Origin of the sequence: Vibrio sp. zbq_1, from assembly GCF_043102935.1 — a bacterium.
In the GTDB taxonomy this organism is placed as follows: Bacteria; Pseudomonadota; Gammaproteobacteria; order Enterobacterales; family Vibrionaceae; genus Vibrio; species Vibrio parahaemolyticus.
In genome coordinates this window covers 1-57,671 of sequence record NZ_JBICJH010000003.1, presented here as the reverse complement: position 1 = coordinate 57,671, position 57,671 = coordinate 1, and the positions used below count along the sequence as shown (strand labels likewise).

42 protein-coding genes, 1 pseudogene and 1 riboswitch (1 of these 44 running past the window's edge) are annotated in these 57,671 nt (G+C 45.9%); of the genes and pseudogenes, 10 read left to right on the top strand and 33 right to left on the bottom strand.

Annotated elements, in window-relative coordinates:
• Positions 1–68, bottom strand: the 5' end (the start) of a protein-coding gene (pmbA, locus tag ACF8CV_RS00275) for a metalloprotease PmbA (RefSeq protein ID WP_005459755.1). Its footprint begins 1,276 nt before the window's first position; the window shows 68 of its 1,344 coding nt (coding positions 1–68); the start codon lies at positions 66–68; its stop codon lies off the left edge, out of view.
• Positions 69–178: 110 nt separating this feature from the next.
• Between pmbA and yjgA the strand changes: the two genes are divergently transcribed.
• Positions 179–706 carry a ribosome biogenesis factor YjgA gene (gene yjgA, locus ACF8CV_RS00270; protein WP_005457057.1) on the top strand — a complete coding sequence of 176 codons (528 nt, stop codon included), beginning with the start codon at positions 179–181 and terminating at the stop codon, positions 704–706.
• Positions 707–778: 72 nt separating this feature from the next.
• On the opposite strand, the gene ACF8CV_RS00265 is transcribed toward yjgA, so the two are convergent.
• On the bottom strand, positions 779–1,741 hold the full coding sequence (locus ACF8CV_RS00265; protein WP_097371597.1) for a D-2-hydroxyacid dehydrogenase: 963 nt from the start codon (positions 1,739–1,741) through the stop codon (positions 779–781).
• 34 nt (positions 1,742–1,775) lie between these two features.
• Positions 1,776–2,528 carry a bifunctional tRNA pseudouridine(32) synthase/23S rRNA pseudouridine(746) synthase RluA gene (gene rluA / locus ACF8CV_RS00260; RefSeq protein ID WP_029815573.1) on the bottom strand — a complete coding sequence of 251 codons (753 nt, stop codon included), beginning with the start codon at positions 2,526–2,528 and terminating at the stop codon, positions 1,776–1,778.
• 328 nt (positions 2,529–2,856) lie between these two features.
• Here rluA and ACF8CV_RS00255 point away from each other — a divergent pair, with 328 nt between their 5' ends.
• The gene (locus tag ACF8CV_RS00255) at positions 2,857–4,122 is read left to right on the top strand and encodes an NRAMP family divalent metal transporter (RefSeq protein WP_005484911.1); all 1,266 of its coding nucleotides are present in this window, start codon (positions 2,857–2,859) and stop codon (positions 4,120–4,122) included.
• A 69-nt stretch (positions 4,123–4,191) separates the two neighbouring features.
• Here ACF8CV_RS00255 and rapA read toward each other — a convergent pair whose 3' ends face one another.
• Positions 4,192–7,101 carry an RNA polymerase-associated protein RapA gene (gene rapA / locus ACF8CV_RS00250; RefSeq protein WP_097371596.1) on the bottom strand — a complete coding sequence of 970 codons (2,910 nt, stop codon included), beginning with the start codon at positions 7,099–7,101 and terminating at the stop codon, positions 4,192–4,194.
• Positions 7,102–7,658: 557 nt separating this feature from the next.
• Here rapA and ACF8CV_RS00245 point away from each other — a divergent pair.
• A complete protein-coding gene (locus ACF8CV_RS00245; RefSeq protein WP_097371595.1) occupies positions 7,659–9,035 on the top strand; it encodes a PhoH family protein in 1,377 nt (458 codons plus the stop codon).
• Between the two features lie 70 nt (positions 9,036–9,105).
• On the opposite strand, the gene tldD is transcribed toward ACF8CV_RS00245, so the two are convergent.
• The 26 genes from tldD to ACF8CV_RS00115 form a co-directional block, all read right to left on the bottom strand.
• A complete protein-coding gene (gene tldD / locus ACF8CV_RS00240; RefSeq protein ID WP_015297324.1) occupies positions 9,106–10,551 on the bottom strand; it encodes a metalloprotease TldD in 1,446 nt (481 codons plus the stop codon).
• Positions 10,552–10,562: 11 nt separating this feature from the next.
• On the bottom strand, positions 10,563–11,384 hold the full coding sequence (locus tag ACF8CV_RS00235; protein WP_138938536.1) for a carbon-nitrogen hydrolase family protein: 822 nt from the start codon (positions 11,382–11,384) through the stop codon (positions 10,563–10,565).
• A gap of 34 nt (positions 11,385–11,418) precedes the next feature.
• On the bottom strand, positions 11,419–15,297 hold the full coding sequence (locus tag ACF8CV_RS00230) for a YhdP family protein (RefSeq protein ID WP_097371594.1): 3,879 nt from the start codon (positions 15,295–15,297) through the stop codon (positions 11,419–11,421).
• Between the two features lie 11 nt (positions 15,298–15,308).
• On the bottom strand, positions 15,309–16,778 hold the full coding sequence (gene rng, locus ACF8CV_RS00225) for a ribonuclease G (RefSeq protein ID WP_005461826.1): 1,470 nt from the start codon (positions 16,776–16,778) through the stop codon (positions 15,309–15,311).
• Positions 16,779–16,796: 18 nt separating this feature from the next.
• Entirely contained in the window at positions 16,797–17,366 is a 570-nt protein-coding gene (locus ACF8CV_RS00220; protein ID WP_005461824.1) for a nucleoside triphosphate pyrophosphatase, read from the bottom strand.
• A 4-nt stretch (positions 17,367–17,370) separates the two neighbouring features.
• Positions 17,371–17,859 (bottom strand): rod shape-determining protein MreD, encoded by a 489-nt coding sequence (gene mreD / locus ACF8CV_RS00215; RefSeq protein ID WP_021484755.1) that lies wholly within the window; start codon positions 17,857–17,859, stop codon positions 17,371–17,373.
• Complete coding sequence (gene mreC / locus ACF8CV_RS00210) at positions 17,849–18,745, bottom strand: rod shape-determining protein MreC (protein ID WP_005461822.1); 897 nt, start codon at positions 18,743–18,745, stop codon at positions 17,849–17,851. Before mreC ends, mreD begins: the two co-directional genes overlap by 11 nt.
• 137 nt (positions 18,746–18,882) lie before the next feature.
• Positions 18,883–19,926, bottom strand: a complete 1,044-nt coding sequence (locus ACF8CV_RS00205; RefSeq protein WP_005381144.1) for a rod shape-determining protein — start codon at positions 19,924–19,926, stop codon at positions 18,883–18,885.
• A gap of 151 nt (positions 19,927–20,077) precedes the next feature.
• Positions 20,078–24,301: a DUF6701 domain-containing protein gene (locus ACF8CV_RS00200; RefSeq protein ID WP_097371593.1), complete on the bottom strand. Its 4,224-nt coding sequence runs from the start codon at positions 24,299–24,301 to the stop codon at positions 20,078–20,080.
• 4 nt (positions 24,302–24,305) lie between these two features.
• On the bottom strand, positions 24,306–24,734 hold the full coding sequence (locus tag ACF8CV_RS00195; protein WP_097371592.1) for an MSHA biogenesis protein MshP: 429 nt from the start codon (positions 24,732–24,734) through the stop codon (positions 24,306–24,308).
• A complete protein-coding gene (locus tag ACF8CV_RS00190; protein WP_097371591.1) occupies positions 24,724–25,485 on the bottom strand; it encodes a PilW family protein in 762 nt (253 codons plus the stop codon). Before ACF8CV_RS00190 ends, ACF8CV_RS00195 begins: the two co-directional genes overlap by 11 nt.
• Complete coding sequence (locus tag ACF8CV_RS00185; protein ID WP_097371590.1) at positions 25,485–26,048, bottom strand: prepilin-type N-terminal cleavage/methylation domain-containing protein; 564 nt, start codon at positions 26,046–26,048, stop codon at positions 25,485–25,487. Before ACF8CV_RS00185 ends, ACF8CV_RS00190 begins: the two co-directional genes overlap by 1 nt.
• The gene (locus tag ACF8CV_RS00180; protein ID WP_097371589.1) at positions 26,045–26,506 is read right to left on the bottom strand and encodes a type II secretion system protein; all 462 of its coding nucleotides are present in this window, start codon (positions 26,504–26,506) and stop codon (positions 26,045–26,047) included. The genes ACF8CV_RS00185 and ACF8CV_RS00180 overlap by 4 nt, the downstream gene beginning before the upstream one ends.
• Before the next feature lie 109 nt (positions 26,507–26,615).
• Positions 26,616–26,840 (bottom strand): type II secretion system protein, encoded by a 225-nt coding sequence (locus tag ACF8CV_RS00175; RefSeq protein WP_169600941.1) that lies wholly within the window; start codon positions 26,838–26,840, stop codon positions 26,616–26,618.
• A 68-nt stretch (positions 26,841–26,908) separates the two neighbouring features.
• Positions 26,909–27,403 carry a type II secretion system protein gene (locus ACF8CV_RS00170; RefSeq protein WP_097371587.1) on the bottom strand — a complete coding sequence of 165 codons (495 nt, stop codon included), beginning with the start codon at positions 27,401–27,403 and terminating at the stop codon, positions 26,909–26,911.
• 294 nt (positions 27,404–27,697) lie between these two features.
• On the bottom strand, positions 27,698–28,159 hold the full coding sequence (locus ACF8CV_RS00165) for an MSHA biogenesis protein MshF (protein WP_097371586.1): 462 nt from the start codon (positions 28,157–28,159) through the stop codon (positions 27,698–27,700).
• Positions 28,160–28,162: 3 nt separating this feature from the next.
• Positions 28,163–29,386, bottom strand: a complete 1,224-nt coding sequence (locus ACF8CV_RS00160; protein WP_015297334.1) for a type II secretion system F family protein — start codon at positions 29,384–29,386, stop codon at positions 28,163–28,165.
• 8 nt (positions 29,387–29,394) lie between these two features.
• On the bottom strand, positions 29,395–31,119 hold the full coding sequence (locus ACF8CV_RS00155; protein WP_005456306.1) for a GspE/PulE family protein: 1,725 nt from the start codon (positions 31,117–31,119) through the stop codon (positions 29,395–29,397).
• Complete coding sequence (locus tag ACF8CV_RS00150; RefSeq protein WP_029851997.1) at positions 31,116–32,192, bottom strand: lipopolysaccharide assembly protein LapB; 1,077 nt, start codon at positions 32,190–32,192, stop codon at positions 31,116–31,118. The genes ACF8CV_RS00155 and ACF8CV_RS00150 overlap by 4 nt, the downstream gene beginning before the upstream one ends.
• Positions 32,189–33,034: an ExeA family protein gene (locus ACF8CV_RS00145; protein ID WP_005456312.1), complete on the bottom strand. Its 846-nt coding sequence runs from the start codon at positions 33,032–33,034 to the stop codon at positions 32,189–32,191. The genes ACF8CV_RS00150 and ACF8CV_RS00145 overlap by 4 nt, the downstream gene beginning before the upstream one ends.
• Positions 33,035–33,077: 43 nt before the next feature.
• Positions 33,078–34,721, bottom strand: a complete 1,644-nt coding sequence (mshL, locus tag ACF8CV_RS00140; protein WP_024701141.1) for a pilus (MSHA type) biogenesis protein MshL — start codon at positions 34,719–34,721, stop codon at positions 33,078–33,080.
• A gap of 20 nt (positions 34,722–34,741) precedes the next feature.
• Positions 34,742–35,071: an MSHA biogenesis protein MshK gene (locus ACF8CV_RS00135; RefSeq protein WP_005481006.1), complete on the bottom strand. Its 330-nt coding sequence runs from the start codon at positions 35,069–35,071 to the stop codon at positions 34,742–34,744.
• On the bottom strand, positions 35,064–35,714 hold the full coding sequence (gene gspM, locus ACF8CV_RS00130; RefSeq protein WP_031855949.1) for a type II secretion system protein GspM: 651 nt from the start codon (positions 35,712–35,714) through the stop codon (positions 35,064–35,066). Before gspM ends, ACF8CV_RS00135 begins: the two co-directional genes overlap by 8 nt.
• The gene (locus ACF8CV_RS00125; RefSeq protein ID WP_015297339.1) at positions 35,711–37,156 is read right to left on the bottom strand and encodes a hypothetical protein; all 1,446 of its coding nucleotides are present in this window, start codon (positions 37,154–37,156) and stop codon (positions 35,711–35,713) included. Before ACF8CV_RS00125 ends, gspM begins: the two co-directional genes overlap by 4 nt.
• Positions 37,157–37,167: 11 nt before the next feature.
• The gene (gene csrD, locus ACF8CV_RS00120) at positions 37,168–39,177 is read right to left on the bottom strand and encodes an RNase E specificity factor CsrD (RefSeq protein WP_025503697.1); all 2,010 of its coding nucleotides are present in this window, start codon (positions 39,175–39,177) and stop codon (positions 37,168–37,170) included.
• Between the two features lie 240 nt (positions 39,178–39,417).
• The gene (locus ACF8CV_RS00115) at positions 39,418–39,948 is read right to left on the bottom strand and encodes a single-stranded DNA-binding protein (protein WP_005466625.1); all 531 of its coding nucleotides are present in this window, start codon (positions 39,946–39,948) and stop codon (positions 39,418–39,420) included.
• Between the two features lie 278 nt (positions 39,949–40,226).
• Between ACF8CV_RS00115 and ACF8CV_RS00110 the strand changes: the two genes are divergently transcribed.
• From ACF8CV_RS00110 to ACF8CV_RS00095, 4 genes are all read left to right on the top strand, one after another.
• Entirely contained in the window at positions 40,227–40,871 is a 645-nt protein-coding gene (locus ACF8CV_RS00110; RefSeq protein WP_005480993.1) for a LuxR C-terminal-related transcriptional regulator, read from the top strand.
• 257 nt (positions 40,872–41,128) lie between these two features.
• A complete protein-coding gene (galU, locus tag ACF8CV_RS00105) occupies positions 41,129–42,001 on the top strand; it encodes a UTP--glucose-1-phosphate uridylyltransferase GalU (RefSeq protein WP_005466627.1) in 873 nt (290 codons plus the stop codon).
• Positions 42,002–42,138: 137 nt separating this feature from the next.
• On the top strand, positions 42,139–44,961 hold the full coding sequence (uvrA, locus tag ACF8CV_RS00100) for an excinuclease ABC subunit UvrA (RefSeq protein WP_138938546.1): 2,823 nt from the start codon (positions 42,139–42,141) through the stop codon (positions 44,959–44,961).
• A 67-nt stretch (positions 44,962–45,028) separates the two neighbouring features.
• A complete protein-coding gene (locus tag ACF8CV_RS00095; protein WP_025541508.1) occupies positions 45,029–46,807 on the top strand; it encodes a PglL family O-oligosaccharyltransferase in 1,779 nt (592 codons plus the stop codon).
• Between the two features lie 129 nt (positions 46,808–46,936).
• Here the strand turns inward: ACF8CV_RS00095 and ACF8CV_RS00090 are convergent, their stop codons facing one another.
• Positions 46,937–48,058: an alanine--glyoxylate aminotransferase family protein gene (locus tag ACF8CV_RS00090; protein WP_138938538.1), complete on the bottom strand. Its 1,122-nt coding sequence runs from the start codon at positions 48,056–48,058 to the stop codon at positions 46,937–46,939.
• A gap of 326 nt (positions 48,059–48,384) precedes the next feature.
• Positions 48,385–48,563: riboswitch (Lysine riboswitch) on the top strand.
• A 102-nt stretch (positions 48,564–48,665) separates the two neighbouring features.
• Between ACF8CV_RS00090 and lysC the strand changes: the two genes are divergently transcribed.
• Entirely contained in the window at positions 48,666–50,018 is a 1,353-nt protein-coding gene (gene lysC, locus ACF8CV_RS00085; RefSeq protein ID WP_138938539.1) for a lysine-sensitive aspartokinase 3, read from the top strand.
• A gap of 123 nt (positions 50,019–50,141) precedes the next feature.
• Here the strand turns inward: lysC and metH are convergent, their stop codons facing one another.
• Positions 50,142–53,822: a methionine synthase gene (metH, locus tag ACF8CV_RS00080; RefSeq protein ID WP_138938540.1), complete on the bottom strand. Its 3,681-nt coding sequence runs from the start codon at positions 53,820–53,822 to the stop codon at positions 50,142–50,144.
• Positions 53,823–54,013: 191 nt separating this feature from the next.
• On the opposite strand from metH, the gene ACF8CV_RS00075 reads away from it, so the two are divergent.
• Positions 54,014–55,348, top strand: a complete 1,335-nt coding sequence (locus ACF8CV_RS00075; RefSeq protein ID WP_020841345.1) for a sodium:proton antiporter — start codon at positions 54,014–54,016, stop codon at positions 55,346–55,348.
• A gap of 266 nt (positions 55,349–55,614) precedes the next feature.
• Here ACF8CV_RS00075 and ACF8CV_RS00070 read toward each other — a convergent pair.
• Positions 55,615–56,765: pseudogene (locus ACF8CV_RS00070) on the bottom strand (IS3 family transposase).
• A 333-nt stretch (positions 56,766–57,098) separates the two neighbouring features.
• On the opposite strand from ACF8CV_RS00070, the gene ACF8CV_RS00065 reads away from it, so the two are divergent.
• Entirely contained in the window at positions 57,099–57,212 is a 114-nt protein-coding gene (locus ACF8CV_RS00065; protein ID WP_023583877.1) for a DNA-binding protein, read from the top strand.
• Positions 57,213–57,671: the final 459 nt, after the last annotated feature.

The following is a 57,671-nucleotide window of genomic DNA, read 5'->3' as shown; positions in this document are numbered from 1 at the left end:
TCCAATGCTCGTGCCACGGCTTGCTCTAGCTCGGTACGTTGCTCAGCAACCTGCTGTTTAATATCCATTGTCTTTCACATCTTGTATTCAATACGCAATAGAATAACAAGAATTTCGCTTTCTCCCCACGATTCTTGTTAAAATAGTCATAATATTAATCAAAACACAGGCAACTGAAATGGCACGTAAGAATCAAAAAGCGCCATGGGAACCAGAAGAAGAGATCATCTGGGTAAGTAAATCCGAGATGAAGCGAGACATGGAAGAGCTGCAAAAGCTTGGCGAAGAGCTTGTCGGCCTAAAGCCAGCAGTTCTCGAAAAGTTTCCATTGAGCGAAGACCTGCGAGAAGCAATTGCCGATGCACAGCGCTTTAAGAACGAAGCGCGTCGTCGTCAGCTACAACGTATCGGTAAATTGATGCGTTATGAAGACCCAGAACCAATCCAAGCGGCATTGGACAAAGTACGCAACAAACACTCACAAGCAACAGCAGCGCTGCATAAACTTGAAATGCTGCGTGATCGCGTTGTGGAAGAAGGCGACAAAGCCATTGATGACGTAATGGAGTTGTACCCAGAAGCGGATCGTCAGCGTCTACGCCAACTTGCACGCCAAGCAGCGAAAGAGAAAAAAGCCGGTAAACCAGCAAAATCTTACCGTGAAATTTTCCAAATCCTGAAAGCGTTAAACGAAGAAGAAATCTAATCTTCCTTCGTAAACCATAAAGACAAAGCAGACCACTAGGTCTGCTTTTTTAATGCGGATAATCAACGCCCATTAAGCGAGGCGATTGAGGAGGTCTCCGCGCTGAAACGCGTTAATGTTCTCAATCAGAATGTCGGCCAAGCGTTGAATCGACGAATCACTTCCCCACGCAACATGAGGCGTTAACAGCAAATTCGGTAAGTGAATATTAGCGATCAGAGGGTTGCTCTCATCGGCAGGCTCCTGAGTAAATACATCAAAACCCGCAGCTGCGATCTCACTCTGTTTTAGCGCATCCACCAATGCTTGCTCATCAACCAAACCGCCTCGACCGGTGTTGATTAGAATCGCGTTTGGTTTCATTTGCTGTAACTCGGCTTTGCCAATCAAATTCTGCGTATGCTCGTTAAGCGGACAGTGCAACGTCAACGCGTCAGAGTGTTTCAACACTTCCTCAAATGGCATATAACCTGGTCGACATTCAGCCGCTCCTTTACGCTCCGCAAATAAAACCGTCATTCCTAGCGCTTGAGCCAGATTCGCCGTGGCTTGCCCCAATGCACCACTACCGACGACACCTAGTGTACTGCCGCCAACATCCCCGATGGAATGAGTAAAAAAGCAGAACTGCTTATTACGCTGCCATTCGCCAGCCGCAATATCTTGATGGTACCCAAACAAGTTTCGACGCAAAGCAAACAACATCGCGATCACATGCTCAGGCACAGATCGAGTGGCATAACCACGTACGTTCGCGACTGCAATGCCATGTTCAGCACAATAGCTCACGTCGACATTGTTAAACCCTGTCGCCGCAACGGCAATCATCTTGAGCTGAGGCAGCTGCGAAAGTACCGATTGATCCAACACCACTTTATTGCTGATGACGATATCGGCATCAGCTAAGCGCTCAACCACAAACTCAGGCGGTGTCAGTGCATACTCCATCCAATGATGAGGAAACTCAGGGCGCGGAACTTGAATGTGATTGGGAATGGTGGCGCGGTCGAGAAAGACCACTTTAGGCAGTGACATAACGGCTCCTTGTTCACTGCCTAATGAAATCTATTTATGGGCGTGGCAGTGTTTTGTAATCAGGTAATTTACGCTCTGGATCGAAATAGTCAAAGATCATCTCTTCGGCTTCCTGGTAAAAGTCACACGGAACAAAAATACTGCGGAGCCAGTGACTTTTCGGATGGTAGAAGCTCAGTTCAGAAGCGTGCAGTTCCAAACGCTCAGAGAAGGCTTTGGCTTCTTCGGTAGCATAGAACTCATCACCAACAATAGGGTGACCCAACGCTTGCATGTGCACACGCAATTGATGTGAGCGGCCAGTAATAGGCAGTAAACGTACGATGGTCGTCTTTGTGCCGTCTTCATGTTCTTCTCGCTTCGCGACTTGGAAGAGAGTTTTTGATGGCTTACCATCTTCAAAACACACTTTTTGCAGCGGACGGTTTGGCCAGTCACAGATCAATGGCAGATCGATTTCGCCCTCTTCCTGCTCGACATGACCCCAAACGCGTGCGTAGTAAATTTTATGCGTTAAGCGGAACTGGAACTGCTTTTTCAACGCACTTTCTGCTCGCTTGTTTTTAGCCAGTATCATCAATCCCGACGTCGACATATCTAAGCGATGCACGACTTGGATATCTGGGTACTCTTCCTGTAAACGACTCCACATGCTGTCATGGTGCTCTGCAAGACGTCCCGGAACTGACAACAAACCAGATGGCTTATTCACAGCCAAGATATGGTCGTCCTCAAAAACGATGTCGATCCAAGGATCAGTTGGTGGGTTGTACTCAAGCATTGCCATGGGTGGGATCTCTAGAAAATAAAAACGCCGCGATTATAACGAGGGCTCAGTCAAAACGCATTTTAATTTCGTGACCAATGAAAACACCAAAATCAACAGGGTTAATCAAGTCAATAAATTCGAAAAATAAAATAAAAACTGATTTGTAAATATAGTTTGACAAGTACTGCGGGAGTGATATTTATAGAGTGGTTACCCAAATAACTTTATTCCGTTCGGAAAAGCACCCCATAACATTAAATAAGGTTTCACGCCGTTTGGATTCCCGCGAACCGTTCTCGCGGGGGAAGGTTATGCCGCTATACACAACATCAAAGGACAATAAGAAATGGAATCCGCCGTACCAGATCAACCCCAATCCAGAATATCGCTATTTTTCCGCTCACTTGGCCCAGGCATCCTAATGGCTTCTGCGGCGGTGGGTGGCTCTCACCTTGTAGCCTCAACCAAAGCGGGTGCCATCTATGGCTGGCAACTTGCCGCACTCATCCTGCTCGTAAACCTGTTTAAATACCCATTTTTCCGAGCTGGCGTGCAATACACGATGGGCACAGGGCTTACGTTAGTCGAAGGCTACGCGAGACTGGGGCGCCCTTACCTTTGGTTGTTTCTGTTCTTAAGTGTGGTGTCGGCGGTGATCAACACCGCAGCATTGTTGATGTTTAGTGCGAGCCTGCTGGGTTACTTCATACCGTTTTCACTGTCGATGGCATCGTTGAGCATCATCGTTTTGGTCACGTGTTTGATCATTTTATTCGCCGGCCATTACAAAGCACTCGACACACTTTCGAAAGTGATCATGTCCGTGCTCACCATTGCAACTCTGCTTGCTGTTGTAATTGCGTTTGGTAACCCAGTGGAACCCGTCGCGAACTTTGAATCACCTTCCCCTTGGTCAATTGCGGCAATTGGTTTCATCGTGGTTACGATGGGGTGGATGCCAGCACCAATTGAGATTTCGTGTTTAACCTCAGCGTGGCTAAAGCGCCAGTCGAGTCAGCAAGAAGTAACACCTCGCTCTGCTCTGTTTGACTTCAACGTTGGCTACATCGGTACAGCCGTTTTGGCGCTAGTGTTTGTTTCGCTCGGTGCGTTAATGCTGCACGGTTCTGGAATTGAACTGAAGAGCTCCGGGGTAGGCTTCTCGCATCAGTTGGTTGGCTTGTACGCTTCGACCATCGGTGAATGGTCACGTTACTTAATCGCAGTGATCGCTTTCTTCTGTATTTTCGGCAGCACAATTACCGTTATTGACGGTTACTCGCGCGTAATTGCCGACTCACAACGCCTGTTGCGTTCTCAAGTGGAAACCGATCCAAAAGCAACGTCGGCGATTATGTTGGCGGTATCATTGCTGGCGCTGGGTATCGTCGTATTCTGGGCATCGGCACTGCTGCCTATGCTCGACTTCGCGATGGTTCTGGCGTTTATGACGACACCATTCTTCGCGCTACTGAACTACATCTTAGTGAGCAAAACGGACTTGCCGGAACCGCTGGCGGTGGGACGCAAACTGAAATGGCTATCGATTGCTGGGCTCATTTACTTGTTTGGCTTCTTAGCTTTGTTTATTTGGTGGAAGTGGTTGATGTAATCCGCAGGCAAACCGTAGATAAAGAAAAAGGTCTTCGATTGAAGACCTTTTTTAATGCGTTTAATGCGATTAGTTGTGGCTCACCACGATCAGACGGAGCGAATCGAGCTGCACTTGAGCTTGATTGATGTAACCCGTCAGCGCTTTGATTTGCGCTTCAATCGCTTCAATCTCTTCATCACGAATGTTTGGGTTCACCGCTTTCAAAGCTTGTAAACGCTCTAGCTCCGCATTCAAGCTTTGCTGCATATCTTGCTGCGCTTGCTTACGAACGGCTTCCACTTTCTCTTCAACCAGCACATCACCCGCTTCAATCAAACGGTGCACATCTTTTTGCACAGACGTCACCAGCTTGCTGCCAAGATGACGGTTTACTGGGCTAAGTTGACGGTTGAAACCTTCAAACTCCACTTGAGCCGATAGATCGTTACCACGCGAGTCCATCATCAGACGAATTGGCGTTTTCGGTAAGAAACGCGTGATACCGCTGCGTTTTGGTGCTTGCGCATCTACCGCGTAAATCAGTTCAAGCAGAATCGTACCAACTGGCAACGCCTTGTTTTTCAACAAAGATACCGCAGAAGTACCCACACCTTCACTCATCAGAAGATCGATACCACCTTGGATCATTGGATGTTCCCAACTGATGAAGTGCATGTCTTCACGAGAAAGCGCGGTATCGCGATCAAAAGTGATCGTCGCCCCTTCGTATGGCAAACCAGGGTAGCTTGGCACCATCATGTGCTCTGATGGCGTCACCACCAGTGCATTTTCGCCTTTGTCGTCTTGGTTCAAACCAATCGTATCAAACAGAGAAAGCGCAAACGTGACTAGGTTTGTATCACCATCAGTTGATTCAATTTTCTCAACGATTTGCTGAGCTTTTTCGCCGCCGTTAGAGTGCATTTCTAGCAAGCGGTCACGACCTTGCTCTAGTTGCGATTTCAATTCTTTGTTCAGCTTCGCTGATTCTTCGATGATCTCATCCAGAGTGCTGGTATCTCCTGACGCCAGAATCTCAATCAGAGCGTCTGAGTACTTGTCATAAACCGCGCGACCTGTCGGGCAGGTTTCTGCAAAGGCGTTCAGACCTTCATCGAACCAACGCGCAAGGATCGCTTGCGATGTACCTTTCAGGTAAGGAACATGAATGTCGATATCGCGGTTTTGACCGATACGGTCCAAACGACCAATACGTTGTTCAAGCAAGTCTGGGTTGAATGGCAAGTCGAACATCACCAATTGGTTGGCAAATTGGAAGTTACGACCTTCAGAACCGATTTCGCTACAGATCAGAACCTGTGCACCGCCTTCTTCTTGCGCAAAGTAAGCCGCAGCTTTGTCGCGCTCAAGAATTGACATGCCTTCGTGGAAGACCGTCGCACGGATGCCTTCGCGTTCACGCAGCGCTTGCTCCAATTGCAATGCCGTGCTCGCACGAGAAGCAATCACGAGAATCTTCTCGCCGCGTTTCTCTTTTACTTTTTCAAGTAGCCAGTTCACACGTGAGTCAAACTGCCACCAGCTTGCGTCATCGCCTTCAAATTCTTGGAAAATTTCTTCCGGGTACAAGTTCTTCATCGCACGCGCTTCAGAACTCATCTTACCGCCAATCATCCCTGCCACACGCATTGACGTGGTGTACTGCTGTGGGATATCCATCGGCATAAGATGCACATTACGCGTTGGGAAACCTTTGATTGCCGCACGCGTGTTACGGAACAAAACACGCCCCGTACCGTGACGGTCCATTAGGTTATCGATAAGCTCTTGGCGCGCTGATGCTTTCGCCTCTTCATCGCTGTTGCTTTCGATAATTCGGAAAAGTGGTTCTACGTCTTGTTCAGACAACAGCTCAGTGATCTGGTTTTTCGCTTCATCAGGCAGCTTTGCGCCTGAGAATAGTGAAGTAATCGCATCCGCTACAGGCGCGTATTGCTCTTCTTCCTCGACGAACGCTTCGTAATCATAGAAACGATCGGGATCCAGCAGGCGTAGACGAGCAAAGTGGCTTTCACGACCAAGCTGTTCTGGCGTTGCTGTCAGTAGCAACACGCCAGGAGTACGTTCAGCCAAGCCTTCTACCACTTGGTATTCACGGCTTGGTTTGTCTTGGCTCCACTCAAGGTGATGCGCTTCATCGACAACAAGCAGATCCCATTCGCCTTCTAGCGCTTGTTCAAAACGCTTGCGGCTCTTACGTAGGAAATCGAGTGAACACAGCACGTATTGCTGAGTATCAAATGGGTTTTCAGCGTCCGCGAATGCTTCAATACAACGCTCTTCATCGAAGATAGAGAAATGCAGGTTGAAACGACGCATCATCTCAACTAGCCATTGGTGTTGCAGTGTTTCAGGCACCACAATCAAAATGCGTTCAGCACGACCAGACAACACTTGCTGGTGAATGATCATGCCCGCTTCGATGGTCTTACCCAAACCTACTTCATCCGCCAACAAAACGCGTGGCGCGTGACGGCGACCGACTTCGTGCGCGATGTAAAGCTGATGAGGGATCAAACCTGCTCGCATACCACACAAGCCACGCATTGGGCTCTTGTGCTGTTCAAACTGGTTGGTTAGCGCACGGTAACGAAGAACGAAGTTGTCCATGCGGTCGATTTGACCGGCGTACAACTTATCTTGAGGTTTGTTGAAACGAATTTGGTTACTAAGGAAAATCTCACGCAGAACAACTGCGGTTTCTTGCGTGTCTTCACGAGTACCGAAATAGGTGTACAGACCTTCATCTTCCAGTACTTCTTCAACTTTCAGAGACCAACCTTCTTGGCAATCGATGACATCACCGACGTTAAACGTTACTCGGGTAACAGGTGCATCGTTACGTGCGTAAACTCGGTTTTCCTCTGACGCTGCAAACATCAATGTCACAGTACGAGCATCCATTGCTACTACGGTACCTAAACCTAAATCGCTTTCCGTATCGCTAATCCAGCGCTGCCCCAAAGCAAATGTCATGAATTGACTACCTCGTTATTAGTTCTTGATTCGTATTTCTTGTTGGTCTACTCACACCCGAGGGCATGGATAATAGTTTAGATCTGATTCTGGCTTCTGCTATGCACATTGAGCTCGTCATGCGAGTGTGGACTGAACATTTTTAAGTCAGCTCAACATGATAAATCGGACGTAGCCTATGCGCAGAAAAAGGTCGCTAATCTTACTTGAAGCTGTGATTTAGGTCACGCCGAAACCGCACCAAGCGGAAACTTTTTTTCCCAAATTACAAATGCAATCAAATTGTAAAAAACTCATGCCAATTATTAAGTTGTTGGAAGTAAATATTACGTATACTTCTAATGAGGGGCGCTTAAAGACATTGCATATGATTTGAGCGCATTAGTACACGATTAGGATCAACACGGGTTTGCAGTAAGTTGTCTTGCTACTCGGTTGCTAACTAACCGACGATAGCCCGATAACCTCTATTGCAAGCAATCAGAGTTAGGTCATTTCTTATGTTGAATTTGGCTTAACCACTCGCAAGCAAAGCCGCGCTGCGGCAAGGAGACGCTATGGGCGATACCGATCGGAAACTGTTTGTACTTGATACCAACATCCTTCTTCATGAACCCTTCGCCATCTTCTCTTTCCAAGAACACGATGTCGTCATCCCTATGACCGTGTTGGAAGAACTCGACCGAATTAAAGACAGCAAACGCGATGTTGCAAGAGACGCACGCGTAGCTATTCGCGCTTTGGAAGATCTCTTTAAAGACGCAACGCCAGATGAAATTTCAGAAGGCATTCCCGTATCGAAAGAAAAACCAGACCAAGGCTCTATTTCCATTTTGGCGGATTTTGAATTGCAGGAAACCGTCAAAGCTTTCGCCGACAAAGCCGGTGACAACCGTATTCTCAACGCGGTGCTTTATCTGCAAAACAAACGAGCACCACGAGAAGTCGTGCTTATCACCAAAGACATCAACATGCGTCTACGCGCGAAAGGAGCCGGAGTTCGCTTTGTTGAAGACTACCGAACCGACCAACTCATCGACGACATTCAATACCTCACTAAAGGCTTCCAGCAACGAGAAGGCGATTTCTGGAGCGGCATTGATGAAGTTGAAAGCTACGCGTTGGGGGGAAAAACCTACCACAAACTCAGTCGTGAGCCTTTTGACCCAACGTTCATCAACCAATACGTCATTGATGAAGACAGCGATTTTGCAGGCCGCGTTGAAACCATCAATGAAGACAAGCTAACCCTACTCGACCTAAGCCGAGAACGCATGATGCACCGCCGAGCTTGGGACATCACACCAAAAAACATTTATCAGGCCATGGCACTCGATGCCCTGCTCGACCCTGACATTGATTTGGTGATCCTCACTGGTGCGGCCGGTAGCGGTAAAACGCTATTGGCCATGGCAGCTGCGCTCGAACAAACTATTGAAAAAGGCATGTTTGATAAAATCATCGTCACGCGTAACACGCCAGACATTGGTGAGTCGATTGGCTTCTTACCAGGCTCAGAAGAGGAAAAAATGATGCCTTGGTTGGCGGCGGTAACCGATACTTTGGAGGCGCTACATAAGCACGATCACTGCACCGAAGGCTCGTTGAAATACATCTGCGATAAAGCCAATATTCAGTTCAAGTCGATCAACTTTATGCGTGGCCGTTCGATTCAAAATGCGTTTGTGTTGCTTGATGAGTGTCAAAACCTCACAGCATCACAAATCAAAACCATCATCACCCGCTGCGGTGAAGGAACCAAAATCGTCTGCTCCGGTAACTTGGCGCAGATTGACTCACATTACCTCACCCCAGTGACGTCAGGTTTGACCTACATGGTTGAACGCTTCAAGAACTTTGAAAGCAGTGCGAACATTCACCTCAACGGAGTGGTTCGTAGCCGCTTGGCAGAGTTTGCAGAAGAAAACCTCTAACCCACATCGATTCACGCACAAAGTAAAAGAGCGCTCCAATGAGCGCTCTTTTTATCAAGATTCGAGTGATTTATTCGGTGCCACCAACAGTCAGTGAATCAAGCTTCAACGTTGGCTGACCAACGCCTACTGGCACGCTTTGCCCTGCTTTACCACAAACGCCAACACCTTTATCGATGCTTAAGTCGTTACCGACCATCGAAACTTGCTGCATCGCTTCAATGCCTGAACCGATTAGAGTTGCCCCTTTGACGGGACGAGTCACTTTACCATCCTCAATCAAATACGCTTCTGATGCAGAGAACACGAACTTACCTGAGGTGATATCCACCTGACCACCACCGAAGTTAGGCGCGTAGATGCCTTTCTTCACGGTCGAGATGATTTCTTCTGGTGTGTGTTCACCTGGCAGCATGTAGGTATTGGTCATGCGTGGCATCGGTAAGTGCGCGTAAGATTCGCGGCGACCGTTACCCGTTGGGCTTACTCCCATTAGGCGCGCGTTCAGCTTGTCTTGCATGTAGCCTTTCAATACGCCATTTTCGATCAGCGTGTTGTACTGACCATTCACACCTTCGTCGTCCACATTGAGTGAACCACGTAGATCTTTCAGCGTACCATCATCCACGATCGTACATAGCGATGACGTCACTTGCTGACCCATTTTGCCAGAGAATACCGACGACTCTTTGCGGTTGAAATCCCCTTCTAAACCGTGACCTACCGCCTCATGCAGCAGTACGCCCGGCCAACCAGAACCAAGAACCACAGGCATCATACCTGCAGGTGCAGCTTCTGCTTCTAGGTTAACTAACGCCATACGGATGGCTTCGTCCGCGAAATGGAAGGCTTGCTTCACACCATCTGTTTCAGACAAGAAGAAATCGTAGCCAAAACGACCACCACCACCAGCACTGCCACGCTCGCGACGGTCACCTTTCTGTGCAAGTACACTGATGGATAGTCGAACAAGCGGACGAGTATCACCAGCGAAAGTGCCATCTGTAGCGGCAACTAGCATTTGCTCGTGCACGCCACTGATGCTGATAGAAACTTCTTTGATCAGCGGCTCTTTAGTGCGAATGTACGCATCCAAAGACATCAGCAACTCGGTTTTTTGTTGTTTTTCCCAGCTTGCTAGCGGGTTAACCGCATCATAGTAAGCTTGATTTTCCGAACGTTTGAATGCTTGAACTTTGCCATTTTGACCCTGCTGCGCAATGCCTCGCGCTGCAATAGCACTTTGCTTCAAACCTTCCGGATTGATTTGATCTGAGTAAGCGAAACCGGTTTTTTCGCCCGTCACCGCACGCACACCAACACCACAATCAATGTTAAAAGAGCCATCTTTGATGATGCTGTCTTCTAGAACCAGAGACTCGTGCCAGCTGGACTGAAAGTAGATGTCCGCATAATCGATCTGGCGCGTAGCAATGCTGGCAAGCGTGTCAGCAATGTCCTGCTCTGTCAGACCATTTGGGGCAAGGAGTGCCTGTTCTATTTGGTTTGTGCTCATAGTTAGCTCTTTTATTTCCGTCTCAATTCATTTTGAAAGCGACTGTGTTGAGTCAGCGGCATATTCTGCCTTACTTGCTGGGTTTGTGACAAATCTATCTCTGCCACCAGCAAACCCACTTGGTCTTGAAGTTGTGTGTGAATGCGTCCCCAGGGGTCAATCACCATGGAATGCCCCCACGTTTTACGGCCGCAAGGGTGTGTTCCCGTTTGTCCACTGGCTAAAATCCAACATTGCGTTTCAATTGCTCGAGCTCGCAACAACACTTCCCAGTGAGCTTGCCCAGTAACCGCAGTAAACGCGGCGGGAACAACAATGACATCCGCCCCCGCTAAACGCAGTGCTTTGTACAATTCGGGGAAACGAACGTCGTAACAAATGCTCAAGCCGACGCTGCCGATATCCGTTTCTGCCACCACAATTTGGTTGCCCGCGGTGAAAGTATCTGACTCTCGGTAGCTGCCATGGCCATCTTCTACATCGACATCAAACATATGCAGCTTGTCATAATGGGCAATGCATTTTCCGTGAGGTGGTAAAACGAGCGTCGTCGTTGTCACACCACGCGCGGTTTGAATCGGCATACTACCAACGACAAGCGTCAGTTGATGACTCTTCGCGATATTGGCTAAACGCTCTTGAATAGCACCGCTACCTAACGGCTCTGCATGTTGATGGTACTCTTCTCGACTGGCAAACAACACCGCATTTTCCGGCGTGAGCACCAGCTTCACTCCTTGATTGGCCGCCAAAGTACATTGCTGGTCAATAAAGTCCAAATTCGCCTGAATATCAGGCCCCGAAGTCATTTGAATGATGCCAACACGTTCCATGTGTTCTCTTCCTTCTACCACTTAGTCGGGCGATCTATTTAGCCTGCTCACGCAGTTTTTCTGGCAGCTTGTATTCGCCTTTACTACGTGAAATCTCTTTTACGGTTGGTGAATCTAACGGGCCTTTGACCTCGTAATTCACTTGGGTGAACACCTCTACAACAGGAGAAATCACCGTGGAAATCGCCAGCACGTACAGAGCGGTTTGAGGGGCTACCGCAAACGCCGTCAACATTGGTAACCCTGACGTAATATCCGGCGTAAACTTCACTTCCGCATCCACCATTCTGCTGGTCATGTTTGCAATACCACGAATTTGCATTTCACCAGCTAGCGCATCCATCACAATATCATTGGTGATGAACACACCATCTTGGATTTTGCCTGTACCCGTGATGGAGTTGAACGCCATGCCTTTGTCGAATACGTCGGTAAAATCGAGCTGCATCTTACGAATGATGGAGTCCAAGCTAAATAAGCCAAGCAAACGCGCCGCGCCGCTGACTTCACTCACGATTCCTTTGCCAAACTCCGTCGAGACATTCCCCTGCAAGGTTGGTGTCTTCATCGACCAAGGCGCACCATCCCAATTCATATTGGCGTTGATCTCAAATGGCGCTTGCTGGATCCCAGACGTGATACCAAAACGCTCCATCAGATCCGTGTTGTTATCGCCTTTCATTTTTAACGTCAGATTGGAATGGCTACGATCTTTGGTCAGCTCCCACCAACCATTCATATCGATGCGGTTTTTGCCGCTACTGAAGGTAATGTTTTTCCACTCCAAACGATCATCTTGACGCTGTAAGTCGACATTCACTTTGCCAACCTTGTAACCTTGCAACCAAAAATCGTCGATGTTCAACGTTAAGTTTGGCATCTCTGCGTGAAACTTGCGGTCAAAGTTGGTAATAAGTGGCGCATTCTGATCTTCACTAGCGAAAATCGAACTGCGCTCTTTGGTCATTTCCTCAAAGTCTGGCAAGTACAAATGCAGATGGTCTAGAGACACCGATAAATCGTACGGTTTGAGGTACGTTGCTTTGCCTTTCACCTCTTGGCTACTCACGTCCAACTGCCAACTTAGGTTCTTTTTACTGGCGTTCAATGCCACATCGTGAAACTCAATGCCGCCCAGCAACAAGTTCGGCGTTTCGACTTCAATACGCGTTGGTAAAGGAATCGTAGGCGTCTTCATGTTTGCCAGCACCGATTGCGCTTTACTCTCTGGCGTATCCAGTAACGTCGCCCACTTATCTAGGTTTACCTCATCTAGACGAATCGAAGCATCGTGCCCAACGACAGGGCTAATTTTAAAACCGCCTTTGCCTAACACCAAGTTGGTCGCGGTTAACACTGGCACATCGCCCGAGATATCAATTTCGGTCTGATATTTCGCATTTGGGATTTGCAAACGAGCCGAAATGCTCTCCTGATTCCCCGATGCTTGTAGTTTCGCCTGACCAGCTTCTCCGACCTTTTTCGTCAATGGGTATGGGTATTCACTGGCTAATCGACCGAGCTGCGCCAACACATCCACTTGGTAAGTAAAACCCACATCGTTGAGCTGCAAGTCAATGTCCATTTGCCAAGGCGCATGACCGGAAACCAAGCTCAACCAACGTTCACCCAAATAAGGCTTGAGAGGCTCTACATCCCAATCACCTAAAGTATTGATGGTCACGTTGTAGCCTTGGTCCGCACTTTCGCCGTGGAAATCGAGTGAAATAGGCTGCGAGAGTAACTCTGCTGACAAGCCAGATGTCGTCACCACATCGTTGTCGAACTGAATGCGGCCTGTGGCTTTTTCTAGCGTCATTGGCGGCGCATCAATGTCAACACGGTTGTCTTTCAAATCCGCATAACCCCAAGCTCGCGCGTCTTTTTCCATATCAAAAGGAATGTTGAGCTGGAACTCGGAATACACCGGGCCACTGACTTGCAAGGCCGTCAAAGCGGCACCAACCGAGTCAACCAGCGGCGTAGCCATCATGTAGTCGCGAACTTCATTACCCGGAGCTGTGGCTTTAGCTTCAATTTCGATATGGCCATCTTCAGCCAACTCCGGAATGCGCCCCGTGATGCGTTTAGCGTGAACGCCATTTAACGTCGCCGATTTGGAATCCAGATACATGGCGTCGTTTTCAAACAATAGATCAAGCTGCAAGTCGGTAATGGTTGGCCACGCAGTATCAAAACTGAATTTCGCGTCTTTTAAGCCAACCCATGCCTGAAACATGCCGTTGTGCTCTTTGTAAGGAAAATCTCCTAACTCGCCATACCACAGCAATTTGGCCGTATTTACTTTACCGCCTTGAATGGCGGTCGATAGGTAGTCCGTCAGATCTTGACCTAATGCCAAAGTTGGCAAGTAACGCCAAGTTTCACCAGCGTTGTAGAGAGCCGCCTCAGCATAAAACGATAGGAATGGGCTTTGCTCTTTAGGGAAATCAAGTCGAAATGCGCCCAACACTTGAAGGTCCGGAGTCGCAGCCGTGACTTTATCCGACCACAAACGCCAACCTGTCTCATCTTGCTGCCAGATGATGTCGACTTCGCCTTGCTTGATGTTCAATGGGGCTTGGAATACATCCCCGTACGGGAAAACATCATCAATGACCGTGACTTTCGCTTTCGCTTGCTTCAAGTCACCCGCAACGCTGCCTTGCACATGTTGAAAGCCCGGCAACAGTTCCCATTGAGTCATAGCTAACTCATCGAGATCTGCCGAATAACGCAACGTATCTAAGCCACCATTCATGGCTAAACGAATGTCTTCAACACGACCTTTCGGCGCTAATTTATTGAGTAAGTCACTGGTTGATTCCGATTCCGGCGCGAGCTTAACGAGTGGAATCAACGCCTCAATGTCGAGCTGAGAAAGGTTGAGCTTCCAGCCATCTGGTTGCCAATCAAAAGCCGCATCAAGTTCAGGCCAGGATTTGTCATCGGTGCGAATTTGAAGTGAGTGACCATTTACTTTCCAACCTTGCTTATCAGGCAAGAGCTTAAACACTCCCGATTCGATAAACAGTTCATGGCGGCCATTTTCATTCCATACGAGCTCAGACGGTTGCAGCTCTACGTACGCATAATTAGGTTGGCTGTGTTTGAGAGTCAGCCAGGTATTCAAACTGACCTTGCCAGACTCCGCACCCGATTCTTCTTGCATGTAAGTGGTAAGCCAAGGCGTTACCGAGACATCTTGCGCACTCACGTAAAACTCACCAGACACATCACGCAGCGAACCATGGTCTTTAAAGTTAGCATTTACTAACAGTGAGTTCAGGCTAGCGTCTGCAATACTGACTGTGCCTTCCGCTAAGTGACGTTTACCTTGGTTACTCCAGCGAAGCTGTTCAATATCGAGTCGACGAGTTTCGCCCGATACCGATTTGTACCAGACGCGTGAATTCGTAATGGTGAAGTCTTCAAACTGACGCAGCAATAGTGAGTCCAGCTGATCAATCAGCTTAATTTCATTTTGATCAACATCAGTGGTCGGCTCTTGATTACTCGACGTAGGTAGAAGATCGACCGTGCGAATATCTAATGCCAAGTTATGAATGGTTAAGTCTGCCACGACGGGCTTAAACTGAAGTAACGATTGAATCAAATCGAATTCAATTTGAATTTCATCAACGGCGAATCGAGCTTCTTGGTTATTCGGTAAGTTAGCTTCTAAGCCGAGTAACGCGATAGAGGGATGGCTATTACGCCAAGAACCAGCAACGCTGGAGATAGAAAAGTCAAAACCTGTGCCTTGTTTGACCCAGGTTTTGATCTCATCTTGGAAGTGGTTAAGTTGTGGCAATGTGACGCGTAGAGTGGTCACTAGAATGGCTAAAAAAACCAAGACAGTGACTAACGTCCACGCGCAAAAACGCCCAAAACGGTTAAAACCAGAATTCACAAATGTTCCAATTACATCATCACGACGTCAAACTGTTCCTGAATGTACAGGGGTTCAGCCTGAATACGGACTTGCTTACCAATAAATACTTCAAGTTCTGCCAGCGCATGAGACTCATCACCCAAAAGCGCTTCTGCAACAAATGGCGATGCGTATACGACAAAGTTGTCGGCATCGTACGCTCGGTTTACACGAGTGATCTCGCGCAGAATCTCGTAACACACCGTTTCAACCGTTTTCACGGTGCCACGGCCTTCACAAGTAGGACAACCAGAACAAAGAATATGTTCAATACTTTCGCGCGTACGCTTACGCGTCATTTCAACCAGACCTAACTGCGTAAAGCCATTGATGTTGGTTTTCACGCGGTCTTTCGACAACGCAGCTTCTAACGAAGTTAGTACTCGCTGACGATGCTCTTCTGACGCCATATCGATAAAGTCGATAATGATGATGCCACCTAGGTTACGCAGACGTAACTGGCGAGCAATGGCTTGAGTCGCTTCAATATTGGTATTAAAGATGGTCTCTTCTAAGTTACGACGACCAACAAACGCACCAGTGTTGATGTCGATGGTAGTCATCGCTTCTGTCTGATCGATGATTAAGTAACCACCCGACTTGAGCTCAACTTTGCGCTCCAAAGAGCGTTGAATTTCGTTCTCAGTGTCGTACATATCAAAGATAGGCTTGTCACCTTCGTAAAGCTCAAGCTTATCGGTCAGCTCCGGTACGTACTCAGAAGTAAACTCTTTGAGGTTCTCATATTCTAAACGTGAATCGACCAAAATCTTGTCGAGTTCCGTTCCAACGAAGTCACGCAAAATACGTTGTGCAAGACCAAGCTCGCCATACAGCGTTGAACGTGTCTTGTACTTAGAACGACGCTCCATGACTTTCAGCCATAAGCGTTTTAGGAACGCAGCATCTTGAGAGAGTTCTTTCTCGTCCGCCCCTTCTGCGGCCGTGCGGATAATGAAACCACCGTGCTCATCGCAGTAGTGATTCACCACTTTTTTAAGGCGCTCACGTTCACTTTCGCTTTCAATACGTTGCGATACACCAACGTGGCTAGCGCCAGGCATAAAGACGAGATAACGGGAAGGAAGTGTGATGTCAGTAGTTAAACGCGCACCTTTAGTGCCAAGAGGATCTTTAACTACCTGTACGACGATATCCTGACCTTGGCGAACCAATTCAGAAATGTCACGAACTTGAAACTGCTGTTTCTCGTTCTCTGCCACACATTCAGTATGCGGAACGATATCAGACGCATGTAAAAACGCCGCTTTATCTAAACCGATATCGACAAAAGCCGCTTGCATGCCAGGCAGCACTCGGCTTACTTTGCCTTTGTAAATGTTGCCCACAATACCGCGACGAGATTCGCGCTCGATATGAATTTCTTGTAGTACTCCACCTTCAATCATGGCCACACGAGTTTCACTCGGGGTCACGTTAAGCAGCAATTCTGCACTCATGTGCACACCTCAAAACAATTATAAAAATTCTTGAATTAGCTGATCGGTTTCGAACAAAGGTAAGCCTACTACAGCGTGATAACTGCCTTCGATTCGGGTGACAAATCGCCCTCCGAGTCCCTGAATACCATAACTTCCAGCTTTATCGCATGGCTCTCCTGACTGCCAATATTGTTCGATTTCTTCGTGAGTCAGTGGCTTGAACCATACGTCAGTGGTGACGACCACCGAGTGTTGTTGTTCCGATGATACGACGCTCACCGCTGTCATCACTTGATGACGACGACCGGATAAGTCAGTAAGCATACGCTTTGAATCTTCAAAACTTTTTGGTTTCTCTAACACACGGTCATCGCATACTACGACCGTGTCTGAGCCCAATACAACGGAATCAGGCTTAGCCAACGCTAAGCCTGCCTGAGCTTTTTCCAAAGAAAGACGCAGCACGTAATCTTGTGCTTGCTCATCAGCCTGTTTGGCTTCTTCGATGTCCGGTAATACGATATCAAAGTCATAGCCTAGTTGAGCAAGCAGCTCTTTTCTTCTCGGAGAACCCGAAGCGAGAACGAGAGATAGGCTCTTTTTCACCGCATTACCTTACGTGCCAAGCGCGACGAACTCGTCGCATTAATAAAAACATCCATGGCCAAAGTATACAGTTTATTGCTGCCGTCCACAGAGATAATGGATTAAATACTACGTCCTGGTTCAAATATTCCCCACAGAATATCAAAACTTCCAATAACACAGTAAAAAAGGCAATTAAAATCGACTGTTGCCACAATGCCATGTTACGAATTAGCAAGAAATTCAGTGCCACCAAGTAGATGACAATGGACATCATCATGCCCCGAATTCCTAGCGTTGAACCAATGAGAATGTCCCACAACAAGCCCAACACTAACGCCGTGCCGACGTTCACTCGATGCGGCAATGCCAGCACCCAATAACACGTCACCAAAAATAGCCATGAAGGACGAAGTAGGTCCAATACACCTGGCCAAGGAATGGTTTGCAGTACTAGCGCAACGAAGAAACTAACACCAATCACCATTCTGCTACGCAATACATTACTGGCCATTAGTTACCTCTTGTTCTTGCTCTAACCCGTCATTCGCGTTGGATTGCAATACTTTGTGCTGACGATCTTCGTTTGGCCAGATCAACAGCAAGTATCGTAGACGATCAAACTCCACCACAGGTTCGGCTTTGATCGATGCAAACTCTTGACGAGTATCGTGATCCACATTCGTGACCGTCGCCACAGGGTAGCCTTCAGGGTAAATGCCTCCCAGACCGGATGTCACAAGTAAATCACCGACTTGAATATCTGTACTGGTTGGAATGTGTTCCAGTTGGATTTCATCCATTTCACCATTACCTGATGCAATCACTCGAATGTCATTACGAATGACCTGAACTGGAATGGCATTTTTTGCATCTGTCAGTAGCAATACGCGCGCATTGTGCGCCGCAACAAACGTAACCTGACCGACAATACCTTTTTCGTTAATAACGGGCTGACCAACGTACACACCGTCAATTTGGCCTTTATCAATCACCACTTGATGACGATAAGGTGAAGTATCCACCGCCATTACTTCGGTCACGACCTTCTTCTCATCACGAACAAAAGACGAGCCAAGCAACTTACGCAAGCGTTGGTTCTCTTCTTTATATTGGTCGAGCAAGATCAATTCGCTTTTTAGACGAAGCACTTCGCGCTTTAAGTTGCGATTGCCTTCTACTAATGCCTGACGAGTATTAAAACGTTCGAATACACCATCAAACATACTGCGAGGCATATTCGCTGCGTACTGAATTGGCGCAACCATACTGTTAAGTAGGTAGCGAACGTTGGAAAACGTATCTAGACGACTATCAGCCAGCATCAAGCTCGCCGACACGATGACAGCAAAAAACAGACGTAATTGCAGAGACGGGCCTCTGCCAAAAATCGGTTTCATCTTGTTTTTAACCTGATTGCTTCCATGATTATTGAGCCTTACTTGGCAACCTGAAACGCGTTCAGATATGGAGCATGTTTGAATTACAGAGAGAGCAGAAAAGAAGGTGAAGCCCGTAATGAGCTTCACCTACATTTTTATTCTTCAGAGAACAGATCGCCACCGTGCATGTCGATCATTTCTAGTGCTTTACCACCACCACGTGCCACACACGTTAGTGGATCTTCAGCGATAACTACCGGAATACCCGTTTCTTCCATAAGTAGGCGATCAAGATCTTTCAGTAGTGCGCCACCACCGGTTAGCACCATGCCGTTTTCAGAGATATCTGAAGCTAGCTCTGGTGGACACTGCTCTAGCGCAACCATGACTGCAGAAACGATGCCTGATAGCGGCTCTTGAAGCGCTTCTAGAATCTCGTTTGAGTTCAAGCTAAAGCTGCGTGGCACACCTTCTGCAAGGTTACGGCCGCGAACTTCAATCTCTTGAACTTCATCACCAGGGTAAGCTGAACCGATTTCGTGCTTGATTTTTTCTGCCGTAGCTTCACCAATCAAACTGCCGTAATTACGACGCACGTAGTTGATAACGGCTTCATCAAAGCGGTCACCACCGATACGTACAGAAGACGAGTAAACCACACCATTTAGAGAGATAACGGCAACTTCAGTAGTACCACCACCGATATCGACCACCATCGAACCTGTTGGCTCAGAAACACGCAGACCAGCACCAATCGCCGCCGCCATTGGTTCGTCAATTAGGTAAACTTCACGTGCGCCCGCACCCAATGCTGATTCACGAATCGCACGGCGCTCAACTTGAGTAGAACCACAAGGAACACAAACTAGTACGCGAGGACTTGGCTTAAGGATGCTGTTGTCGTGCACTTGCTTGATAAAGTGCTGAAGCATTTTTTCGGTTACGTAGAAGTCAGCGATTACACCGTCTTTCATTGGACGGATAGCTGAAATGTTACCAGGTGTACGACCCAGCATTTGTTTTGCTGCATGACCGACTGCAGCAACGCTTTTTGCAGAACCTACACGATCTTGACGAATAGCAACTACAGAAGGTTCATCAAGGACAATACCTTGTCCCTTTACGTAAATTAGAGTGTTGGCAGTACCCAAATCGATAGATAGATCGTTAGAAAACATGCCACGAAGTTTCTTAAACATACTCTTCGCTCATCCTGCAAAAATTTAGAAGACAAAAATTGTCCTAAATGTACCAATGCCTCGCTGTCACAGCAAGGCATTGGTACACAAACATGAGCAGAAAGCCTCAATTTCTTGCAGTTTCCTTACTTAACGCAAGAAACCGAAGTTGTTACTGTCCGGTTAATCCCGGCTCGCCACGATAAATCACGCGATCATTGCCACGGTGAATACCGAAGGTAATAACCGAGGAAGGGTTTTCTTCCTCACCATCATTGTCCCAGTCATATTTGAGCCAAGGAAGATTGTTAGAACCTCCCTTGAGCTGTAACCAAAGTCGAGATTGTTGACGTCCCACAGGGTTACATGTATTCGGATCTTGCCTAGCCGATAGATCCCACGTCACACCATCTGTAACCGTGTCATTTCCTTCTAGCAAAATCGAACAGCCGCTTTTGTCGTCAGGCCAAATTGTCTTTGGTTTTCCATCAAGCTCTGAATAAATAACCGTTCTGTCATCATCTACATTTCGTACAAAACGCTTAAGATTATCATTCCAATACTCAACACGTAGTGGTATGTGTAAAGTTTCACTCTGGCGTCCACCGACATCATCAAGATCAACACGACCGAAACGAATGTCTGGTTGTTTCCGTAGCTGCTTCACACCAATACTCACACCAGCTTTGTCTACTGAGGATGAGGATTGAGCAATAGAAATTGAGGTATCCGATGATTTCTCTAAGTAGTTTAACGGGCCGTCAGGCTGAGTAACTACTTTGCTCCACACAAGCCCACTCGCGCTATATTTCCCAACACTTTGCCCTGAAACATAGGGACCTTTACTACCGTTCAACCAGTTACCAGTGTACTCGACCGGCGCACTAAACCTTCTATCATTGGCAGAGTTATTTTCGTACAAGTTGAATTTCGCGTGGTAATCTTCACCAAAATACGCATAGTTACGTAAAGCGCCGCCTCCTTTCGACAATGCTTCTACATAAAACCGTTTTAACCCAAAAGGCTGTCCCATATAAGCAAATGTTTGGCCATTTGGATAATCCCATATGTTGTTGTACAAAGTTGTTTGATCGCTACTGTAAACATTGAATTTACCAGGGTAAAAACGCCCAACATTGAGCGTTGCATCTGTAATTTTGAATGCAGCACTGCCTAGATACGACGAATACGAATCACCATTACCCGCCAAAGGAGCAGATACGACAAACTTAAACACTCCGACATCACTCACTGATTGCTTGAATGACACACTCCCTCCGCTCCATACGGTATCATCAGGCAGCGTATCAACTAGTAGAGTTGCGTCAACGACACTTCCTTTATCTAGTTTATCTGGATCAGGATAAACTAGCGTATTGGTAATTTTGACGTCAGGTTCTTGATAATTCTTAGCCTCATCACCGCCATCCTGATAAGCCTTAACGGACATGGTGAACTCTTCCCCTGCGGGGATATAACCATCACAACCATCAGAACAATCACCTCCACCACTGACACTCAAGCCCAACTTCGCAGGAAAACTAACAAATGTTCGATAACTCTCAGCTTGCGTTTTGTTCGTTTCAGTTAGGACTCGAGCAGAAACTTTTAGCCGCCCTACTTCAGGGTATTCAACATTAAATACAGCTTTGCCATCTTTGCTAAAAAACACGTTAGGAATTGTTACCCATTCATTAGGTTTAGTCATAGAGAAAGCCTGTTCAAACTGACTATTTTTCCCTTTAAAGCTCACCTTAAGAGCCGGCGTGTAACTCGGTTTACTTGGCTCATCATAATCGAACTTCATTTGAATATTTCTAAACAAACCTTGGGATGGAATCTGCGATGAACTTGACTCACAAAGCATTAAATTGGGATGATAATTTGCACTTGGACTCTTTAATTTGTACTGAGTTTGTAAATCACCCGACTGACTAAAAAAAGGTAGTCCAGATATTTTATCTGGGATCGACAACGTGATTGAGCTTGCAAAACTGATCAAGCAGCTAGGGTCAAAATCGTCTTCACCAAATAATTTACATTTAACTGGTTCGATATTAGGGGAGATAATTGATGTACGAGCAATGCCAAGCTTGGCTTGTTCCGCTCCCTCTGAGCGCACTTGTAAATTAGCACTATGTGTAAATATCAACGTATTGTTTGCAAGTGGCTCACCTTGTGAGTTTAACCACTGGGCGTCACGCATATCAGATAAGGTAACCTCTAACTCCTTAGCGTTTGTCATCCCCTTAGGAGGATACGTTTCATCACATGCAGGGTTCATACAAGCTGTAAGCGTTACACTTTTAGCATCGCAAACATTTCCGCTTCCATCGTAAGTGAAGCGAAAGTGATCGATCTGAGGCTCTTTATTGAATCGATCTGCACATATTTTAACATTGTCAACTTCATGAATATTGGTGCTAGCCCCAGTTCCCGAAGTAATTGAAACCAAGAAGTCTTTCGGTAGTTGTGGCTGACCAAACCCATCCGCTATATTTAACGGCTTTATCAAGCTTTCCCAAGCGAAGCCATTAATACTGCGCTCGATGGAAACCCACACGCCACTGCTTCTCCCAATAATATCTTTCCGAGTATCTACAGTTACTCTAAATCTATGCTTATCAGAGGGAGATCTTCCACCTTTTTCATCCAGCGGACCGAGGTCTGTATTGTTCTTAATGAACTTATAGCCACCAAACCACTCGTTGGTATCTGAGCCGTTTATTACTTTTTGATAACCAGCCCCACGAATGGTGACAGAATGCGGCTTTCTGCCTGGGCGCGTTTCATAGTCATCAAAGCTACCTTCATTAGAAAAGTTACCGTACTCATCAATACCAAACGCAACCCACCCGCCAGCAAAGCCCTCCATTCCTGGCTTGACACCATAGCCCAAAGGCCCACCTAAAGCACCTGGAGATGGAGGAACATTTGCATCAGAGAGAACAATAGCGATACCATCACCACCAGTTCGCGTGCTGCTACGTCGTGCATAGTGGTCGAATGTCACTTGAACAACATTATCTTCAGACGGGATTGTTATTTTAAATGCTGAGGCTGTAGATTGATCATTTTGGTTTGTGGATACGACAAAGCGACCAGAATCGACATAGGGAACCGTGCTCTTTCCCCGCCCCATAACAGTCCAATTGCTCAGTGGTTTTTCAGCATCAAAGTTCTCAGCCAAACACTCGACTGGTTCTGGAATAATAATTTCTGGAACCATATCAGGACACACATCTTCTAGGACGTCTAGCGGGCAACTACCTATGGCTTGCGAGTTATCACAGTTGGGTTCATCTGCACCACAGTAGATTTTTTCATTATCAAAGTCATATGAATGACCAACAACAGAACCACACACACTTGAGTTCTTTACTGTTGCCTTATGACTTGCTTGTATAGCATTTGTGTAGGCGTAAATACCTAACTTTTGATTTTCCTTGGAATTGTCGAGTTTAACTTCTGAACCTCTGGAAGTAACTTGACCACATACTAAAGAATTTTTAATAACAACTTGATGCCACGCAACAAGGTTCCCGTAAACGGAGTTGCCGCCTCCCGCTTCTTCAAGTTTTATTTCTTCGCCGAGGCTTTGGATGTCTCCAACAACTTTCGTTCCTTTTAACACCACTTCGTGTGATGCTTCGATGTCACCGTAAACTTGATTATTCAAGTTTTCTGTTTTTACAGCTCCGCCTTTACTTGTTACATCACCACGAACTACAGTATGCTTCAATACAACGTCCCCATGAGCAACTACATCGCCTTCGATAATATTACTGTTTACCTCTGTCTTTATCTGCCCAGCGCTACTGGTAACTCCACCTTTTACAGTAACTTTTGAGAGAACAATATCCTTCGCTCCCCAAATGTTACCTTCAATAAGGTTCGTATTACCTTTAATCTCAACAGTATCAGACTCACTCGTTACACTACCTTTAATATGGGCATCTTCTAGGTAGACCTTTCCATGAGACACAGATATTAACCCATGAATTTCAATATCGTTCTTAAGATCTACGGCACCAAAAGACTCTACATGTCCAAAAATCTCAATGTCATTTTGTCCTTTGACATCACTATTTTTTGAGAAAATATTGATTGAATTTACGGGGTCACCAATCTCATTATTCCCTTTTAGCTCTACACCACCATAAACGTGAATATTGACATCATGAGTAGCTACCACAGACTGCCCATTGTTCAAACTCAAGCCATTCGGACAAATATAGTTGCCTGTTAGGTCGTACCAACCACCACACAGGTTCCCTCTCGATTTCATCACTCCCTGACCAAATGACCAATATGGTGTCATATCATAAGTTTCAGCAGAAACGCTCTTGAGAGAAAACAAACAAAAAAATAAAGCAGCAATTATTTTTCTTTTCATTATTCTAATCCTTAATCCAAATCTCTTGTCTGCGTTCAACCAAACTCAATCCAGAACCACACTGGACTGCAGCTTCGATACGATAAAATGTTTGGTTATCTAACTTTTTATCGCCCCCGTCACACACAATTGAAACTAATCGGCAGCTTCCGTAATCAATGCTATCTAAGCTTGGAGCTTTACCATTGACTTTATTACTACAATTGCCTCCCACATCTGGATTTTCATCGTTGAGTGGGTATATTTCAGTGAGCGCCCACTCAGTTGAAGATTGAGCGTAAAACCATGCTTGTGTCCCTAAAAATTCGCGAGTCATTGAGTTTTGATTAGACCAGTTAGTCTTTGTAAGCGTCGCTCCCAAATACCCCATCACAATAATCACAAATAGGCATACAATGACCACATTTCCGCTGTTTTTCTGTTTATGGGACATTTAACACCTGCACATCTTGTTGGTAGGTACTAACTTCACCATTTTGTTCAAAAGCAAATTTGAGATAGACAATCCCACCAGTCTGTAAACTCACATTCGTGTAATCAAATTGACTGTCACCTGCCACGATATTTTCAACAACAGTGCCATTGCGAGTTAAGCGATTAGTATGAGCACCCGTTTTGACAATGCAGTATTCAACTTTGGTTGCTAACTGATATAGATAAATACGATGAGCGATCGAGTCGCTAGGTAAAGGCGTCGTTAAGCTGTAGCGATAAAAATCGGCATTACCATTGCCATCATCACTATTTAAAGGAAGGTCACTACTAATTAGGTGATTACTTACAGCGCCAGAAACCAAATCGTCATAGCGTGTTGGATTTATTACAAAGCGTATCTCGTCGGAGGCTTTTAACGTATCTTCTGGAACGTTTTCCCCAGTGATAAAAAGCAGCTCGTTGCTGGTTGGTCCTTGAAAGTAATAACCGGAATTTAAAGTTGGAACAAACGACAGGCAGGATTCGTCAGCCGTGTTTGTCATTGCAAAACTATTGGGAACAGCGTGCCTAATTTCACGCGCCATTTTTTCTAGCACAAATTGAGCTTGAGTCTGAATTCTTTGTCTTGAACTTGCATCAACATACCCTTTCATCCCAACTTGAACATAACCTGCAATCCCCAGCATGATGATGCTTCCAATAACAATGGCAAGTACGAGCTCTATGAGAGTAAAACCTCTTTGACTCATTAATAATTACCTCTGTAACCAACCAATGAAATCGCTAACGAGGAACCAGCAAATATATCCAGTTTCACTTGCTTCATTTTAGGGACACTTCCTTCGAACTCTGTCGTTTCTACCGCAACCTCTACGCGAAAATTGATATAACTACTGTCTGCACTATTACCTACAACATCTGAGAGTTGGTATTTTTCGCTACCTGATGGGCAACTGTTCTGAGTATTTTCGGTGTACCAACAACCAATATAATCATCAACATCATTAAAAGCAGAGGGCGAAGTCTCTCCATCCCTTCCAAGAGCTGAGCAAGCATCTGCGCCGTTTTCACCACAGCGGAGCATGCCACCGTTGTCATCATAATAATGGTCGAAATTACGGGCTAAAATTTGCGACATCATACTATGCCCTAAAGCGATGGCTCGAATTTGGTAATGTGAGGTGGAAGCATCTTTAATTTGTGGTATCAAGGTAGTCGAAAACATCACCATTGCGATGCCCATCAAGACGATCGCAATAATCATCTCAATAAGCGTCATTCCTCGAAGCGTTTTTTTGCCTTTCATCGTCATGAACAGCCACCTTTACTTACGTAGCCTTGCTCATTAATTGTGACCGTACAGGTTTGAGAGCTATTGTTTTCGCTAATAGAGATAGTGACCGAAGAAGGGGTCGGATTTCCTAGAAGATCAAATTGAACCTCTTGAACAGGAGAAAAAGTAACACTGCTGTCTTCAACCCTGTCACTGCGACCGCTCGCCTTAGACAAACAAGAAGCTTTCGAGCCGATACAGTTGGAAGTGATGGATAAAATAAAATCGTTGTTTCCTACCGCACTACTTACGTTAGATTGCATTCGATTCACCTGAACTTGGCGAACAACTGAAATGACTTGATCTTGAATTGCGACGGCAGAAATTCCAGTGCGTATAAATCGACTGGACGCGTAAAGCGATAATATAGAAAGGATGACGATTACCATGATCAGCTCAATGAGAGTAAAACCTGATATCGTTGAGCGCGACTTCATACTGAGGAACCTTCGGCTTACAACAAGCGATTAAATTATAAGCAAAAAATCGTGGTAATTTTGGACTAAAATCACACTTCCTTTACATACCAAACAAGATTGCTCTAGGTTAGTTTTTAGATCTATCGATTTCTTCTTCAATCCGATCGTAAGTTTCTTTATTGCTTAGCGTCTCAGAAACATGTTCCGCGGTTTGCTTGGTTTGCTCCCACTTGGCTTGGTAAATTTCTGGCTCGAAGCTGATAAATCTTGGCAATACCACATAACCAATCACACCTAAGATAATTAGTACAACCACAAACTCAATCGCACTAAGACCTGATGATTTACGCATATGTACCATTCCAAGATTAATCACAATAAAGAGATAAAGGCCAGACTAGCTGGCCTTGAATAAAAAGCTTAACACTTAGTATCAACAACCTTTGTTTTCGCCGCAGTAGCTGCGGTCTTACCTGTTGCTTCAGTATATTTTACAAAGCAGCCCTCTGTATCTGTCCAACCAGTGCTATCCTTGCCCTTAAATTTGAAATATTTTGTTCCAGCAGTAGGTGTTGAACCAATATCAAATGCCGTCCAATCCTCAGTTAATCCAGCCACTGCCGTGTTTAATCCATCAACTGTAGGGTAGCCGAAGTTAATCTTGATCCCTTCAACCTCTGGCTCAGATCCTGCAGTAGCTTTACTAGCATCGATAGCTTCCTTGCCTTCTACAGCCGCTTTGCCATAAGTGATGCCTGCTGCACCATCAATTGCTCCTTTAAGGCCTTGCAGCGAAGCTTTACGAGCATCATCTTGCAGGTTAAGGAAACGTGGTGCTGCAGTGACCGCTAGAATACCTAGGATTACAATAACCACTACTAGTTCGATAAGGGTGAAACCACCTTGTCTTTTCATTGTTTACTCTCTCTATGTAAGCATGCAGTGTGACTGCAAGGTTTCGTTTAGGTCACGCGACCATTTTGGATATTGTCAAAACGGTTTGGAGCAGCAACGTTCACTAAAACTGACCGTGAAGTGGATACTGTATCTACCGCTTGAGCAGAATGACGAATCGCCATTATTCCGAAAAGGTTTGATAACAAAGGTAATCATTTTATGGTTTACCTTTTATTACAACCTTAGGCTTATGGTAATGTTTGCATTATACCGACTTTCATTCCCATTTATAGTACTTAAGTGTCAAAAAATTCACTCCGCCGAAATTTCGACGTCTATTATCAGTCGATTAGCGGTAGACATAATTACAATTGTTTGGCCACTTTCGTAAGTATAGTTGCAGATATAACGATTACTTTTGATTGTTCCGCTAATATCTAATAACTCACTAGCCATAATCTTACGTTGCGGGTAATGAACAGCTAACCAATATCCGCAATCGAGTACACCTTGTTGTGTGAATGGCGACACTAAGCCCCCTTCCGTCATGGTGAGTTGAAAACCATCCATTTCCATATGATTGGGCTCACCTTGCACTAACCACGCTTGGTGATAACGCTGAACACTGTCTAGCATCCAAACCTTTGCGAGTTTTGCACCTGTCGCTTGTGCTTCTTCAGTGACTGGCTGCAATTTAATCGCCATTCCAACCACGATGATGACCGCAACTAAGCCAAACACAATGAGCGTTGCTCGGCTTTGATTCTCAACCACGCATTAGCCGCCTTTGATGATGTCCAGCATCCCCCACATTGGTAAGAAAATACCCAATGCAAGTACCATCACCATCCCAGCGACAATGACCAAAAGTAATGGTTCTATTCTTGCCGTCAGTGTTTTAAGGTCATAATCCACTTCTCGATCATAAAAATCTGAGACTTCGAGCAAAAGTTCATCAATACGACCCGTTTCCTCACCAACTGCAATCATTTGAATAACTAATGGCGTAAAAATATTGCTGTTGATGGCAGTAACAGAAATGGTGCTACCCGCTTCGATGGCTGCTTTCATCTCTAAAATTCGATTTTCTAAAAAGCGGTTACCCAACGCTTCACCAGCAAGCGCCAATGATTGGTTGAGCGGCACACCTGATTTCAACATCAACGAGAATGTTCGAGCAAAACGCGACAATTGAGCGCGATTTACGATATCGCCAACGATTGGTAAGCGGAGGCGAAATTTATCAAACTTCTCCCGTCCATCCGCTGTCGCAACCCAAGCTTTGAACACAAAGAATGCACCGACCATAGCGGCAATGAGCAATCCCCAGTAGTGAACAAAGAAGTTAGACGTCGCAATCAAGATTCGAGTTGGAAGCGGCAACTCAACCCCAAAACGAGTAAACATCGATGCAAACTCGGGGATAACCAGAATGTTCAGAATGAACATGGCGATGGTAATAAATACGATAACGAACGTCGGATAGCGCATCGCGGCTTTAATGCGTTTGCGTGTTTCTAGCTCTTGCTCATAGTAGTTTGCTAGCTGCAGCAATGCTTCATCGAGTCGACCGGTATTCTCACCCACGTTGATCATGGAAACGAATAACGGACTAAACACTTTGTTGTGCGGCTGCATCGCAGACGACAAGCCACGACCATTACTCAACTCAGAAACCACATCTTCTAGCGCTTCTTTAAGCTGTTTGTTTTCACAGTTTTGCAGTAAGCCGCGCATTGAGCGCAGCAAAGGCACACCAGCTTTAGTTAAGCTGAACAACTGACGAGAAAACAGGATAATCACTTCCAGTGGAATGGCAGGAACCAACAATTTAGACAAACTAACGTGGTTCTTTACGCCTTCTTTCTCTAATCGCAGATTGAGCGGGATGATCCCTTTATTCATCAACGCTTCCGCTGCGGCTTCTGAATTCACCGCATCGACTTTGCCACTGGTTGATGAGCCGTCTAATGTGCGGCCTTGATAACGAAAAGTTGGCATTCACTTACCTACATGAAAATGGGATCAGTTTTACCCGAAGCGTCACCCTCGCCGAGGGTCATCACTTCATCCAGGCTCACAGCACCTTGCAGTGCAAGCTCCATTGCTGAGGCAAGAAGCGGTTTGTAGTTTTCTGAACGTCGAGCCGCTTGTGCAAAGCCAACCGCATCATTCGCGCGCAGCTTGTCCATCATCTCATGTTCCAGCTCAAGCATTTCAAACACACCGATTCGACCTCGATACCCCGTCAAGTTACAGTTTTGACAACCTGCGCCTTTGTGGAAAGTCACCCCAACTTGATTTGGAAAACGCCCCGCTAACCATTGTTGCCGCGATTCATCGAGATGATCTTGGGTTTTACAATCTGGACAAACACGGCGAACCAATCGCTGAGCCACAACGGCACGCACGGCACTGGCAACGAGATAGCCTGGCGCTCCCATGTCGATCATACGCAACGCACTGTCGACCGCATCGTTGGTGTGCAACGTACTCAATACTAAGTGGCCGGTTAGTGCTGCTCGCAAGCCAATCTCTACCGTCTCTTGGTCGCGCATCTCACCAATCAAAATGATGTCTGGGTCTTGGCGTAAGAAGGTGCGTAGCACGCGTGAAAATGTCAGGTCGATTTTGCTGTTGATCTGTACTTGCGTGATACGTGGTAAACGGTATTCCACCGGATCTTCTGCGGTGATGATCTTTTTACCCGGTTCATTGAGCTCACTCAACGCGCCGTAAAGTGTCGTGGTTTTACCCGATCCCGTAGGGCCAGTTACCAAAATCATGCCATGAGGGCGAGATAACTGACGGCGCAAGCGCGCCAGTAGCTCAGGCGGTAAACCCGATTCTTCTAATGGACGTAAACCTGACGACTGGTTAAGCAGACGCATTACGACCGATTCACCGTACTGAGTTGGTAACGTCGACATACGAATATCAATCGATTGACCACGAACTTTGATGTTGAAGCGACCATCTTGTGGCAGACGCTTCTCAGAAATATCCAAGTGCGCCATCAACTTAAGGCGTAATACCAATGCAGAAGCGATGTTCACTTCGTTCAGAATGGTTTCATGCAGCACACCATCGACACGCTGGCGTAAACGCAAGACTTTATCGTCTGGTTCGATATGGATATCCGATGCACCAACTTGCACCGCGTCTTCAAACATCGAATTAACCAGTTTTACAACGGTGACTTCTTCACTGTCAGCTTCATCGATGCCATAGTCAAAGCTTTGTACGTCTTGGTGCTCTGCTTGTAACTGCTCAGCAAAGGACGCGATCTCTTTGGTACGGCGGTAGTAACGGTCGAAACTGCTGATCAACTGACGCTCAGAGGCAATGATGAACTCAAGGTTGTACTCACCTAGCAAGTTCATTAAAGACTCTTGGGTAAACAGATCCGCCGGATCACTCATCGCAACACGTAAAGTGTCACCATTACGAGCCACCACCATTGCACGTAAACGACGAGCATGCACTTCTGGTAGTATTTGCACCGCATCCGCATCCACTGGAGCACGTCCAAGATCGATCAACGGTAATCCTAGTTGCTGAGACAAAAACTCCAGCATTTGCTTTTCGGTAATAAACCCGAGGTCAATCAGGGCATCACCTAATTTTTGTCCGGTACTGCGCTGAGCTGATAGAGCTTGCTGGATTTGATCTTCCGATACGATGCCTTCTTCAACGAGTAGGTCACCTAAGCGTTTTCTCAACTGAATTTTCATTGTGCGCTCTCCAGTTGCTTTAAGATGGTTAATCGATCGCGAATGAAAGCTTGCGACTGATTCGAGATCCCTACTTTACCTAACGCTTCGTTGTAAGAGTTAATCGCAGCAGTAAAAGTGAGCGCTCGCTCTTGCTGAATCGCCAAACCAAGCCACCAGCGGGCATTGTCTGGCTCGCGTTGAGTCAGTAGCTGGTAGCTTTCTAATGCGATGTCGTTTTGCTTTTGTTTCTGCGCAAGGGCTGCGCGCATTGCCAAGTAATCTCGACTCGGCATTGGAGGCAAGTGAACCAGTGGGCTCAGTGCCGCAGAAGGCTGATTGGCTTTAACCAATAGCTTCGACAACGCGAGTCTTAGCGGTTGGTTATCCTTATCAAGGTTGATGCCTTCTTGCAGGATTTCGTAAGACTTTCTGGTATCCCCTTTACCGAAATAAAGCGCCGCCAGCTTTTGACGCGTTTCGATATTGCTTGGCTCATAACGCAATGCTTCGGTATAAGCAGAAAGCGCCGTTTCCATATCGTTTGCATCAATGGCTTTTTCTGCTCGACTGATCGCTTTCAACGATAGCTGACGGTGTGAAAGTTCAACTTGCTCAATGCGCATTGAACTCTCTTCAACCAAATTGGTGGTCGTATTGCTCGGTGCATTCGCTACTTGCGCGATCAGCATCGGAGCGTCTGAACTCATATCCACATCCGCACGTGAACCAAATACGCCCTCACTAGGTTGAGGCGTTGGTAAAGCTGCAACTGCTTGCGGTTTTTCTACAGGTTTAGAATAAACCACGTTGCTGGTTTCTGGTGTCATCTTATTGGTAGGAGAAGATGCCAGACGGTCAGCATTAGCGGTGTCTAAAGGTTGCGTTGCGCTTGGTTGGAACGATGTGATCTCATCCGAAGGTGTAGGGCCTTGGGACACAGCCCAGCCGCCTACGGCAAGACTTAATGAAAAACCAGCAACCAACCACAACCAGGGCTTACTGCGTGAGACATTCGGAATCTCAGCACGAGTAAGTTCACTCGGTGATGTTTTTTCAGCAAGTTCAGATAATGCTTTATTGATGGCACTCAAGGTTGACTCCATCCCCAAAATACGGGTGTTTTAAACTTAGGTTTACGGGCATCAAACGTATCGTGCATAGCCGCATAAACGTGATGATTCTTCAGTAAGGTACAACGGTCATTGAACGCAGCTAACAGAGCTTTATGACTAATTTGGTTGATCAACCTTGGTATGCCCATGGCTGAACGCCAAATCGCTTTTTTCTGTTCAATGGAGAAAATGTGCGCCCCATTACCCGCTTTGTCTAAGCGGTTATTGATGTACGCAACCCCTTCATCGACAGACAACGGACGCAGCCCACAACTGAACGTAATGCGTTGACGAAACTGCCGTAATTCGTGCATGGACAAGCGTTCATCCAATTCAGGCTGACCGAAAAGTACCAACTGAATCAATTTGTCTTGCTCGGTTTCTAAATTGCCGAACAAGCGCAGTGTTTCTAAAGCCTCAGGAGAAAGAGCTTGAGCTTCATCGACGATCAGAACGGTTTTCTTCCCGGTTGAATGCACACGAATCAAGTGTTCTTGAATTAAAGAAACAATGCGCAATGGATCGTCATTATCAATACCTAGCTCTCTTGCCACGGCAAACTGTAATTGCTCTCCGTTGAGCACAGGATTGGGTAGATAGACCAATTCCACTTGCGATTCGATCTGTTCAATCAGCTTGCGACAAACCATGGTTTTGCCCGTACCAACTTCACCTGTCACCTTAATCACCCCTTCTCCCATCTGCACGGCGGCTAAGATGGTTTGAATCGCCTCATAGTGAGGCACTAACCCCAAAAACATTTCCGTATTTGGGGTCAGTGAGAAAGGTTGAACTCGAAATCCAAAATGCGACAAGTACATAACGAATCACAAACTCTTTGAAAAGCTAACGTTTCTTCTGCGCTTATTGCGCATCAGGGAACCACTCTTGCAGCAAATCACGCGAGCGCTCTAGCTCTTTTTGCCAAGAGTTCACGCCAACAACGGTCGGTTTAAGCAGAATAACTAGCTCGGTTTTTTGCGTCACATTCGAAGTGTTGCGGAACAAGTGACCCAGAGCTGGCACGTCGCCAAGGAATGGGACTTTTGACACTTGCTCGACATTTTGTTGCTTCATCAAGCCACCGATAACCACAACATCGCCATCTTTCGCACGAATGACCGAATCAGATTCGCGAATCGAGCTTTTTGCTAATGGCAATTGAATGTTTTGGAATTGACCGCCAAGGTTTAGCTGTTTTACCTCTTCCGTTACTTCAATAACTGCTGGGTGGACGTGCAGGAACACGTTGCCCTTGTTGTCGATTTGTGGCGTCACATCAAGTGAAATACCCGAGAAGAATGGCGTCAGTTCTACTTCAGGAACCGCATTAGAGTTTTCACCATTACCCGCATTACTGGAAAGCTCAGTTACGAAGTACTGATCGGTACCAACTTTGATCACTGATTTTTGGTTGTTCGCCGCCGTAATACGTGGGCTTGAGAGTACATTGAGGTCGCCTTGCGTCGACATAAAGTTTAATACAGCCTCGAAGTTACCATCAGAGATCGTAACGTTGGTTTGACCGCCAAGAAGCGTACCAATCGCATCTAATGGAGGCAGAGCAGAAGCGGGGCGATTAACAATGATACTGCCTGAGTTACCAATTGATGCCGATAAGTTCGACCAGTTAATACCTTGCTGGTAACCATCGCTGAGCGTGACTTCTAAGATTTTCGCTTCAAGAATCACCTGGCGCTGCATTCGTTCTTGAGACACACCCAAAAACTCACGCACTTCACGAATATCATCAGGGAAAGCTCGCACGGTGATCACGCCAGCTTGTGGCGTAACTACCACACTTTGGCCTTTACCCGAACCAATTAAGTTCGCCACCGCTTGTTGCAACATTGGCCAAAAATCACTTTCGGTGATGGTTTCAATGCGCGTTCCGCCTGTTGATGTCGTCGAGCTATCGTTGCCGTTATTGCTGTTGTTGGAATCTGAAGAGTCTGAGCTGTCAGAGCTACCACCAGAATTGGACGTACCAGCCGAAGTAACGGAGCCCGTGACAATGCTCGTCAGTGAGCGACCTGAGCGTTTAAACTGTAGGTAGTCGACTGGAATCGTCACCGTACGCATACCTGCCGGATAAACTTGGATTACTTTGCCCGATTTCATGACATCGTAACCGTACATATTTTGTACAACGCTAAGCACTTCATCTAATGTCACGTCAGAAAGGTTGACCGTGATATTGCCTTGAACCGCTGGATGAATCGCAACGCTGTATTCTGTCCCTTTTACCAACGAAGCAAAGAAACTTCTCGCCTCTACTGCATTGGCTTGGATACGAAAACGCTTTGACGTTCCGTTATCAGAAGAAACATTGGAGTCTAAGTTAGGCATAAGATCCGCTTCTACCGAAGAAGGAATTTCCTCCAACGCGCGGCTATTCGCTTGATTGATAGATTCATTGAGAGCTTGCTTCACTTCAACCGGATCGCGGTGACCCATCGAACATCCCATTAAAGAAGCAATCGTTATTCCTACAACTAATTTGCGCATATCTGATCAGGCTCTGGTTATTATTTTTTTACGTTTAAACCAAAAAGCTCAAGGTTCCACTGACGGCTACCACGCTTTAAAGTTACAAATTCACTATTGATGCTTGCTACTCGATAACCGTTAAACAGTTCACCCTGTTCGACAAGTCGGTTATTCATGATTGCGACACATTCGGTATTTGGCTTACAGACAATGCTGTTCAGTGTCGGCAAGCGGTATTGTTTTGCTTTGGGCTTGGCAGACACCTCTGCTGGTTTTTGCCAACCAAGTGGTGCAGTTGGATCCTGATTTGCCAAGACTGAACCAGACAAGGCGATAGCCGCGATTGAGATAATGAGTTTTTTAACCACCGATAAACTCCTCTCGAGAACCTAATGTGTACACTTCAAGCACTAACTTCGCTTTTGGATATTCTTCTACTTTGTAACTGAAGCTACGCCAAAAATAGCTGGCAGGTAAGCTCTCTAACTTGTTTAAGTAGTTGGCGATAGAAAAGTAGTCACCAGTTAGCTCCATACGCACAGGGTGTACGTAGTAGCCAGAGTATTGTGATGCTTCTTTATCTTCTGTGATCGGCTCAGATGGCAGAGTCTGCAATGACACCAAGTGAATGCCACTTTGCTGCTCTAATACGCTCTCTAATACGCCCGCCATTTGTGAAGGCGTTACCAAGTGTTCAATAATTTGCGACAACTGCATCGAAAGATGCTGACTTTCCGTCAACAGGTTGGAAATTTCCAAATCAATATCTGTGTTTGGATCTTTCTTCAATTGAGCCTTAACACGTAAAATATCAATTTCTGTTTTTTGGTTTGACTGCTTTAAGTTACTCAGCTGTCTTTCATTGTTTGAGATCTGATTGAGCTTAGGTTCTAGCACCAACGTAAACAGCAACATAACTACGGTCACGAAGCCACACAGCGCCACCAGCATTTTCTCGCGCGCGCTCATGTCTCCAAAGCGCTCTTCTAATGAGCTCCAGAATTCGTTCATTTCTCTTTATCCTCGCGCGTTTTCAACTCAAACGTCACTATGTCTTTCTCATTGCGACCGATTTTCACGTCGTCAAATGTTCTCCCAACAAGACTGATCTCATTCTTGAACTGGCTTACCCAACTCGGCACTGAACTCGGAGCTTTCGCTAAGCCTTTTAAATCCAAGATGTTGTTGTTGATGCGAATTTCGGATAAAGAGATTTCTTGGTTGCCCAATTTTGCTAATGACTGCATCACACCTGAGTAACCCGTGCGTTGCGAATCATCGTACTTGCCCACCGCTTTCAAGGAGTCTCGCTTAGCTTTGACTTCACGCTCTAGACGCGCTTTAGCCGCTAACTTATTTGGATCAGGCTGATGCTTTCGCAGCTTCACTTGGTAGTAATCTAAGTCAGATTTAAGAATATCGCCCTTGCCTTTCACAATCGCGATTTCATCTTCCAAACCTTCACTTTGCCAAGACACGTAGCCGTAAGACAACAGAATCACAGCCGCAGCCGCACCCCAAGAAATCGCCACATTTTTTAGCGTAAGGAGATCTTTTTTCGGCTTTAAATGATCAGGATATAGATTGACGCGTCGATTTGTAGACGCCGCCGCCGCATCCGCAAGCACATGACCAGAGAGTTCATGTTCTTCAGGCAGTAGTGACGACACTTTGGTGCTTAAGCGGTAGTTAAGCGACTGAACCAATTCGTTCTCATCTTCTTCATCACAGCACACTTTCAATTGGTGTAACTGAACCTGACGAAGCTGAGCAGAGAGGTAATCTATCGAACGTTGCAGCTCCAGAGACAAACTGTCCATCTGTAGCTCGCTTGACGGTACGCCAGTAAGAGGAGGTGTCACGCTACGAATCGAACGATGGAATGCAATGGTGTGCTCAACAAAAGCACTGATGCGGAAATGCCCACGCGCGCTACGTTGCAGCAACAAAAAGTTACCAAGCTCACCAGCGGTATCACCCCAAACATCATCTTCCGGAATGATCGCTTCTAACGGCAATTGAGCACGACTAGCCAGTAGCACAATTTTATCAAGCATCTTTCTTGATAAAACATAAGCTTGCACTTTACTTGAGTTTGGTAGCTCTACCGCATCAGCGATGATGTCGATGGCACGCTCAGAAATAAGCTCTTTGAGTAAAAACGGCAGCGCCGCCGACCACTCTTGGCGTGGCATGGCTGGCTTGTCAATTTGATACATCTGATAGTAGTTGTGTGACAGCACTACGGTCAGAGAATCATAAGCGCTCGCGGCAACGCTTAACGCTTGCTCAACAGCGCGTTCCCAATTTGATTCAGAAATTTCAAACTGAGACGGACGGCCACTTTTAGCTGGTGATGATAAATAAACTGCGTCTGGCTGAATAACCAAAAAGCAAGAGCGACCACCACCAGATGATCGCATCAGCTTGTCGAATACTGCTTTAAATTCCATGATTATTATCTTTATTTTTTCCGCCAGCGATTTCGTCTTCCCAATTTAACTTGGGATTCTGATTGAGAATGTTGCGCTGTTTGTGGGCGAGGAAGATATTGCTGCTCTGCAGAAAAATAGCGTCCTTGTCCGCCGTACACACCTAATTCAAGAAGCGTGTTTAGCTCTTGTTGATTCTCAATTCCCACTGCTATGATTTTGGTTTTGCTGTTCGCCGCTGCACCTAGCATACTGCGGACAAAAAGCTGGTTCTCATGTCGCTGATCGATTTTTGCTACCAAGCTGCGATGAAGCTTGAGATAACGAATGTCCACTTCTTTTAGGTAGTGAGTGCTGACGATGGTTCGTCCCGCTTGCCCCACCATGAGATGGCATCCCAAACCGGCCAGCATTTTAGCGACTGGTCGCATAAAGTCTAAGTGTCTTACAAATTGTGCTTCCACAAACTCAAAATTGAGACACTTTCTCTGCTCGCGTGACAACTGTAAAAGTTCATCACGAAACCACTTGAAGTATTCGCGACTCGAAAAAGGCGTCACATTTAGATTTAGAGCATAATTTTTAGAGCTGTCAAAATTCTCTTTAAAGTCTTTTAAGAATTTATGAAGTACAGCTCTATCCATTTGAGCTTCATAGCCCACTTGTCTGATAGCAGAGATAAACCGGGACGCTTTAACAATGCCATTTTCAGGATCCCGAATTCGACATGTTAACTCTTCGTGTAAGGCTTTTTTATGCGTCGCATCACTTATTGAGTGAACCGATTGTGCGTAGAGTATCACATTTTCTGATGTAAGTGCCGTATCAAATAACGTACGCCATCTCACACTTCCGCGCGCTTCTTCATCGTGGTTCCATTTCTTAAAACGGCTCCAGTTATTGTTGTTTTGTAGCTGCGCACTTCTGAGTGCCGTTTCCGCCTCATCAATAATTTGGCTGTGTCGCTCTCCCTCTTTGTACATAGTGATACCAATATGGCACCAGTTGTCGGGGTCGAGCGGATCTGGCGGCGTAAGTTTCTCTAGTTGACGAATACATTGTGAGGCCAAGTTGGCAACATCTTTGGCGCTTTGATGAGGTAAGAACAGTGCAAAATCGGCATCGTAATAACGAGAGAACACCACGTCTGGGTAACGCTGCACTAAATTGGATAACAAGCTGCCGACTTCAACAATAAACTCGTCGGTGATTTGCTTATCTTGCTCTTCTTCCACGAGCTTCCAATCTTGAATACGAATCAGCAAGACCGCGCCACGTGCGCCACTCTCTAAAAGAGCCGATTCCAGCTTGCTATCAAAGAGCACTCGATTGGCTGTTCCAGTGAGCTTATCGAGAAAAGTTTGAGTGCGGATAAAGGTATCAAAGCGGCTGCGCTCCTGACGCGCATCCTGTAATTCTTCGATCAACACATCGAGTGCTTCACTCGCGGTGTAAGGCCACTCTTTTTTATCTCCCTTGGCGTATTGCTCAACTCGCCCCGCCAAGATCATTCTTCCTCGCTCTTCCAGCATTTCTGAACCAGCAAGCTGCTCTTTTAGCCACGCAACACCGCGCATCAAACAAAAGATGATCAAAATAACGGCGAGAGTGATCGACCACAACGCCTGCATGGAGTAGCTGTAACCTAAGTAAGGAGGGATGGCTTTAAAGCGGATGACATAGTCTTGATTGTGAGTTAGCTGGTACTCAGTTTCAAACAAGGCCGACGCTTCTATTTGATGCGAAGTGTCTTTGAACCGATAAACGACGGCGTTGCTTGTCGAGAGCGTCATTTCAACGATGTTGCTTGCTTGCAACATTTTGGGCATCCAACGCTGCATAGAATAAGCTGCATCAGGATCTTCCATCTCTTTATCAACAACCTCGACAATCCCTTCCAAGTAGTGGGTAAGATATTCTTGCCCAAGTCGTTTGAAAGAGAGGGTGCCGCCGACAAACAAGATAAACATTGCGCATATAACGATCATGGTGACAAAAGCCACCAGCCGCGTGCTTAGCTTAAGAGTTGGGGTATACCTCATGAATACCAAATTCCTTTTCTATTCATCATATACCTTATTGAAATATTTATACTTGATAAGTGCTCGGCAAACAATCGGATTAGTCTGATTGTGAGAGTTGGAAGCATATAGAGAATTGCTTTCATTGATAAGCTTTATCGTTAGTGCGAAGTGATTAAAAAGATCGGGCTCACATGCTGAATTCAGGCAATAAAAAAGCCGCGATATTCGCGGCCTTTTCGATTCAAACATAGCAGGGATTTAAAACGGAATATCGTCATCAAAATCCATTGGTGGCTCGTTGTATTGCTGCTGTGGTTGCTGCGGAGCCTGTTGCTGCTGTTGAGGTGCATTGTATTGCTGCTGAGCCGGTTGTTGAGGTTGACCCCAACCGCCTTGCTGCTGTTGTTGACCGCCCATTGCAGGAGCGCCACCTTGAGCACGGCCACCAAGCATTTGCATTACGCCATTGAAACCTTGAACCACAACTTCTGTTGAGTAGCGATCTTGGCCACTTTGGTCTTGCCATTTACGAGTTTGAAGTTGGCCTTCAACGTAAACTTGTGAACCTTTACGCAGGTATTCACCAGCAACTTCTGCCAACTTACCGAACAACACAACACGGTGCCATTCTGTTTTTTCGCGCTGTTCGCCAGTCGCTTTGTCACGCCATGACTCAGAAGTAGCAATCGTGATGTTTGCTACCGCACCGCCATTAGGCATGTAACGAATTTCAGGGTCGTTACCTAGATTCCCCACCAAAATAACTTTGTTAATTCCACGGCTGGCCATGATGTGCTCCGTTTCACTCTGGATCTGTATATTAATTTTAGCGCAATAGAATACACGCTTTGATGTTTTGGTTAAAGCCCAATGCCATTGTGTTCGATCACGCCCTACGCTAGAACCAAAATCTCAGTTCAACTTTCATATGTAGCATTTTTGATTCGCGTTGCAGACTTCATTCGTGAACCTTTGAATCTCAACGCATTTATTCACCAAAGCTATAGCTCTCCCCATACTTTAATGCCAACTTACGGCCTCTACTGAACCTTGGGAGATTTGAACACGTGAGAAAGTCGGCTTACGCAAGAAAGCTATTTCTGATTAGTATGGAAGACGATGCTGCGCAGAAAGTCGCATCATTAGAAAAGTACATCGATATGAGCATTCCTGTAATCTCAACCGATGCCCTAATGGAAGCGAAACCCGAACATCGAAATAAAATTCTACTCATTGACTTCAGTGAACATAAATCACTCGTTCAATCGATTAAAAACCTGCCATTGGTTTGGAAGAACTTTGAGACGGTCGTGTTCAACGTTCCAAAGCGCCTCACTACGGATGAACTGCTCGCCTTCGGTCAATTAAAAGGCTTGTTTTACAGCGAAGATTCTTTAGAACAAGTAGGCGAAGGACTGAAAGGCATTGTCAACGGGCAAAACTGGCTACCACGCAACGTAACCAGCCAACTGCTGCACTACTATCGAAATGTGATAAATACTCACACCGCGCCAGCAACCGTCGATCTCACCATTCGTGAACTGCAAGTGCTGCGTTGTCTGCAAGCAGGGGCATCGAATAGCCAGATGGCAGAAGAACTGTTTGTTAGCGAATTTACGATCAAGTCGCACCTGTATCAGATCTTCAAAAAGCTCTCGGTGAAAAACCGAGTTCAAGCCATTGCTTGGGCCGATCAAAACTTGATGTCTTAACCTTACATTCATGTATTAAGACGACTAATAGAACCAGAGATTACGAGCCCAGCGAGTCGAATAGTGAACACAAGGAGAGGGTAAGTTTCCTGATTATTGTTAGACATAGCTCCTCAACAGCGGCACGGCCTGACTGATCATGCTTTTTTCCGCACTGCGTCTCACATTTTTTCCTACTTTATTCATGATTCATGCGCGACTCTCGTGTTAAAGTGTTGCGCAGATTCTTGATAATGACGAGAAAGGATATTCCCCCAATGATTAAAAAATGTCTGTTCCCTGCTGCAGGCTACGGCACGCGCTTTCTTCCAGCGACAAAATCAATGCCAAAAGAAATGATGCCAGTAGTGAACAAACCGTTGATTGAATACGGCGTTGAAGAGGCAATTCAAGCTGGTATGAACGGTATGTGTATTGTGACAGGCCGTGGCAAACACTCAATCATGGATCACTTTGATAAGAACTACGAGCTTGAGCACCAAATTAGTGGTACCAACAAAGAAGAGTTACTTGTCGATATTCGTGAGATCATTGAATCAGCGAACTTTACCTACATTCGCCAACGTGAAATGAAAGGTCTAGGTCACGCGATTCTAACGGGTCGTGAACTGGTTGGTGATGAACCTTTCGCTGTAGTACTTGCCGATGACTTGTGTGTGAACGAGGAAGAAGGCGTTCTTGCTCAAATGGTTGCGCTGTTTAAGCAATTCCGCTGTTCTATCGTGGCAGTACAAGAAGTACCTGCTGACGAGACGCACAAATACGGCGTGATTTCTGGTGAAATGATCAAAGATGACATCTACCGCGTAGATGACATGGTAGAAAAACCAGAACCAGGCACAGCGCCAAGCAATCTTGCGATCATTGGTCGTTACATCCTTACCCCTGATATTTTTGAACTGATCGAAAACACAGAACCAGGTAAAGGTGGTGAAATCCAAATTACGGATGCGCTGCTGAAACAAGCAAAAGCAGGTTGTGTTCTCGCATATAAATTCAAAGGTAAGCGCTTTGATTGCGGTAGCGTAGAAGGCTACATTGAAGCAACAAACTACTGTTTCGAAAACTTGTACCTAAAAGATGAAAAGAAGTCTGAATTAGGTAAGCACGCGACAAAGAAAGAAGTGTAAACCTTTCATCAGCCTAGACTCTAAAGCCCGGTTTTATACCGGGCTTTTTGTTTACTGTTTTTTTGTCCAGTATTCCTTTGCACATTTCTCACACTATGTAATACTTGCCCAACTTGGTTATACATAGAGCAAAAATGATGGATAAAATAGAAGTTCGCGGTGCCCGAACCCATAACCTCAAAGACATCAATCTGACTATTCCTCGCGATAAACTGACAGTAATTACTGGGTTAAGCGGCTCCGGTAAGTCCTCTCTCGCATTCGATACCTTATATGCAGAAGGCCAACGACGTTATGTCGAATCACTGTCTGCTTATGCTCGTCAGTTTTTGTCTCTTATGGAAAAACCAGATGTCGACCATATCGAAGGTTTATCACCGGCGATTTCTATTGAACAAAAATCGACATCTCATAACCCTCGCTCAACCGTCGGTACCATCACCGAAGTTTACGACTACCTACGTCTGCTTTACGCTCGTGTTGGTGAACCACGCTGTCCTACTCACCACGCCCCATTAGCCGCACAAACTGTCAGCCAGATGGTGGATAAAGTACTGGAACTGCCAGAAGGCAGCAAAATGATGCTGCTTGCTCCAATCGTAAAAGAGCGCAAAGGTGAGCATGTAAAAACACTAGAAAACCTTGCCGCACAAGGTTTTATTCGAGCGCGTATTGACGGCGAAACTTGCGATCTTTCAGATCCTCCAACACTGGAGCTACACAAAAAACACACCATTGAAGTCGTGGTCGACCGATTCAAAGTTCGCCCAGATCTGCAACAACGTTTAGCAGAGTCATTTGAGACGACGCTAGAGCTTTCTGGTGGTATTGCGGTGGTTGCTCCGATGGATGGCGATGGGGAAGAAATCATCTTTTCCGCGAACTTCGCTTGTCCGCAATGTGGCTACAGCATGCAAGAGCTGGAACCGAGATTGTTCTCATTTAACAACCCAGCAGGCGCGTGTGGAACTTGTGATGGCTTAGGTGTACAACAGTATTTTGATCCAAGCCGAGTGATTCAAGATGATTCACTCAGTTTGGCACAAGGTGCCATTCGTGGTTGGGATCAAAAGAATTACTATTACTTCCAAATGCTGACTTCATTGGCGGATCATTATGGATTTGATTTGCATGCTCCGTTCAACTCTCTGCCAAAGAAAACGCAAGACGTTATTCTCAAAGGCTCAGGTCGCACCGAGATCGAGTTTAAGTACATCAATGATCGCGGCGACATTCGTGTAAAGCGCCACCCATTCGAAGGGATTTTAAATACGCTTGAACGTCGTTACCGCGATACCGAGTCCAACTCGGTTCGAGAAGAGTTAGCTAAATACATCTCGACAAAATCATGCTCAAGCTGTGGCGGTACTCGTCTACGCCTTGAAGCACGTAATGTATTTATTGCCGATACTGCCTTACCTGAGATCGTTGAGCTCAGTATTGCAGATGCCCTTACCTTCTTCCAAACACTCAAGCTAGAAGGTCAACGTGCGCAAATCGCAGAAAAGGTCATGAAGGAGATCAATGATCGTCTACAGTTCCTTGTAAATGTGGGCTTGAACTACCTTAATTTATCCCGGAGTGCAGAGACGCTATCCGGTGGCGAAGCACAACGCATTCGCTTAGCGAGCCAAATTGGTGCAGGTCTTGTTGGTGTCATGTACGTCTTAGATGAACCGTCAATTGGCCTCCACCAGCGTGATAACGAACGACTCCTAAAAACACTGACTCATTTGCGCGATTTAGGTAATACCGTACTCGTGGTAGAACACGATGAAGATGCCATTCGCTGTGCCGATCACGTGATTGATATTGGCCCGGGAGCGGGGGTACACGGTGGTAATGTGGTTGCCGAAGGAACGATGGATGAGATCATCGCCAACCCGAACTCTCTCACAGGTCAGTATCTAAGTGGCGCAAAAGAGATAGTAGTCCCTAAAGAGCGTACCCCTCGCGATCCCAAGAAAACCGTCGAGCTACTAGGCGCAACAGGTAACAACCTGAAGAACGTCGACTTGTCTATTCCTGTCGGATTGTTTAGCTGTATTACTGGCGTGTCTGGCTCCGGTAAATCAACCTTGATCAACGATACGTTCTTCAAAATTGCACACACCCAACTCAATGGCGCTACTACTGCACACCCATCGCCTTATAAGTCGATTAAAGGTCTAGAACATTTCGATAAGGTTATCGACATCGATCAAAGCCCAATTGGCCGAACACCACGCTCGAACCCTGCGACGTACACGGGAATCTTTACCCCTATTCGCGAGCTGTTTGCTGGTACGCAGGAATCACGTTCACGTGGTTACAAACCTGGCCGCTTTAGTTTTAACGTTCGTGGTGGTCGCTGTGAAGCTTGTCAGGGGGATGGTGTTATCAAAGTCGAGATGCACTTCTTACCAGACGTGTACGTGCCATGTGATGTGTGTAAAGGGAAGCGCTATAACCGCGAAACACTGGAAGTACGCTACAAAGGCAAAACCATCGATGAAGTACTGGAAATGACCGTCGAGGATGCTCGCACCTTCTTCGATCCTGTTCCTGCGATTGCCCGCAAGCTGCAAACTCTAATGGACGTTGGTCTGTCTTACATTCGTTTAGGTCAAGCGGCAACCACATTATCAGGCGGCGAAGCGCAGCGAGTGAAATTGGCAAGAGAGCTATCCAAGCGTGATACGGGTAAAACCTTGTACATTCTGGATGAGCCGACAACTGGTCTGCATTTCCATGACATTCAGCAGTTGTTGACCGTACTTCATCGCCTGCGCGATCACGGGAATACCGTTGTGGTTATCGAACATAACTTGGACGTCATCAAAACAGCAGACTGGATCATCGACTTAGGACCAGAGGGTGGACAAGGCGGCGGAGAGATCATTGCCCAGGGAACACCAGAAGATGTGTCTCAGATCGAAGGTTCGCACACAGCTCGATTCCTTAAGCCTATGTTGAAATAGAAAAAACGGGTAAAGTACAAAGACCAGCCAATGCTGGTCTTTTTTCATTCAAAACAACGCAATATATATGGCTACTATACATGTAAGTGGAACCAAACTTTCTCCTGAAAAAGTACAAGTTCCTCTCAATCGCAAGTTTCTCATCGCCTTGGCCGTTCTGTTTTTACTGGCCATGCACTTTTTTATGCCCAATCCAGGTGGGTCAGGGTTAGCCTTATCCTTCAACGCAACAACGTGGATTGCATTTAGCTTTGCGTTAGGTATCGGTTGCTATCAGCTCGCGAGTAACCGCATTTTACGCTATTCAAAGCTAACCATCGGGTTACTGATCAGCGCGATCATCATGACGTTGCCAGTATTCTACCCCAATGCGGACAGCACTCTGGCAGCGAACAAACTTATCGGCCTGTGGAGTGGTTTCCTGTTTTTTGTTGTCTTACAGCAATTTCATTTCAGTAATAAGCATCGCCAACGGTTACTTTGGTTCATCGTACTGGCTGTCGTGATTGAAGCTCTATTTGGTCTGACACAATATCTTTTTCTAAAACCAGGGAATCCTTTCGGCTACGACACGATTGCTAACCGTCCGTACGGGATCTTTCAGCAACCAAATGTGATGGCTAGCTTTCTCGCTACTGGATTAGTCATTGCCAGTTACCTTCTAGCTCGTCAACCCTATAAGTACTCACGTAAGCTAAGCGACGTTTACCTTTTATATGCCGTACCTGTTGTTACCTTGCCGTTGATTGTCGCGTTAGCTTCGCGCACAGGATGGCTAGCGACCATCATCGGTTTGTTGTTAGTGATTCCGTATATGTATCGCTTTGCAACCAAAGGCCGCTTTATTCGCTGGATCGCAGCTTTGGTTACGGGCTTGGTGCTCTCGTTCGTTGTAATGAGCATTGCATTCCCGGACGGAAGTGGACTGGCGACAGAGAAAGTGAATATGGAATCGCCTCGAGCGTACACTTTCCCTCAAACCTTGGATATGGTGATCGAGAAACCGTTCACTGGCTACGGTTACGGTAAGTTTGAATCTGAGTACATGCTGTACACTGCGCGCCAGCATGCGCTGAATGAGAACTATCCTGCAGGCTTGCCATCGATGGATCATCCACACAATGAAATGTTGTACTGGGGCGTAGAAGGTGGGCTTCTGCCTGTATTAGGCATAATCCTCGCAATGGGATTGGTTTTACATCGGATTTATCAAGCCAAACGTGGCACACGCCTAGCGTTGCTTGCGTTATTCATTCCTATCGTACTTCACTCTCAGTTGGAATATCCGTTTTATCACTCTCTCGTGCACTGGCTGATTTTCATCATTTTGCTGTATTGGGTCGACCAGCGTGTCTCGCGCTATCGCCAAGTTGGGTTTAGCAAAGTGACCAAAAGTCTACTGCGCGTTTTTAGCTTGGTAATTCCGGCCGTGTTTACCTTCTATATGGTGAGCGCACTACACACGAACTACATTCTGACGAAGTTCGAAACTACGCGACCAACTAACCCTGATATTTTGAATCAGGTAAGTAACCCGGTCGTATGGAAAGACAGATTTGACTGGGACGTTTACAGTACCTTTTTGAATATTGGTCTGTACAAGCAAGATCCAAGTTTGATTCAACCTTATATTGATTGGTCATTGCAGATCATTAAAGATAAGCCACGCCCTGCGTTCTACAATAACTTGATCTTGGCTTATCAAGGACTGGATGACAGCAGTAAAGCAGAACAAATTCGTGCTGAGGCTCAATTCCTATTTCCGAACATCGACTTTAGCCAAGTAAATTATCAACCACCTTCACAAGCCCAATCGGCAACGACTAGCGTGTCTGATGCGGAATAGACAAACAAAAAAGCGAAGGACTTCCTTCGCTTTTTTGCTTTCAGCCCAATGATTTTAGGCCCTGTTGGTCTATGAGTAATGAGAAAAACTCTGAGTTCCAAGCTCTTGAGACGCTCTAATGCGCAACTCTTACTCAGTTAAAGACTCTTCCAGAGCCTTCAAGCACAGCGCGACATTTTCCGCGCGAGCACCGTATCCCATCAATCCAATACGCCATGCTTTGCCAGCTAACGCACCTAGCCCTGCACCAATTTCAAGGTTGTAAGTTTCAAGTAGATGCGCGCGAACTTTCGCTTCATCGATCCCTTCCGGCACATAAATCGCGTTCAATTGAGGTAAACGGTAAGATTCTTCCACCACAAATTCAAAACCCAGTTTCTGAAGACCATCTTTCAACTTCTCATGCATCAATTGATGGCGAGCCCACGCGTTCTCAAGCCCCTCGTTCTGTAACACAAGCAGCGCTTCATGCAATGCATATAGGCTATTCACTGGAGCGGTGTGATGGTAGCTACGCTTACCTTCCCCACTCCAGTATCCCAACACTAAGCTTTGATCGAGGAACCAACTTTGAACTGGCGTAGTGCGCGATTGAATTTTTTCGATAGCAGCCGGAGACAGCGTCACCGGAGACAAGCCAGGCACACACGACAAACACTTTTGACTGCCCGAGTACACAGCATCAAGCTGCCATTCATCAACTTTTAACGGTACGCCGCCTAACGATGTAACGGCGTCCACAATCGACAACACATTATATTGCTTGGCTAACTTACCTAGAGTTTGTGCATCACTGACAGCACCGGTTGATGTCTCAGCATGCACAAAAGCCAGAATTTTTGTATCAGGATGTTGCTGTAGTGCTTGTTCAACTTTATCTACTGAAGCAGGCGCACCCCATTCATCATCGACTAGCACCACTTCACCACCAGCACGAATAACGTTTTCACGCATGCGCTCGCCAAAGACACCGTTTCGACAAACGATGACTTTGTCACCTTTCTCGATCAAGTTAACGAAACAAGTCTCCATCCCAGCACTGCCTGGAGCAGAAACCGCAATAGTGAACTCATTTTCGGTTTGAAAAGCGTATTTCAACAGCTGTTTAAGCTCATCCATCATCGCGATAAACAGAGGGTCTAAATGACCAACCGTTGGACGGCTAAGGGCTTGCAATACCTGCGGATAAACATCGGAAGGACCAGGGCCCATTAAAATTCGGTGAGGGGGAATAAAGCTTTGGATCGGCATGTCAGCTCCTTGATTGCAGTCATTTAGCCTGAAAGAAGTCATTTTTAGAATTATTTGCCATCAAAACATCGTCACTCTTCATTCTTTGCAAGAAAACTCACTTGAATTATTTAACAAGTCGTTCACCAGAAAACAGGAGCAATTTTTATTTCGATTAGCAATACATTCAGACATCAAAGGTTTCACACTAATGTATTTTGTTGCACACGGCAATTAGCCCTAAGTATAGAGGTCAAACCACTGTCACAATTTCGTTAATAAAAACCATCATTCTGGTTGAAATATTGATTGACATTGTGACGTCAAAACCGTTCAATGTTTGAGCTTTATGTAGAAGAGGAGCACTGCCCAGGCAGATGATTTGTGGAACCGCAATTCCAATACCAATCATTCAGGGGGAGTAGTGCCGAGGTAAGTCAAAATTGCAGGGTTTGGCTTGTCGGTTGACTTGGGTTGAGTCCCATCAACTGTCATCAGCACCGTCTGATGAAGAGCTTCTGAGGGTACATTTTCAAATGACAATCTAACTACCTCTCTTTTTGCTCTGTTCCTTTCCTCACAAAACATTGGATGTGTATATTTTTTAGGAAGTCGTGGGAGAAACGCAGTGAGCGCATTTAACGTAGCTAAATTCGGTGGGACCAGTGTTGCCAATTTTGAGGCAATGAGTCGTTGTGCCACCATCATCGAAAACAATCCAAATACTCGCCTTGTTGTTAGCAGCGCTTGCTCTGGGGTAACCAACATCTTGGTAGAACTGGCCAATGGCGTTCAAGATCAGGAACACCGTGCTGAGTTACTAAAAAACCTAGCTGAGATCCATGATTCCATTTTGGCTCAATTGGAAGATGCGACAGAAGCTTCTTCAGAGGTGTACGGAATTTTAGATACCGTGACCAGCCTTGCAGAAGCCGCCTCAATTCAAGCAAACACCAAACTGACCGACCACCTTGTGGCATGTGGTGAGTTAATGTCGACGCACATTTTGGCGCAACTCATGCGAGAGCGTGGTATCAATGCAGTGCGATTTGATATTCGTGAAGTGCTAAGAACCGACGACAACTTTGGTCGCGCAGAACCGAATATCAAAGCCATTGCTCAACTAGCCCAAGAGAAGCTTATCCCTTTATGTCTTGATTCTGTCGTCATCACACAGGGCTTCATTGGCTCTGACGAAGAAGGCAATACAACAACGTTAGGCCGTGGTGGTAGCGACTACAGTGCAGCCTTGATTGCTGAAGGTGTGAAAGCATCTGGACTTGAAATTTGGACAGATGTTCCTGGTATTTACACGACCGATCCTCGCATCGCACCAAAAGCGTCACCAATCCCAGAGATCAGTTTTAGTGAAGCCTCTGAAATGGCTAACTTTGGCGCGAAAATATTACACCCATCAACACTGGTCCCTGCTCTGCGCCATGATATCCCGGTTTTTGTTGGCTCATCTAAAGAACCAGAAAAAGGTGGCACGTGGATTCGTCATCAAGTCGAAAGCTCACCACTGTTTCGCGCCCTCGCTCTGCGTTGTAATCAAACGATGGTCACTCTACGTAGTGCGAACATGTTCCATGCGTACGGCTTCTTAGCAAAAGTATTTGAGATTTTAGCCAAGCACAAAATTTCGGTAGACCTTATCACCACATCAGAAATCAGTGTGTCACTCACACTGGATCAAACTGATACCTCAGGCGGCGCACCACAACTTCCTCAAGCAGCACGTGAAGAGTTGGAAGAGTTGTGTAAGGTCGAAGTAGAACATGGCCTTTGTTTGGTAGCCTTGATTGGTAACAAGATGAGTGAACGTAAAGGCTATGCGAAGCAAGTGTTTGGTACGCTAGAAGATTTGAACTTACGCATGATCTGTTATGGAGCAAGCCCTCATAACCTGTGCTTCCTTGTGAATGAGTCGGTGGCGAAGCAAGCCATTCAGAAGCTGCATACAGAGCTCTTCGAACAATAACATTGGTTTGTATCCTCAAGTGACCACTACCGTGGTTCAAAAGCATAACGTGGTTTTTGAGGGAACAACGACAAATTAAAGGGCTGCACATTGGCAGCCCTTTTTATTGCTTGTTCACTTGATTTAGCCGTTAATGTTTGGCCCCAACCATTTTTCAGCTTCGATCCTATCCCAACCTTTACGATCAGCATAACTCTCTAGCTGATCATCTTGGATCTGAGCGATCGCAAAATAGCGAGAGTCTGGATGTGAGAAATACCAACCGGACACTGATGCCCCCGGATACATTGCATAGCTCGTTGTAAGTGACATACCGATGTTCTCTTCAACATTCAGTAACTCCCAAAGCGGGCCTTTCTCTGTATGCTCAGGACAAGCTGGGTAACCCGGTGCAGGACGGATCCCTTGGTACTTTTCACGGATGAGCTCATCATTCGATAGATTTTCATCTGCTGCATAGCCCCAAATTTCTTTCCTGACACGCTCATGCAAGTATTCAGCAAAAGCTTCGGCTAAACGATCCGCCACCGCTTGAATCATGATTGCGTTGTAGTCATCGCCTTGCGCTTTGTACTCATCGGCCAACTCACGCTCACCGATACCGCCAGTTACTGCAAACGCTCCAACCCAATCCTGTTTGCCAGATTCTTTTGGCGCGATGTAATCCGACAAGCAGTAGTTAAAGCCTTTAGGCTTTTCTGTTTGCTGACGAAGATTGCGCAATACTTTAGCAACCTCGGTACGCGACTCATCGGTGTACACTTCAATATCATCACCCACACTTGCCGCTGGGAATAGGCCACATATCCCGCGAGCCTTAAGCAATCCTTCACGCTCAACTCGATCAAGCAGCTCATTGGCATCATGGAATAGACGCTGAGCCTCCTCACCCACTTCTTCATGTTTGAAGATTGTCGGGTATTTTCCTACCAGCGACCACGTCATGAAAAACGGCGTCCAGTCGATATACTTGCGTAAGGTTGCGACATCAAAATCATCAAAAATATGGAGGCCTGGTTTTGCAGGAACTGGTGGCGTGTATGCATCCCAATCTATCGCGATTTTATTTTCACGCGCTTGTTCTAACGTGACAGGCTTAGTACGCGGCTTCTTACGATTGTGTTGGTCACGAACACGCTCATAATCTGCATCCAGTTTTTCTATAAAGGCAGGTCGACGTTCATCGGAGAGTAATGACGAACAAACCCCTACTGCGCGCGACGCATTGTTTACGTAAACCACCGGATTTTTGTAGTTCTGCTCAATCTTAACGGCGGTGTGCGCTTTGGATGTGGTAGCTCCACCAATCAGAAGCGGAAGATCAAAATTGAGACGTTCCATCTCTTTAGCAACATGAACCATTTCATCCAGAGATGGGGTAATCAACCCAGACAAACCGATAATATCAACGTTCTCTTCTAGCGCGACTTTTAAGATCTTTTCACACGGTACCATCACGCCAAGATCGATGATCTCGTAGTTATTACACTGCAGTACAACGCCTACAATGTTTTTGCCGATGTCGTGCACGTCACCCTTCACTGTCGCCAACAAAATTTTTCCGTTACTGCTACCAGATTGTTTTTCGGCGTTAATAAAAGGCTCTAAATGCGCGACAGCTTGCTTCATTACACGTGCAGATTTCACTACTTGAGGTAAGAACATCTTACCCTCACCAAATAGGTCACCCACCACGTTCATGCCATCCATCAAAGGACCTTCAATCACTTCAAGTGGCTTTGCCGCATTTACACGTGCTTCTTCAGTGTCTGCAACGATGAACTCTGTGATCCCTTTAACTAACGCATGCTCTAAACGTTTTGCGACAGGCCAAGTTCGCCACTCAAGCGCAGAGGCATCTTCTTCTTTGCCAACGCCTTTATCTGCGTACTCAGCCGCGATATCCAACAATCTTTCTGTAGCGTCATCTCGACGGTTAAGCACAACGTCTTCTACTGCTTCTCGTAATTTTTCTGGTACGTTGTCATAAATTTCGAGCTGCCCCGCGTTCACAATGCCCATGTCCATACCGTTTTTAAAACAGTGATAAAGGAATACGGCATGGATTGCTTCACGAACGTAGTTATTACCGCGGAAAGAGAAAGACACGTTCGACACGCCACCGGAAATCATCGCGTGTGGCAAATCGCGCTTGATGTCCGCTACAGCTTCAATAAAATCAACAGCATAGTTGTTGTGCTCATCAATACCCGTTGCGACGGCAAAAATGTTCGGGTCAAAAATAATGTCTTCTGGCGGGAAGCCAACTTCGTCTACCAAAATACGATAAGCATTTGTACAGATTTCTAGCTTGCGCGCGCGCGTTTCTGCCTGACCAACCTCATCGAATGCCATGACGATCACAGCTGCGCCATAACGACGGATCAGTTTAGCTTGCTCAACAAATTTCTCTTTGCCTTCCTTCAAAGAGATAGAGTTCACAATACCTTTACCTTGAATGCATTTCAGACCCGCTTCAATCACTTCCCATTTGGAAGAGTCGACCATGATTGGCACTTTGGAGATTTCTGGTTCTGAGGCACATAGGTTTAGAAAACGCACCATACAAGCCTGTGCGTCTAACATCCCCTCATCCATGTTGATGTCGATGATTTGGGCACCATTTTCAACTTGCTGACGCGCGACTTCTAATGCTTCGTCATACTGTTCTTCTTTGATCAAACGTTTAAAGCGAGCAGAACCTGTGACGTTAGTTCGCTCACCGACATTGATGAATAAAGTCTCTTTCTCAATCGTTAATGGCTCTAATCCGGAGAGACGACAAGCAACAGGCAAATCTGGCAAAGCGCGAGGTGTAACACCTTCAACGGCCTGCGCCATTTGGCGAATATGCTCCGGCGTTGTACCACAACAGCCACCAATCAGATTTAAAAAGCCGCTGCTAGCCCACTCTTTTACATGCTCTGCCATATCTTCTGGAGAAAGGTCATATTCTCCAAAAGCATTCGGCAAACCTGCGTTAGGGTGTGCGGAAACAAATGATTCAGAAATACGAGAAAGCTCTTCCACGTATGGGCGCAGTTCATCTGGCCCCAATGCACAGTTAAGACCGAAAGATAACGGCCTTACATGACGTAGAGAGTTGTAAAATGCTTCCGTGGTTTGCCCTGATAACGTGCGCCCCGAAGCGTCGGTAATCGTACCGGAAATCATGACAGGCAGTGCAACACCAAGCTCTTCAAATACAGAATCGACAGCAAAGGCACATGCCTTAGCATTCAATGTATCAAAAATAGTTTCGATCAAAATAAGATCAGCGCCACCTCTGATTAACGCTCGAGTTGACTCGGAATACGCTTCAACCAGCTCATCGAAAGAAACATTGCGGTAGCCGGGATCATTCACATCAGGGGAGATAGAGCACGTTCGGTTGGTTGGACCAAGTACACCTGCAACGTAACGAGGTTTGTCAGGCGTTTTCGCCGTCCACTCATCGGCAACTTCACGAGCCAGTTTTGCCGCGGCGAAGTTAATCTCTTCACTCAGGCTTTCCATCTCATAGTCAGCCATCGCAATGGTGGTCGCGTTAAAGGTATTGGTTTCTAGAATATCAGCGCCGGCTTCAAGGTAAGCGCTATGGATTTCCTTAATTAGTTGAGGCTGGCTTAGCACCAACAAGTCGTTGTTGCCTTTTAGATCACAGTGCCAATTGGCAAAGCGCTCTCCTCGGTAATCTTGCTCTTCAAGTTTGTACCCTTGGATCATGGTGCCCATACCACCATCAATCAATAAGATACGTTGCTTCAATTGAGCTTCAATCTGTTGTCTTACTTTGCTTCCCACAGTACAGCCTCATTCCTTTAGTTATGATTCCATCCTATCACACAAACTTCAGGAGTCTAGACGTCTAAATGGAGATTTAATGATTATTTTATCTCCTTCTTAACTTGCAAAATAAACCCGAAAAAATGTTTGCTATTTAGACAGCATCAGCCGAGAATTCCATTCATAAAATGTTACAAATAGAGAGCTCTATGTCGGTCTATCATACTTTATGTTTTCTATCCGCAGCTGCAATGCTAATTGCTTTTGTAAACAGCAAGATAGGAAAGATGCAAACCACCATCGCCATTACAGCTGGTTCAATGGTTCTTTCTCTACTTATTTTGATCGCCGGTCAAAACAACTGGTTTCACCTTACGGAGATTGCAACAGAGACGGTAACAAGGATTAACTTTGAAGACTTTTTGTTGAAAGGCATCCTTGGATTTTTGCTTTTTGCTGGCGGCTTGGGCATCAAGCTACCCAACTTAAAAGATCAAAAGTGGGAAATCACGGTATTGGCTCTTGGAGCAACCCTGTTCTCAACCTTCTTCATCGGCTTTGTTCTTTATGGCCTTTGTATGCTGATCGGCATACAGTTTGATTTGGTTTACTGCTTGCTATTTGGCGCATTAATCTCGCCTACCGACCCGATTGCCGTTCTAGCTATCGTTAAAAAGTTAGATGCACCTAAACGTATCTCGACACAGATCGAAGGGGAGTCACTATTCAATGATGGCTTCGGCTTGGTTATTTTCGTCACGCTTTTCACCATTGCATTTGGCTCAGAAGCACCAACAGTCGGTAGCGTCACTCTACTCTTCATCCAAGAAGCGATTGGCGGGATCGTCTATGGCTTTCTATTGGGCTTAGTATTCCACTACCTAATCAGTGCTACTGACGATCACTCAATGGAGCTACTACTTACCATCGGTGTTCCTACAGCAGGTTACGCATTTGCTGAGTACATTCATGTTTCAGGCCCACTTGCAATGGTGGTGTCGGGAATTATGATCGGTAACTGGACGCGCTTTATTGGCTTCTCTAAAGAGAGTGAAGACCACCTAGACCACTTCTGGGAGTTAGTAGATGAGTTCCTAAACGGCGTGCTATTCCTATTAATTGGTATGTCGATGCTGCTATTTAAGTTCCATGAAGAAGACTGGATCATGATGGCAATTGCAGTCCCTCTGGTGCTAGCCTCTCGCTATCTCAGCGTCTTTATCTCATACATAGGCTTTAAACGTTACAGAAAATATAACTCATGGTCTGTAAAAATTCTGACTTGGGGTGGCCTACGTGGCGGCCTAGCGCTAGCAATGGCACTTTCGATTCCATCAGGGATTTGGGTGGTTCAAGACAAGCTGATCGATGTAAAAGAGATCATCCTTGTAATGACCTATTCGGTTGTGGTGTTCTCTATCCTGATTCAAGGCTCAACCATTACACCAATGATTGAAAAGGCGAAAGCTGAAGAAAAAAAGATGGAAGATGAAAAGCTAGCTCAAAGCTCTTTAGCAGAACAAAGAGAACAAACTGAAGCCTAATTCCATTCTCCCCATATTTAAAAAGCAGCTTTAGGGCTGCTTTTTTATGCTCTAAAATTCGAAGACTTCACCAACAATATTATCTAGAAACCTCGCCGTTCTACTCTCCTCAGAGCGAAGCCCGAGCCTAATACCAATCTAAGTAAAAATATGAACTAATTGAGACCATTCAACAATAGAACGTATTCGCTATGGATAGCCTCATATCGACTTTAAAAAGCTCGCAAGTCAGCAAAAATCCATTCAGATGATGAATAGCCACCGAGTCAGTAGACACTAGTTAGTCTTCTCTCATATTGCTTCTCATACTCTACAGGCGACAATTGATTATTGGAACCGTGCCTGCGTTTTACGTTGTAGAACATCTCAATATATTCAAAGATATCCATGCGAGCATCTTCCCGTGTAGAGTAGATTTTTCGTTTAACTCGTTCTCTTTTCAGTAACTGGAAAAAACTTTCTGCCACAGCATTATCGTGACAATTACCTCGACGACTCATACTGGCTTCCAGTCCATGTTGCTTTAAGAACTTGTTCCAGTCGTGACTCGTATACTGACTGCCTTGATCTGAATGTACGAGCACCTTTTGGCTTGGAGAACGGCGCCATATAGCCATTAAAAGCGCATCCAAAACCTACTCTTTAGTTATTCGACTTTTCATCGACCAACCAATCACTCTTCTAGAAAAAAGATCGACAACAACGGCAAGATACAACCAACCTTCATGTGTTTTTATATAAGTAATATCGGTCACCCACGATTGGTTTGGATCCGTTGGATTAAACTCTCTGGCTAATTTGTTAGCCGAAATGACATGTTCAGTACCCGCTTTAGCTCTGGGTTTACGATACCCGCGTTGTGACTGTAAGCCTTCTCGTTTCATCAAGCTATGTACTTGGTTGATTCCACAGAATTCCCCTTCATCTCGTAGGTCACTGTATATCTTCCGATAGCCATAAACCCCACCTGATTCCAGCCAAAACTGTTTAATAAATCCGAGAAGATACTTACGCCGTTTCTCTTGTTTGCTGTCAGGGTATTTTAGCCAGGCATAAAAACCACTTGGATGAACCCCAAGGATTTTACACATCCGTCGAACAGGCCAAACTGACTGGTTGGCTTTGATAAAGGCGTACCTCAGTCGGACTGGCTTGCGAAGTACACCGCGGCTTTTTTTAGTATATCCCGCTCTTCGGTAACTCTTTGCAGTTCTTTCCGAAGCCTACGAATTTCGGCACTTTCATCAGATTGAGCTTGGTGTTGGGAGGAGTCGGGACCGTAGCGCTTCACCCAAGCATAAAGACTATGGGTAGTCGTCCCTAAGCGGTTGGCAACATCAGCCACACTATGACCTTTTTCCGTGACCTGTTTTACCGCTTCAATTTTAAATTCTTCTGGATATCTTTTACTGCTCATAAGCACCTCTCTGTTAGTCATTTTGTCTAACTAAAAGGTGTCTATCAAGTCGGTGGCTATTCATGAAAATGAAACTGCTAGCCCTTGCTCATTTCAAATGACGGGACTCACGCACACAAATCGTCAAGTTTCTCAAGGTAAGCCGAACTAGTATCAATAAGTGGGTTCAAACCTTTTTTGAAGAAGGGCCGGAAGGACTGTAAGAAAAGCCAAGAACAGGAAAACCACCATTCTTAACTTCCGAGCAAAGAGAACAATTGAGTCAATATAAAAGATAAAGCCAATGATACACAAGACGGAGAACTGACTGGTTCCGACATCCTCGCTTATATCGTGAAAGAATTTGGCGAGCACTACCACCCTGACTCTATCTATTACCTGCCCAACCACATGGGCTTTTCATGGATAACTTCCCGCTCAAAACACGACAACACACTTATGGACTGAAAAAGCAACTCGCCCAAGAGCCGAGAAACAACAATTTGAGTATGCTTATCTGTTCGGTTCAGTCTGTCGCAGAAGAGGAATTGGTGAGGCTATCATTGTCCTTGGATTCATAAAGACGTCATGATGGAGCACGGCAGTCACGTAGGAAGGACGTCACGCCGTCGTTATTATGGATGGATCGGGATGGCATACAGAAGAAATTGCCAATGACTTTAAATGTCAGTGTCATCAAACTTCCCCCCTATTCTCCAGAGCTAAACCCTATCCGGACAAGTATGGCGTTGGTTGCGGCAACGCTATTTAGCCAACCAATCTTTTACTGATTACCACGACATCATCTTCAAAGTCTGCGATGCATGAAATCGATTTTTGGATTGCTCCAAAAGAGTCATCAAAATATGCTCGAGCTCGATAAGATGGATAGACCTGACCAGTTAATTTTCTAGATTGGTATGACTT

Excerpts from the sequence above, each read along its gene's own strand:
- ACF8CV_RS00200 (WP_097371593.1), bottom strand. The coding sequence starts at position 24,301 with ATGAAAAGAAAAATAATTGCTGCTTTATTTTTTTGTTTGTTTTCTCTC.
- ACF8CV_RS00205 (WP_005381144.1), bottom strand. The coding sequence starts at position 19,926 with ATGTTTAAGAAACTTCGTGGCATGTTTTCTAACGATCTATCTATCGAT.
- ACF8CV_RS00185 (WP_097371590.1), bottom strand. The coding sequence starts at position 26,048 with ATGACGATGAAAGGCAAAAAAACGCTTCGAGGAATGACGCTTATTGAG.
- mshL (WP_024701141.1), bottom strand. The coding sequence starts at position 34,721 with ATGCGCAAATTAGTTGTAGGAATAACGATTGCTTCTTTAATGGGATGT.
- ACF8CV_RS00125 (WP_015297339.1), bottom strand. The coding sequence starts at position 37,156 with ATGGAATTTAAAGCAGTATTCGACAAGCTGATGCGATCATCTGGTGGT.
- ACF8CV_RS00145 (WP_005456312.1), bottom strand. The coding sequence starts at position 33,034 with ATGTACTTGTCGCATTTTGGATTTCGAGTTCAACCTTTCTCACTGACC.
- ACF8CV_RS00155 (WP_005456306.1), bottom strand. The coding sequence starts at position 31,119 with ATGAAAATTCAGTTGAGAAAACGCTTAGGTGACCTACTCGTTGAAGAA.
- ACF8CV_RS00180 (WP_097371589.1), bottom strand. The coding sequence starts at position 26,506 with ATGAAGTCGCGCTCAACGATATCAGGTTTTACTCTCATTGAGCTGATC.
- ACF8CV_RS00115 (WP_005466625.1), bottom strand. The coding sequence starts at position 39,948 with ATGGCCAGCCGTGGAATTAACAAAGTTATTTTGGTGGGGAATCTAGGT.
- uvrA (WP_138938546.1), top strand. The coding sequence starts at position 42,139 with ATGGATAAAATAGAAGTTCGCGGTGCCCGAACCCATAACCTCAAAGAC.
- galU (WP_005466627.1), top strand. The coding sequence starts at position 41,129 with ATGATTAAAAAATGTCTGTTCCCTGCTGCAGGCTACGGCACGCGCTTT.
- tldD (WP_015297324.1), bottom strand. The coding sequence starts at position 10,551 with ATGAGCACAAACCAAATAGAACAGGCACTCCTTGCCCCAAATGGTCTG.
- ACF8CV_RS00160 (WP_015297334.1), bottom strand. The coding sequence starts at position 29,386 with ATGCCAACTTTTCGTTATCAAGGCCGCACATTAGACGGCTCATCAACC.
- ACF8CV_RS00265 (WP_097371597.1), bottom strand. The coding sequence starts at position 1,741 with ATGTCACTGCCTAAAGTGGTCTTTCTCGACCGCGCCACCATTCCCAAT.
- yjgA (WP_005457057.1), top strand. The coding sequence starts at position 179 with ATGGCACGTAAGAATCAAAAAGCGCCATGGGAACCAGAAGAAGAGATC.
- mreC (WP_005461822.1), bottom strand. The coding sequence starts at position 18,745 with ATGAAACCGATTTTTGGCAGAGGCCCGTCTCTGCAATTACGTCTGTTT.
- ACF8CV_RS00235 (WP_138938536.1), bottom strand. The coding sequence starts at position 11,384 with ATGGAACGTGTTGGCATCATTCAAATGACTTCGGGGCCTGATATTCAG.
- mreD (WP_021484755.1), bottom strand. The coding sequence starts at position 17,859 with ATGGCCAGTAATGTATTGCGTAGCAGAATGGTGATTGGTGTTAGTTTC.
- rapA (WP_097371596.1), bottom strand. The coding sequence starts at position 7,101 with ATGACATTTGCTTTGGGGCAGCGCTGGATTAGCGATACGGAAAGCGAT.
- ACF8CV_RS00075 (WP_020841345.1), top strand. The coding sequence starts at position 54,014 with ATGTCGGTCTATCATACTTTATGTTTTCTATCCGCAGCTGCAATGCTA.
- rng (WP_005461826.1), bottom strand. The coding sequence starts at position 16,778 with ATGAGTGCAGAATTGCTGCTTAACGTGACCCCGAGTGAAACTCGTGTG.
- ACF8CV_RS00090 (WP_138938538.1), bottom strand. The coding sequence starts at position 48,058 with ATGCCGATCCAAAGCTTTATTCCCCCTCACCGAATTTTAATGGGCCCT.
- csrD (WP_025503697.1), bottom strand. The coding sequence starts at position 39,177 with ATGAGGTATACCCCAACTCTTAAGCTAAGCACGCGGCTGGTGGCTTTT.
- gspM (WP_031855949.1), bottom strand. The coding sequence starts at position 35,714 with ATGAACGAATTCTGGAGCTCATTAGAAGAGCGCTTTGGAGACATGAGC.
- ACF8CV_RS00170 (WP_097371587.1), bottom strand. The coding sequence starts at position 27,403 with ATGAAAAGACAAGGTGGTTTCACCCTTATCGAACTAGTAGTGGTTATT.
- rluA (WP_029815573.1), bottom strand. The coding sequence starts at position 2,528 with ATGGCAATGCTTGAGTACAACCCACCAACTGATCCTTGGATCGACATC.
- ACF8CV_RS00255 (WP_005484911.1), top strand. The coding sequence starts at position 2,857 with ATGGAATCCGCCGTACCAGATCAACCCCAATCCAGAATATCGCTATTT.
- ACF8CV_RS00095 (WP_025541508.1), top strand. The coding sequence starts at position 45,029 with ATGGCTACTATACATGTAAGTGGAACCAAACTTTCTCCTGAAAAAGTA.
- ACF8CV_RS00195 (WP_097371592.1), bottom strand. The coding sequence starts at position 24,734 with ATGTCCCATAAACAGAAAAACAGCGGAAATGTGGTCATTGTATGCCTA.
- ACF8CV_RS00175 (WP_169600941.1), bottom strand. The coding sequence starts at position 26,840 with ATGCGTAAATCATCAGGTCTTAGTGCGATTGAGTTTGTGGTTGTACTA.
- ACF8CV_RS00245 (WP_097371595.1), top strand. The coding sequence starts at position 7,659 with ATGGGCGATACCGATCGGAAACTGTTTGTACTTGATACCAACATCCTT.
- ACF8CV_RS00190 (WP_097371591.1), bottom strand. The coding sequence starts at position 25,485 with ATGAGTCAAAGAGGTTTTACTCTCATAGAGCTCGTACTTGCCATTGTT.